This is a genomic window from Micromonospora sp. HM5-17 (genome assembly GCF_003762835.1).
Lineage (GTDB): Bacteria > Actinomycetota > Actinomycetes > Mycobacteriales > Micromonosporaceae > Plantactinospora.
This window is the reverse complement of the sequence record NZ_RJWA01000001.1, coordinates 748,443-806,113: the sequence shown is the minus strand read 5'-3', so window position 1 is coordinate 806,113 and position 57,671 is coordinate 748,443. Positions and strand designations below refer to the sequence as shown.

Annotated in this window: 52 protein-coding genes (2 of these 52 cut by a window edge); 15 read left to right on the top strand and 37 right to left on the bottom strand. The window is 72.7% G+C overall.

Annotation, left to right across the window (positions count from 1 at the left end):
* Nucleotides 1-505: the 5' portion of a trypsin-like serine protease gene (locus EF879_RS03660; RefSeq protein ID WP_199736111.1), read on the bottom strand. 683 nt of this gene lie to the left of the window's left edge; only the first 505 of its 1,188 coding nucleotides appear in the window; its start codon is at nt 503-505; the stop codon falls past the left edge of the window.
* A gap of 311 nt (nt 506-816) precedes the next feature.
* Here EF879_RS03660 and EF879_RS03655 point away from each other — a divergent pair, with 311 nt between their 5' ends.
* Nucleotides 817-1,683 carry an NAD(P)H-binding protein gene (locus tag EF879_RS03655; protein ID WP_123554584.1) on the top strand — a complete coding sequence of 289 codons (867 nt, stop codon included), beginning with the start codon at nt 817-819 and terminating at the stop codon, nt 1,681-1,683.
* Nucleotides 1,684-1,796: 113 nt separating this feature from the next.
* On the opposite strand, the gene EF879_RS03650 is transcribed toward EF879_RS03655, so the two are convergent.
* Both EF879_RS03650 and EF879_RS03645 read right to left on the bottom strand, forming a co-directional pair.
* Nucleotides 1,797-1,985: a DUF397 domain-containing protein gene (locus EF879_RS03650; protein WP_123554582.1), complete on the bottom strand. Its 189-nt coding sequence runs from the start codon at nt 1,983-1,985 to the stop codon at nt 1,797-1,799.
* Entirely contained in the window at nt 1,972-2,748 is a 777-nt protein-coding gene (locus EF879_RS03645) for a helix-turn-helix transcriptional regulator (RefSeq protein WP_123554580.1), read from the bottom strand. Before EF879_RS03645 ends, EF879_RS03650 begins: the two co-directional genes overlap by 14 nt.
* Before the next feature lie 240 nt (nt 2,749-2,988).
* Here EF879_RS03645 and EF879_RS03640 point away from each other — a divergent pair, with 240 nt between their 5' ends.
* Complete coding sequence (locus EF879_RS03640; RefSeq protein WP_148086346.1) at nt 2,989-3,366, top strand: hypothetical protein; 378 nt, start codon at nt 2,989-2,991, stop codon at nt 3,364-3,366.
* Nucleotides 3,367-3,804: 438 nt separating this feature from the next.
* Here the strand turns inward: EF879_RS03640 and EF879_RS03630 are convergent, their stop codons facing one another.
* The 6 genes from EF879_RS03630 to tmk form a co-directional block, all read right to left on the bottom strand.
* Nucleotides 3,805-4,641: a regulatory iron-sulfur-containing complex subunit RicT gene (locus EF879_RS03630; protein ID WP_123554576.1), complete on the bottom strand. Its 837-nt coding sequence runs from the start codon at nt 4,639-4,641 to the stop codon at nt 3,805-3,807.
* 81 nt (nt 4,642-4,722) lie between these two features.
* Nucleotides 4,723-5,523: a hypothetical protein gene (locus EF879_RS03625; protein WP_233604197.1), complete on the bottom strand. Its 801-nt coding sequence runs from the start codon at nt 5,521-5,523 to the stop codon at nt 4,723-4,725.
* A complete protein-coding gene (locus EF879_RS03620) occupies nt 5,523-5,828 on the bottom strand; it encodes a hypothetical protein (RefSeq protein WP_123554574.1) in 306 nt (101 codons plus the stop codon). Before EF879_RS03620 ends, EF879_RS03625 begins: the two co-directional genes overlap by 1 nt.
* Entirely contained in the window at nt 5,829-6,155 is a 327-nt protein-coding gene (locus tag EF879_RS03615; RefSeq protein WP_199736110.1) for a YbaB/EbfC family nucleoid-associated protein, read from the bottom strand.
* A gap of 247 nt (nt 6,156-6,402) precedes the next feature.
* Nucleotides 6,403-7,677 carry a DNA polymerase III subunit delta' gene (locus EF879_RS03610; protein WP_123554570.1) on the bottom strand — a complete coding sequence of 425 codons (1,275 nt, stop codon included), beginning with the start codon at nt 7,675-7,677 and terminating at the stop codon, nt 6,403-6,405.
* Nucleotides 7,677-9,839, bottom strand: a complete 2,163-nt coding sequence (gene tmk, locus EF879_RS03605) for a dTMP kinase (protein WP_233604246.1) — start codon at nt 9,837-9,839, stop codon at nt 7,677-7,679. The genes EF879_RS03610 and tmk overlap by 1 nt, the downstream gene beginning before the upstream one ends.
* 547 nt (nt 9,840-10,386) lie before the next feature.
* Here tmk and EF879_RS03600 point away from each other — a divergent pair.
* A complete protein-coding gene (locus EF879_RS03600) occupies nt 10,387-11,607 on the top strand; it encodes an amino acid deaminase/aldolase (protein WP_123554568.1) in 1,221 nt (406 codons plus the stop codon).
* Between the two features lie 9 nt (nt 11,608-11,616).
* On the opposite strand, the gene EF879_RS03595 is transcribed toward EF879_RS03600, so the two are convergent.
* Nucleotides 11,617-12,264, bottom strand: a complete 648-nt coding sequence (locus tag EF879_RS03595) for a TetR family transcriptional regulator (RefSeq protein WP_199736109.1) — start codon at nt 12,262-12,264, stop codon at nt 11,617-11,619.
* A 191-nt stretch (nt 12,265-12,455) separates the two neighbouring features.
* Between EF879_RS03595 and EF879_RS03590 the strand changes: the two genes are divergently transcribed.
* Both EF879_RS03590 and EF879_RS03585 read left to right on the top strand, forming a co-directional pair.
* Nucleotides 12,456-13,781 (top strand): D-arabinono-1,4-lactone oxidase, encoded by a 1,326-nt coding sequence (locus tag EF879_RS03590; RefSeq protein ID WP_123554564.1) that lies wholly within the window; start codon nt 12,456-12,458, stop codon nt 13,779-13,781.
* Between the two features lie 102 nt (nt 13,782-13,883).
* Nucleotides 13,884-14,852: an N-acetyltransferase gene (locus EF879_RS03585; protein ID WP_123554562.1), complete on the top strand. Its 969-nt coding sequence runs from the start codon at nt 13,884-13,886 to the stop codon at nt 14,850-14,852.
* A gap of 75 nt (nt 14,853-14,927) precedes the next feature.
* Here the strand turns inward: EF879_RS03585 and topA are convergent, their stop codons facing one another.
* The 6 genes from topA to EF879_RS03555 form a co-directional block, all read right to left on the bottom strand.
* The gene (gene topA, locus EF879_RS03580) at nt 14,928-17,765 is read right to left on the bottom strand and encodes a type I DNA topoisomerase (RefSeq protein WP_123554560.1); all 2,838 of its coding nucleotides are present in this window, start codon (nt 17,763-17,765) and stop codon (nt 14,928-14,930) included.
* A gap of 537 nt (nt 17,766-18,302) precedes the next feature.
* A complete protein-coding gene (locus tag EF879_RS03575; protein WP_370375439.1) occupies nt 18,303-19,013 on the bottom strand; it encodes a hypothetical protein in 711 nt (236 codons plus the stop codon).
* On the bottom strand, nt 19,004-19,549 hold the full coding sequence (locus EF879_RS03570) for a hypothetical protein (RefSeq protein WP_123555347.1): 546 nt from the start codon (nt 19,547-19,549) through the stop codon (nt 19,004-19,006). The genes EF879_RS03575 and EF879_RS03570 overlap by 10 nt, the downstream gene beginning before the upstream one ends.
* 274 nt (nt 19,550-19,823) lie before the next feature.
* Complete coding sequence (locus EF879_RS03565; RefSeq protein WP_123554558.1) at nt 19,824-22,202, bottom strand: sodium-translocating pyrophosphatase; 2,379 nt, start codon at nt 22,200-22,202, stop codon at nt 19,824-19,826.
* 564 nt (nt 22,203-22,766) lie between these two features.
* Entirely contained in the window at nt 22,767-23,204 is a 438-nt protein-coding gene (locus tag EF879_RS03560) for an ATP-binding protein (RefSeq protein WP_123555345.1), read from the bottom strand.
* A 16-nt stretch (nt 23,205-23,220) separates the two neighbouring features.
* Nucleotides 23,221-23,577, bottom strand: a complete 357-nt coding sequence (locus EF879_RS03555) for an STAS domain-containing protein (protein WP_123554556.1) — start codon at nt 23,575-23,577, stop codon at nt 23,221-23,223.
* A gap of 238 nt (nt 23,578-23,815) precedes the next feature.
* Between EF879_RS03555 and EF879_RS03550 the strand changes: the two genes are divergently transcribed.
* Nucleotides 23,816-26,368 carry a DEAD/DEAH box helicase gene (locus tag EF879_RS03550; protein WP_123554554.1) on the top strand — a complete coding sequence of 851 codons (2,553 nt, stop codon included), beginning with the start codon at nt 23,816-23,818 and terminating at the stop codon, nt 26,366-26,368.
* An 83-nt stretch (nt 26,369-26,451) separates the two neighbouring features.
* The gene (locus tag EF879_RS03545) at nt 26,452-26,661 is read left to right on the top strand and encodes a hypothetical protein (protein ID WP_123554552.1); all 210 of its coding nucleotides are present in this window, start codon (nt 26,452-26,454) and stop codon (nt 26,659-26,661) included.
* Nucleotides 26,662-26,714: 53 nt separating this feature from the next.
* Here EF879_RS03545 and EF879_RS03540 read toward each other — a convergent pair whose 3' ends face one another.
* The 8 genes from EF879_RS03540 to ssd form a co-directional block, all read right to left on the bottom strand.
* Nucleotides 26,715-27,413, bottom strand: coding sequence for a hypothetical protein (locus tag EF879_RS03540; RefSeq protein ID WP_233604194.1), 699 nt, complete (start codon nt 27,411-27,413; stop codon nt 26,715-26,717).
* A gap of 318 nt (nt 27,414-27,731) precedes the next feature.
* On the bottom strand, nt 27,732-28,154 hold the full coding sequence (locus EF879_RS03535) for an Rv3654c family TadE-like protein (RefSeq protein ID WP_370375438.1): 423 nt from the start codon (nt 28,152-28,154) through the stop codon (nt 27,732-27,734).
* A gap of 200 nt (nt 28,155-28,354) precedes the next feature.
* Complete coding sequence (locus EF879_RS03530) at nt 28,355-28,723, bottom strand: TadE family type IV pilus minor pilin (RefSeq protein WP_123554548.1); 369 nt, start codon at nt 28,721-28,723, stop codon at nt 28,355-28,357.
* Nucleotides 28,720-28,890 (bottom strand): DUF4244 domain-containing protein, encoded by a 171-nt coding sequence (locus EF879_RS03525; protein ID WP_199736108.1) that lies wholly within the window; start codon nt 28,888-28,890, stop codon nt 28,720-28,722. The genes EF879_RS03530 and EF879_RS03525 overlap by 4 nt, the downstream gene beginning before the upstream one ends.
* Nucleotides 28,891-28,917: 27 nt before the next feature.
* Nucleotides 28,918-29,574: a type II secretion system F family protein gene (locus EF879_RS27910; protein ID WP_370375449.1), complete on the bottom strand. Its 657-nt coding sequence runs from the start codon at nt 29,572-29,574 to the stop codon at nt 28,918-28,920.
* Nucleotides 29,575-29,825: 251 nt separating this feature from the next.
* Nucleotides 29,826-30,500: a hypothetical protein gene (locus tag EF879_RS03515; RefSeq protein WP_233604193.1), complete on the bottom strand. Its 675-nt coding sequence runs from the start codon at nt 30,498-30,500 to the stop codon at nt 29,826-29,828.
* A 140-nt stretch (nt 30,501-30,640) separates the two neighbouring features.
* Nucleotides 30,641-31,870, bottom strand: coding sequence for a TadA family conjugal transfer-associated ATPase (locus EF879_RS03510; RefSeq protein ID WP_123554544.1), 1,230 nt, complete (start codon nt 31,868-31,870; stop codon nt 30,641-30,643).
* The gene (ssd, locus tag EF879_RS03505) at nt 31,867-32,982 is read right to left on the bottom strand and encodes a septum site-determining protein Ssd (protein ID WP_123554542.1); all 1,116 of its coding nucleotides are present in this window, start codon (nt 32,980-32,982) and stop codon (nt 31,867-31,869) included. The genes EF879_RS03510 and ssd overlap by 4 nt, the downstream gene beginning before the upstream one ends.
* A 318-nt stretch (nt 32,983-33,300) precedes the next feature.
* On the opposite strand from ssd, the gene EF879_RS03500 reads away from it, so the two are divergent.
* Entirely contained in the window at nt 33,301-34,353 is a 1,053-nt protein-coding gene (locus EF879_RS03500; protein ID WP_123554539.1) for an alpha/beta hydrolase, read from the top strand.
* Nucleotides 34,354-34,456: 103 nt separating this feature from the next.
* Nucleotides 34,457-34,894, top strand: coding sequence for a hypothetical protein (locus EF879_RS03495; RefSeq protein ID WP_123554538.1), 438 nt, complete (start codon nt 34,457-34,459; stop codon nt 34,892-34,894).
* Between the two features lie 353 nt (nt 34,895-35,247).
* On the opposite strand, the gene EF879_RS03485 is transcribed toward EF879_RS03495, so the two are convergent.
* Nucleotides 35,248-36,438 (bottom strand): DUF418 domain-containing protein, encoded by a 1,191-nt coding sequence (locus tag EF879_RS03485; protein ID WP_123554534.1) that lies wholly within the window; start codon nt 36,436-36,438, stop codon nt 35,248-35,250.
* 847 nt (nt 36,439-37,285) lie between these two features.
* Between EF879_RS03485 and EF879_RS03480 the strand changes: the two genes are divergently transcribed.
* A complete protein-coding gene (locus EF879_RS03480; protein ID WP_199736107.1) occupies nt 37,286-38,095 on the top strand; it encodes an HAD family phosphatase in 810 nt (269 codons plus the stop codon).
* A gap of 93 nt (nt 38,096-38,188) precedes the next feature.
* Here the strand turns inward: EF879_RS03480 and EF879_RS03475 are convergent, their stop codons facing one another.
* On the bottom strand, nt 38,189-38,947 hold the full coding sequence (locus tag EF879_RS03475) for an oxidoreductase (RefSeq protein WP_123554530.1): 759 nt from the start codon (nt 38,945-38,947) through the stop codon (nt 38,189-38,191).
* Nucleotides 38,948-39,113: 166 nt separating this feature from the next.
* Between EF879_RS03475 and acs the strand changes: the two genes are divergently transcribed.
* Both acs and EF879_RS03465 read left to right on the top strand, forming a co-directional pair.
* Nucleotides 39,114-41,078, top strand: a complete 1,965-nt coding sequence (gene acs / locus EF879_RS03470) for an acetate--CoA ligase (RefSeq protein WP_123554528.1) — start codon at nt 39,114-39,116, stop codon at nt 41,076-41,078.
* Between the two features lie 387 nt (nt 41,079-41,465).
* Nucleotides 41,466-43,781 carry an immune inhibitor A domain-containing protein gene (locus EF879_RS03465; RefSeq protein ID WP_233604192.1) on the top strand — a complete coding sequence of 772 codons (2,316 nt, stop codon included), beginning with the start codon at nt 41,466-41,468 and terminating at the stop codon, nt 43,779-43,781.
* A gap of 60 nt (nt 43,782-43,841) precedes the next feature.
* Here EF879_RS03465 and EF879_RS03460 read toward each other — a convergent pair whose 3' ends face one another.
* A complete protein-coding gene (locus tag EF879_RS03460) occupies nt 43,842-45,008 on the bottom strand; it encodes a C45 family peptidase (protein ID WP_158624103.1) in 1,167 nt (388 codons plus the stop codon).
* 244 nt (nt 45,009-45,252) lie between these two features.
* Here EF879_RS03460 and EF879_RS03455 point away from each other — a divergent pair, with 244 nt between their 5' ends.
* Nucleotides 45,253-46,197, top strand: a complete 945-nt coding sequence (locus tag EF879_RS03455) for an alpha/beta fold hydrolase (protein WP_123554522.1) — start codon at nt 45,253-45,255, stop codon at nt 46,195-46,197.
* Nucleotides 46,198-46,215: 18 nt separating this feature from the next.
* On the opposite strand, the gene EF879_RS03450 is transcribed toward EF879_RS03455, so the two are convergent.
* Nucleotides 46,216-46,581, bottom strand: coding sequence for a hypothetical protein (locus EF879_RS03450; protein WP_123555337.1), 366 nt, complete (start codon nt 46,579-46,581; stop codon nt 46,216-46,218).
* Nucleotides 46,578-48,923, bottom strand: coding sequence for an SseB family protein (locus EF879_RS03445; protein WP_123555335.1), 2,346 nt, complete (start codon nt 48,921-48,923; stop codon nt 46,578-46,580). Before EF879_RS03445 ends, EF879_RS03450 begins: the two co-directional genes overlap by 4 nt.
* 180 nt (nt 48,924-49,103) lie before the next feature.
* Here EF879_RS03445 and mycP point away from each other — a divergent pair, with 180 nt between their 5' ends.
* Nucleotides 49,104-50,333, top strand: a complete 1,230-nt coding sequence (gene mycP / locus EF879_RS03440) for a type VII secretion-associated serine protease mycosin (protein ID WP_123554520.1) — start codon at nt 49,104-49,106, stop codon at nt 50,331-50,333.
* Nucleotides 50,334-50,474: 141 nt separating this feature from the next.
* On the opposite strand, the gene EF879_RS03435 is transcribed toward mycP, so the two are convergent.
* The 3 genes from EF879_RS03435 to eccB form a co-directional block, all read right to left on the bottom strand.
* The gene (locus EF879_RS03435; RefSeq protein ID WP_123554518.1) at nt 50,475-50,768 is read right to left on the bottom strand and encodes a WXG100 family type VII secretion target; all 294 of its coding nucleotides are present in this window, start codon (nt 50,766-50,768) and stop codon (nt 50,475-50,477) included.
* A 25-nt stretch (nt 50,769-50,793) separates the two neighbouring features.
* Nucleotides 50,794-51,111 carry a WXG100 family type VII secretion target gene (locus EF879_RS03430; protein ID WP_123554516.1) on the bottom strand — a complete coding sequence of 106 codons (318 nt, stop codon included), beginning with the start codon at nt 51,109-51,111 and terminating at the stop codon, nt 50,794-50,796.
* A gap of 249 nt (nt 51,112-51,360) precedes the next feature.
* Nucleotides 51,361-52,764: a type VII secretion protein EccB gene (gene eccB / locus EF879_RS03425; RefSeq protein ID WP_123554514.1), complete on the bottom strand. Its 1,404-nt coding sequence runs from the start codon at nt 52,762-52,764 to the stop codon at nt 51,361-51,363.
* Between the two features lie 67 nt (nt 52,765-52,831).
* On the opposite strand from eccB, the gene eccE reads away from it, so the two are divergent.
* Nucleotides 52,832-54,742 (top strand): type VII secretion protein EccE, encoded by a 1,911-nt coding sequence (gene eccE, locus EF879_RS03420; RefSeq protein WP_123554512.1) that lies wholly within the window; start codon nt 52,832-52,834, stop codon nt 54,740-54,742.
* Nucleotides 54,743-54,751: 9 nt separating this feature from the next.
* On the opposite strand, the gene EF879_RS03415 is transcribed toward eccE, so the two are convergent.
* The 5 genes from EF879_RS03415 to EF879_RS03395 all read right to left on the bottom strand — a co-directional run.
* Nucleotides 54,752-55,141: a hypothetical protein gene (locus EF879_RS03415; protein ID WP_123554510.1), complete on the bottom strand. Its 390-nt coding sequence runs from the start codon at nt 55,139-55,141 to the stop codon at nt 54,752-54,754.
* Complete coding sequence (locus tag EF879_RS03410; RefSeq protein ID WP_148086345.1) at nt 55,138-55,437, bottom strand: hypothetical protein; 300 nt, start codon at nt 55,435-55,437, stop codon at nt 55,138-55,140. Before EF879_RS03410 ends, EF879_RS03415 begins: the two co-directional genes overlap by 4 nt.
* A gap of 43 nt (nt 55,438-55,480) precedes the next feature.
* A complete protein-coding gene (locus EF879_RS03405; protein ID WP_148086344.1) occupies nt 55,481-55,744 on the bottom strand; it encodes a hypothetical protein in 264 nt (87 codons plus the stop codon).
* A 153-nt stretch (nt 55,745-55,897) separates the two neighbouring features.
* Nucleotides 55,898-57,076, bottom strand: a complete 1,179-nt coding sequence (locus EF879_RS03400) for a helix-turn-helix domain-containing protein (protein ID WP_123555333.1) — start codon at nt 57,074-57,076, stop codon at nt 55,898-55,900.
* Between the two features lie 210 nt (nt 57,077-57,286).
* Nucleotides 57,287-57,671, bottom strand: the 3' end of a protein-coding gene (locus EF879_RS03395) for a helix-turn-helix domain-containing protein (RefSeq protein ID WP_123554503.1). Its footprint extends 830 nt past the window's final position; only the last 385 of its 1,215 coding nucleotides appear in the window; its start codon lies off the right edge, out of view; its stop codon occupies nt 57,287-57,289.

Here is a 57,671-nt window from a genome sequence, read left to right as displayed (position 1 = left end):
ACACCGACGCACCCGGCTGCGGCGCCACAGCTGCCACCGGGATCGGTGGCACCGAGGTCACCGCCCGATCCAGCACGACTATCGCCAGGTCGTTGCGGGCACTGGCCAGATTGGCGTCGGTCGGGTCCACCGGCGACGGCAGCACCTCGTATCCGGGCAACACCGACACGCCGGCGACGCGCCGGACCACGCCACGTTCCTCCGACAGCACGCGGGCATTGATGTGCACTTCCAGACCGCTGGGATCGACGCGGTCCAGGCAGTGAGCCGCGGTGAGCACCCGGGTCGGCGTGATCAACGCACCACCGCAGGTCGCCCGTTGCAGGAGCGGGGCAGTGTCAGGAACAAGCGCACTGCCGTTCGCGAACGCCAGCGTGGCCACCCACGGTGCGGCCGTCGGATCGTCGACGGGTTGCCCATTGGTCATCGCATGCGCTGGCACGGCCACAGCGGGGGCGAGTATCGCGGCCATGGCCGCCAGCACGCAATGTCGAATGTATCGCACGCCGCCGACCGTACGAGCCGACCGCATCTCACGAATCTACCTACCGGAGGATCTGTGATGCCTCATCCCCCAGGGGATTCCCCCTACGTACCGATTGCGTTCCACGATTCGGTTGCCAGACAGGGCGGTCGTCTGCGCAGGTCACGGCAAATGTGAACAGCGTGTTCGCGTTTGCTTGAGCGCCATTTCCCAGGTAAAGATGAGTCGTCTTCGCCCGTCGTCGCGACGGGCGCAAATCGCTACCGCGCCGCGTCCACGACGCGCGGTTCGGCATGCACGCGAAAGCCCATCGCGCACGCTGAGGAGGAGGCATGACAATTTTGGTGACCGGTGCCACCGGGACCGTGGGACGGCTGGTGGTCGAGCTCCTGGTGAAGGCGGGCGAACGGGTACGCGCGATGACCCGTGACCCGCGGTCGGCCCGGTTTCCGGACGGCGTCGAGGTGGTGCCGGGCGACTTGACGAAGCCCGCGGGGATGACGGCTGCCCTCACCGGTGTGGAGCGCATGTACCTCTTCCCGGTCGCCCAGACGGCACGCGAGGTGGTCGAACGGGCGAGGCAGGCGGGCGTCCGACGTGTCGTGGTGCTCTCCTCCGGTGCCGTCACGGGCGGCTTCGACATCGACTTCCACCCTCCGGTGGAGCGGGCGGTGGAGGAGTCCGGTCTGGAGTGGACACACGTACGTCCGGGCGAGTTCATGGCCAACCGGCTCTGGATCTGGGGGCCGTCGATCCGGGCGGAGAGCGTGGTCCGCGAACCCTTTCCCGACGTGGCGTGGTGCCCGGTGCACGAGCGTGACATCGCCGAGGTCGCCGCCGCCGCGCTGCTGGAGGACGGGCACCACGGCAGGGCGTACGACCTGAACGGGCCGGAGCTGATCAGCCGTCGGGAACAGGTGCGGGCCATCGCCGAGGCGATCGGGCGGGACGTACGGCTGGAGGTGGTGACCCCGGAGCGGGCGCGGGAACTCTACCGGCAGCAGGGCGGGTTCGCGGCGGACAACGCCGACTTCCTCCTCGGCTTCACCGACTACGCGGGCAACGAGTCCGACCCGACGTCGATCGAGAACCTGAATCTCGGGGAGCGCGGGCCGTTGCCCACCGCGCAGGACGTGACCGGGCGCCCCGCGCGGACGTTCGCGCAGTGGGCGCGCGACCACGCCGACGACTTCCGCTGACCATCGATCGGATGACCGCCGATCGAACCCGCCACGCGGCAGGCTTGTCACGACCGTCGAGGCCCCGGCGGCGCCGTCGGTGTCGACCGGGGCTCTCGACGCAGACGCGCGACTCAGCCGTGCTGCCTGACCAGGTTGAGGAAGTGCCGCCACGCCACCGGCCCGAAGGCCAACACCGGACCGGACGGATCCTTACTGTCCCGGACGAAAACACGGCCGGGACGGTCGGCAACCTCGACGCAGTTTCCGCCGTTGGAGCCGCTGCGGCTGGACTTCCGCCAACTCAACTCACCTGTGCTCATGGACCAACCTACCGATCAGTTCCCGGGTCTGCTCGATGGGCAACGCCCGCCCGGACAGGGCCTCCCAGGTCCACTCTAGGGTGGCGAGGTCGTCGGCGTCCGCAACCACCCGGCCGCGTAGCTGGTCATCCAGGTAGCCGACCGGTCGGCGCCCCGCCAGGGTCGCCACCGCGAAGGCACCGGTCAGACCCGGGTGGATGCCGGCCGAGAAGGGGATCACCCGGATGCCGACGCCGGGTCGCTCGCCAAGCTTCAGCAGGTGGTTGAGCTGACCACGAAGCAGGACCGGATCACCGTACCGGAGCGCGGGTTCACCCACGATCGCCGACAGCGTCACCGGAGGGTCGCGGTCCAGGGTGGCGGCCTGCCGAGCCAGCCGCTTGGCGGTCATCTCGTCGACCTGAGCGGGGGTGTGCGGGCCGACGCCGAGCACGGCGCGGGCGTACGCCTCGGTCTGGAGCAGGCCCGGTATCAGCGTCGGTTCCCACGTACGGATCATCGTGGCCTGCTGCTCGTGATCCGTCCAGGGACGCAGCCAGGGCGCCATCGCGTCCTCTCGCGCGGCGTTGGCCGCGTCGATGATCGCCCCATCCGCCTCCAGCACCGAGTCGAGCCGCTCGGCGGTGTCCGGCTGCGGCACCAGCCGCCCGTTCTCGATCGAGGCGACAAGTGAGGCACTGACGCGAATCGCTTTCGCGAGTTGCCCTTGCGTCAGGCCACGCTCGGTGCGTCGCTGTTTGACGAGTTTCCGTAGATCGTGCACGCCGTATCACCGCCGCATGAAGGTCGATCACAATACATCCGGTCTATTTCACGGCCTCCAATATTCCGCTTCGCCGCAATGACGTCCAGGGTGGATTGAGGCCGGGGCGGGTGACCCGACGCGCGGATGGCCCCAACCCCTCTCCCCCGCGTGACTCGTCCCGGCCGCCCAGACGGGATCGGGTCAGGGCACGACCGGTCCCCGTTCTCCGGATTCCGCGACAGGCGAAGGGGTGACCCGATGGGACCTCGCAGGCGACACATCCGACGGCACGGCCGGGACTGGTGCTGGCTGTGGCTGCGGTGCCGGTGCCGACGCTGGTGGCGCTGCCCCGGCGACGTGTCGATGCTGGATCTGCCGTACTCGACGGCACCGGGCGCTGCGGTGCTTGCCGTGCCCACGTGGCTCGCCACGACGCCCCTGGCCGGGGCGCGCCCCCGGCCGGCCCTGGGCTCCCCGCCGCCGGCCCGGCCCCGGCTCACCGCGAACCAGTCACCTGCCCGGAACACCGCCACCGCGAACCAGTCACCTGCCTGGAACGCCGCCACCGGTCACCACGCGGGCCGAGCCGGCCGGCTCACCCCCGCCCAGATCTCCCGCGCCGGCGCGGGGCGGTGACGGTGGGCGTCGTCGTGCTGCGAAACATGGCCGCGCCAACCGGCCGAGACCCCGAACACACCCCGCGCCGACCACTGTGGACGTGCCGGGCATGCCATCTCGACTGGCCCTGCGAGACGGCACGAGCGGCGCTCTGCGAGGAGTACCGCCTCGACCCTCTGGCGCTGTTCGTGTACCTCGGACTCATGGTGCAGGAGGCAACGCGCGAACTGTACACACTCCATCCGAACCCGGGGCCGGACCCCGCCGCACTGTACGAACGGTTCATCGCCTGGGTTCCGGTGACCCGAATGATTCGCCGGGCACTCCTGATCCGAGAATTCCAGGACGGAATCGTCGGTTCCCCTCGGTCGAATCGACCCGCCACGAACAGCGGCCCATAGCGTGCGCTGGCCCCGCCAATCCGGGCATTTCTGCGGAGTGGAGGCCGGGGAAGCGTCAGGACCGGTCCTCGTAGGCGCGGCGTGATCCGCAGACCTCGGAGAGGGCGCACCGCTTGACGGCGCCGTCGGAGAGCTGCCGCACGGTGACCGTCTCGCTCGGGGGGTGCCGGGACACGACCTTCGCCGGCCCGTCCGGCGTCTGGACCCGCTGACCGGCCGCCGGGTAGGTGGCGCTTCCGGCGTAGAGCGGGTGCTCGTACTTCAGGCAGCACATCAGCCGGCCACAGGCCCCGGAGATCCGCAGCGGGTTCAGCGGCAGGTCCTGGTCCTTCGCCATCCGGATGGTCACCGGCTCGAAGTCGGTCAGGAACGTGGCGCAGCAGAGGTCCCGCCCGCAGGAACCGATGCCGCCCTGCACCCGGGCCGAGTCCCGGGCGGAGAGCTGGCGCAGCTCGACCCGGCAGTGGAGCGTCGCGCCAAGGTCACGGACCAGGGAGCGGAAGTCGACCCGGTGGGGCGCGGTGAAGTAGATGGTGGTCCTCGGCCCGTTCGAACCGGACGACGAGGAGTCGAGGACGTGGTCGACGGCGACCACCTTCATGGGCAGCCCGTGCTCCCGGATCAGCCGCTTCGCCGCCACCTTCGCCTCGGCCTTACGCCGGCGCAACAGCTCGTCGCGGCGCAGATCGGCCTCGGTGGCCATCCCGGCCAGCCGGGGGAAGCCGCTGGTGTCCTCGTCGACCCACTGCGCGGCCCAGACGCACTCCGCGACCTCGGGGCCGTCGTCGGTCGGGACCAACACCCAGTCGCCGACCCGGGGACGCAGGTCACCCGGATCGAGGTAGTAGAGGCGGCCGTAACGGTTGAAGCTGACCGCGCACAGCATGCCCATGCGCCCCACCCTACGACGGATCCCACCCGCCGCCGAGGCCCCGTCGGGGAGATCGTCAGCGCGGGCGGCGGCGCGGCTCGGTCAGACCACGACCGGGCCGGCGCCCGGGCCGAGCGGCGGGTCCGCCCCGTCCGACGGCCGGTGGACCGCCTCGACCAGCTCCGGCGCCCACCGGCGCGGCAGCGCCTCCGCCGCGTCGTACGCCTCGGCGACCGTGGCCAGCACCCGGGCGCCGATCTCGGCGGCGGCCGGTACGACGGCGTTCGGCTCGGCGTCCCGCGTCGTCACCACCGCGACCGCCTCGGCCGAGCCGAGCACGTCGGCGAGGGTACGGGCCAGCGCGGTACGGGTCCGGCCGATCCAGTCGGCGACCGCCTCGGCGTACCCGGCGGTGGCCCCCATCCGCCCGGCCAGGCCCTCCGGGCCCTCCCCCAGGTACGTCGCGAGCGAGCGGCGCCGCGCGGCGTACGCCTCGGCGGCCGCCCCCTGCCACGAGCCGCCATCCGCGAGGACGGCCCGCGCCTCGTCGTACGCCCGGCAGGCCGTCCGGGCGGTGGAGGCGGCGGCGAGCAGCGGCCCGGGTCGACAGGCAAGCACCGCCCGCAGGACGTCCCCGGGCAGCGCCCGGAGCTGGCGAAGCAGCGGCCAGATCCGGTGCCCGTCGGGCGCTCCGGCGGCGGTGAGGAGCCGGTCGACCCGGTCGAGCAGCTCGCCCGCCGGGCCGGCGAGCTGGTCGAGGGCATCGTGCGCGAGACCACCACGGCCGAGGGCATCGTGCGCGGAGCCGCCACGACCGGAGGCGTCGTGCGCGAACCCACCACGACCGGAGGCGCCGCGGCCGACGACGCCCCGGTCGGAAGCACCGCGGGGCGGGCCGCCCATCACGCCTCCCCGGCGAGTCGGCGCCGTACGGCATCGTCGGCGTCGGCGTACTCCCGGGCCGCGCTCCGCAACGCTGCGGCGGTGTCGGCCAGCCGGTCGGCGGCGGCGCTCAGCTCCCGGATCCGGTCGTCGAGCGCGGTCAGCCACTGCCGGTGCAGGAGCCGGCCGATCTCTCCCGGCCGACCGGGGCTGGTCGGGTCGAGGGCGGCCTCCGGCGGCCCGGCGTACGGCAGCCGGCGGGCAAGCCGGGCCAGGGTCTCGCCCGCGTCGTCGAGCCGGCCGGCGAGGTCGTGCAGGGCGTCCACTCAGGCCTCCGTGAGCCGGCGGTACTCGCCGAAAACTTCGGTGCGCAGCTTCTCCCGGGCCCACCGGGCGGCGTCCTCGCCAGCGGAGAGGGCGCTCAGCACGGACCGGGCGACCTCGGCGCCACCACGGACCTGCAACGACCCCAGGAAGCGGAGGTCGCTGATCGTCCCGTCGGCGGTCACGACCAGCTCGACCAGGCCGTCCGGAGACCGCACGGTGACCTCGGCCCGGCGGACGGCCCGCTCGAATTCGGCCTGGAGCGCCTCGATTCGGCGATAGCGCTCGATCGCCTCCTCGACCCAGGCCTCGTCGATCTCCCGCCCCATCGGCCGGCCCTCTCCCATCGCCCGGATGCCCGTCGGCCGCCACCGCGCCCGGCCGGGCGAGGGGCGTCGACACACGGAATGCGCTGACGTCGATGCGTTACGGCACTGGACCGTACCGGGTCCACCAGACGAAACGGAAGAGCCGCTTGTTATCGCCATTTGGATAGTTGTTATCGCCTTTTGGACAGGACGAGCCCCAGGTCGGTCCACGGCACCGCACGGCCGGGTCGTGCCCCAGCCGCGGGAGTCAGCCGCGCCAGAGGGCGAGCATCATCGCCTCGACGGCGATCCGCGGCTTGACGTTGGTCTCGATCGCCGTCCGACAGGTGAGGACGGCCTCAAGGCGGCGGAGGGTGCTCTCGGCGGTCCACCGCTCGGCAGCGGCGGCGGCGATCGCCGCCAGGTCGGAGTGCACCGGCGCGACCGGGGCGCGCATCGCGACCGTCAACACGTCCCGGTAGAAGCCGGCCAGGTCCACCAGCGCCCGGTCCAGCGCGTCCCGCTGGGCGCGGGTCGCCCGGGACTTCTGCCGCCGTTCGAGCTCCTTGAGCTGCCCGGCCGCGCCGCGGATCGCCCCGGCCGCCCCGCGCCCGGTGCCCCCGGCTCCCAGGGCGGTCTCCAACGCCGCCCGCTCGGCCGCATCCGCCTCCGCGACGGCCGCCGCTGCCTCGGCCTCGGCCGCCTCGATGAGGACGGAGGCGGCGTCGAAACAGGCACCGACGCCGGTCAGCCGGCGCGGCAGTGCCAGCACCGCCTCCCGCCGCTTCCGGGCCTCCGGGTCCCGGGCCAGACGGCGGGCCCGTTCGACGTCCCCCTGGGCCGCCGCCGCGGCCCAGGCCGCCACGTCCGGCGCGACGCCGTCCTGGTCCCGCAGCACCGCCGCCACCGCCTCCGGCGACGGCTGAACCAACGCCACCACCCGGCACCGGGACCGGATCGTCACCGAGATGTCGTCCGGGTGGGTCGAGGGAGTGCAGAGCAGGAAGACGGTACGCGGCGGCGGCTCCTCGATCGCCTTCAGCAGGGCGTTGCCGGCCGCCTCGGTGAGCCGGTCGGCGTCGGCGATCACCAGCACCTGCCACCGGCCCCCGCTCGGGGTGCTCGCCGCGCGCAGCACCAGCTCCCGCATCTCGGAGACGCCGATCGACAGCCCCTCGGGGATCACGAAGCGGACGTCGGCGTGGGTGCCGGCAAGGGTGGTGTGGCAGCCGGCGCACTCCCCGCAGCCGGTGCCCCGCAGGCACTGGAGCGCCGCCGCGAACGCCCGGGCCGCCACCTCCCGTCCGGAGCCGGGTGGCCCGGTGAAGATCCAGGCGTGGGTCATCGCGCTCCCGGCACCCGGCCCCTCCGACCGGGCGCGCGTCGGCTCCGACGCCGAATCCGCCGCGTCCCGGCCGGCGCTACCGCCCGGACCGGCCTGCTCCGCGGCCGCCCGGACCGTCTCGGCCGCGGCGAGGGCGGCCCGGCGCAGGGTCTCGACCGCCTCCGGCTGACCAATCAGTTCGGCGAAGACGTCCGGCATCAGGCCCGCCGTTCGAGCTCGACTCCACCCAGGACGCCGCCGGCGGAGCGGTTCTCCGCCACCGGTCGCCGCTGGCCGTCCGGGTCGCCCGACCCGGGGTGGACCGACCGCGGGTGGTCCGATTCGGCGTCGGTCCTTCCGGCGGGGTCCGCGTCGGCGTGATCCGAATCGGCGTGGTCTGGCGGCTCGGCGCCGGCGAGCAGGTCGGTGACCCGCGCGGCGACCAGCGCGGCGATCTCGTCAGCCGGCCGGGAGGCGTCGAGCACCAGGTACCGCTTGGGATCGCTCGAGGCGAGGTCGAGGAAGGCGTACCGGACCCGCTCGTGGAAGTCGATCGACTCGCTCTCCAGCAGGTCCGCCTCGCCGCCCCGGGACGCCACCCGACGCAGGCCGATCCGGGGCTCGATGTCGAGCAGGACGACGAGGTCGGGCTTGAGCCCGCCGGTGGCCCAGGACGACAGCCAGGAGATCTCCTCCACCGGGAGGGTCCGGCCCGCCCCCTGGTACGCGAGCGAGGAGTCGACGTACCGGTCGCTGATCACCACCGCGCCCCGGGTCAGCGCCGGCCGGACCACCGTGGCGACGTGCTGCGCCCGGTCGGCCGCGTACAGCAGCGCCTCTGCCCGGGGCGCCAGGGCCTCCTGGCCGGTCGCCCGGTCCAGCACCAGCCGGCGGATCCGCTCCCCGGCCGGGGTCGCCCCGGGTTCCCGGGTCACCACCACCTCCCGGTGCTGGCGCCGCAGCGCCTCGGCCAGCCGGGTGACCTGGGTCGACTTGCCGGCCCCGTCGCCGCCCTCGAAGACCACGAAGAAGCCGGCGGTGGGGTGCGGCTCGGCCGGGACCAGCGGCCGGCCCCGAATCGACCCCCAGAGGTCGGCAAGCACCGGTACGCCCGGCTTGTCGTCCATCTGGCGAAACGCCTTGACGCCGGTGGCGATGCCGGCCAACCCCGCCACCAGCAGCAGCAGGCGGGTCGAGGAGACCGAGATCTCCAGATCGGCGACGCGCAGCCGCCACGAGCCGCCGAGGCCGACCAGCAGGCTGCTGAGCGAGATGGCCAGGATCAGCACCAACCGGGTGCCGGTCTGCACCACGGCGAAGACCCGGCCGCGTACCTCGTCGGCGATCTCCCCGCCGAGCAGCGTGGTGCCGGCGAGGAAGGCCATCCCGGCCCCGGCGCCGACCAGCAGCGCACCGAGGATCGCCATCGACAGGTGGATCGAGCCGGCCAACACCAGCACCGAGGCGCTGGCCAGCACGATGCTCAGACCGAACCAGCGGCGCCGGGACATCTCCCGGACGATCATCGGCCCGAGCCCGATGCCGAGCGACAGGCCCAGGAAGATCGCACCGAAGAGCAGGGAGAACGCCGCCTCGCCGGCGGCGAGCGACTTGGTGAAGAAGTTGGCGGTGCCGATCACCACCCCGCCGCCGGCGAACGCGCCGAAGATGCCGAGGACCAGCCCCCGGACCAGCGGGGTCGTACCGATGAACCGCCACCCCTCGACGAACTGCCGCAGCGCGCTCTGCTCGAACTGCCCGAGGCGTTCCCGCACCCCGCCCCGGCCGCTGATCTCCCGGATCCCGAAGAAGACCACCAGCGCGGTGGCCAGCCGGGTGAGCGAGTTGACGTAGAGGGCGAGCTGGGCCGGCTCGGCCCAGCTCGGCGGCGGACCACCGGCGGCGGACCGGATGCTGCGGTCCAACACCGCGGCGACGATCGCGGCCAGCACGGGGGTGAGCCCGTAGGTGGTGATCAGCGTGAGCTGGTTGGCGGTCTCGAGCCGGCTGCGCGGGATGAGGTTGGGAACCGCGGCCTCCTTGGCCGGGATCCAGATCAGGGTGATCGCCTCGATGAGGAAGGTGGCGACCGCCGCCCAGCCGACCACCAGGCCGCCGCCGACGTCCAGTAGGGCGGCGAGCGGGATCGACGCGAAGAGCACGAACCGCAGCAGGTCGCAGATGACCATCGTGTAGCGCCGGTCGAACCGGTCGGCCAACACCCCGGCGACCGGTCCGAGCACCAGCGCCGGCAGCAGCCGGACCGCGATCACCCCGCCGAAGGCGAGGCCCTTGGCGGTGTCGCCGGTCACCTGCGCGGCGGCGAAGAGCGAGGTGGCGAGCAGGCCGAGCCAGTCACCGAACGAGGCCGCGCCGAGCACCAGCCAGAGCCGGCGGAACGGCCTGATCCGCAGAACCGAGCGAAGCGCCTGGTAGCCGGTCCGGTCAACCGGGCCGGCCGGGGGCGGGGCGGCCACGCCGGGTGGCGGGACCGTCCCGGGCGGCGTGGACGTTCCGGAGGACGCGACCGCGTCGGGCGGCGTGGGCGGACCCGACGGCCCGGATGGTGCGGGTGTGTCGGACGGCGCGGGCGTCCCGGAGCCGGCTCCGGCGTCGCGTTCCGCACCACTGTGGTTCGTGTCGATGGCCGTCCCCTCCGCATGCCGGCCCGTCGCTGGGCTTCCCCGCAGCACACTCTAGTCGGGGCGCTGATCGACGCTGACCCTGACATTTCCCGGAGCCGCCGACGCCCCCCGGGCCCGCAATGTCCCGGCCTGCTGACCTCGGCCGGCGTGGGCGCCCGATGCCGGTCTCGGGGATGCCCGATGCCGGTCCGCGTGGGCGCCCGGTGCGGGTCCCGGCCCGGCCGCGGCACACCAAGGACGCGAGGTAGTTTCGCATCGGTCGCCAACCCGCTACCGTGCTCGAATGGTCACCGACCGCGACGATCTGCGCCGGCGCCTCGACCGGGCGACCGCGCACCTGGAACCGCCCTTCGCGGTGGTCGATCTTGACGCGTTCGACGCCAACGCCGCCGCGCTCGCCCGGCGGGCGGCCGGCAAGCCGATCCGGATCGCCAGCAAGTCCCTGCGGTGCCGGCCGCTGCTGCGGCGGGCTCTCGGCCGCCCGGGCTGGCGGGGCGTGATGGCGTACACCGCGGCCGAGGCGATCTGGCTGGTCCGCGCCGGCGTGACCGACGACGTCCTGCTGGGGTACCCCACCACCGACCGGGCGGCACTGGCGGAGGTGGCCGCCGACCCCGACCTGGCCGCCACGATCTGCCTCATGGTCGACAGCATCGCCCACCTCGACCTCGTCGACACGGTCGCGGCGCCGGGTCGCCGCGCGGAGCTGCGGGTCTGCCTCGACCTCGACGCATCCTGGCGTCCCCTGCCCGGCCGCCTCGGTTCCCGGATGCACGTCGGCGCCTACCGGTCCCCGGTGCACTCGGCCGCCGCCGCCGGCGCACTGGCCGCCGCCATCGCCGGGCGGCCGGGCTTCCGGCTGGTCGGCCTGATGTCGTACGAGGCGCAGATCGCCGGGCTCGGCGACGCCCCGCCCGGCCAGGCGGTCCGCGGCGCCGCCATCCGGCTGTTGCAGCGTCGCTCGTACCGCGAACTGCTGCGGCGCCGGGCGGCGGCGGTGGCCGCGGTACGCGAGCACGCCGACCTGGAGTTCGTCAACGGCGGCGGCACCGGCAGCCTCGCCCTGACCGCGGCCGACCCGGCGGTCACCGAGCTCACCGCCGGGTCGGGCCTGTACGGACCCGTGCTCTTCGACGCCTACCGCGCCTGGCGGCCCACCCCGGCCGCGTTCTTCGCGCTGCCGGTGGTACGCCGACCCGGCGCCGGGGTGGCGACCCTGCTCGGCGGGGGCTGGATCGCCTCCGGGCCGGCCGAGCGCAGCCGTCTCCCCCGGCCGTGGCTGCCGCCGGGACTGCGGTTGACCCGGACCGAGGGTGCCGGCGAGGTGCAGACCCCGGTGACCGGAGCGGCCGCCGACGCGCTCCGCGTGGGCGACCGCGTCTGGTTCCGGCACGCCAAGGCCGGCGAGCTGGCCGAGCACGTCGAGGAGATTCACCTGGTCGCGGGGGACCGGGTGGTGGAGACCGTGCCGACGTACCGCGGCGAGGGCGGTAGCTTCCTCTGAGCCGCCGGCTCAGTCGGCGGACTGGGCCGCCGCGTCGACGTGCCGGTGCAGGTACTCCCGAATCAACGCGGTCGCCTCGGCCAGGACCTCCTCGTCGCCCTCGGGCGCCCGCCGGAACGCGAGCTTGATCAGCGCGTCGGCGGCCTCCACCGCGATCTCCAGCGCGAAGCGGAGCCGGGGCGCGTCCGTGGTGCCGAACTGCTCGACGAGCACCCGGGCGAGCTGCTCGGCGATCACCCCGTTGTTGTCCCGGTTCTCGTCGAGCAGGTGGACGTCGACCACGTCGCCGAAGTGCAGGGTACGGAAACCGGGAACCTCCCGGTGCATGGTGACGTACTCGTCGATCGCGGCGTCGACGCCGTCCCACCAGTGGGTCAGATCGCCCCGGGAAAAGCGCTCGGCCAGGCGCTCCAGATACGCCTCCATGTTGCGCAGGGTCAGCGCCTGCACGATCGCTCGCTTGTCGGGGAAGAACTGGTACACCGACCCGATGGCCACACCGGCACGCTCGGCGAGCAGGGTGGTGGTCAACCCTTCGTAGCCGACCTCATCGACTATCTCCGCGCAGGCGTCGAGCATTCGCTGGACTCGAGCGACGCTACGGCCCTGCACCGGTACGCGGCGCAGTGGACCAGATGTGGCGGTTGACGTGGACACTCGTCGCCACTCCCTTTCGACGGGATGAAGGTTGCTAGGCGTCGCGGTTTTCGAAACGCTACCGGGACTAACGAGCCAGGCGAAATGTGGTATTTACTCGCCGTGACGATCCTGCTTTACTTCCCGTCAACCAGATTGACGCGACGGTAGCTTGCATTCGTCCCGGCACCGCCGTGCCGTACGGAGGTCCGATGTCCGGCCGTACCACCCCTTCCGCCGCCGTCCCCGCCGCCTGGTCGAACTGGGCGGGCAACCAGCGCACCAGCGGTACCGCGCTGCGGCCGTCGACCGTGGCGGAGGTCGTCGACGCGGTCCGGGCCACCCGCGCCGCCGGCCGACGGCTGAAGCCGGTCGGGAGCGGACACTCCTTCACCTCGATCGCCCGCGCCGACGACCAGTGGCTCGACCTCACGGCGCTGGCCGGACCGGTCCGGGTCGACCCCGCGCACCGGCTGGTCACGGTCCCCGCCGGGATGTCGCTGCGTGCCCTCAACGACCTCCTGGCCGCGCACGGGCTGGCGCTGGCCAACCTCGGCGACATCGACGTGCAGACCGTGGCCGGAGCGATCTCCACAGGTACGCACGGCACCGGCGCCGGCTACGGCTGCCTGTCCACCTTCGTCGAGGCGCTGACCCTGGTGACCGGCACCGGCGAGCTGCTGACCTGCTCCGCGACGGTCGAGCCCGAGGTCTTCGCCGCGGCCCGGGTCGGCCTCGGGGCGCTCGGGGTCATCGTCGAGATCACACTCCGCTGCGTCGACGCCTTCGTGCTCCGGGCCGAGGAACGCCCCGCATCCCTCACCGCGACCCTCGCCGACCTCGCCACCCTGGTGGGGGAGAACGACCACTTCGAGTTCTACTGGTTCCCGTACACCGACCGGGTACAGGTGAAGCTCAACAATCGGGTACCGGCCGACGACCGACCGCTGCCCCGGTTCCGGGGCTGGCTGGACGACGAGTTCCTGGCCAACTCGGTCTTCGGCGGTGCCTGCCGGCTCGGCCGGGCCGCCCCCGCGCTGGTCCCGACCATCCAGGCGATCTCCGCCCGGGCGTTGACCGCCCGCACCTACACCGCCCGCTCCGACCGCGTCTTCTGCACGCCACGCCGGGTGCGGTTCGAGGAGATGGAGTACGCGCTGCCCCGGGCCGCCCTGCCGGAGGCGCTGGCCGGGCTGCGTCGGGTGATCGAGGGGCTGCCGTTCAAGGTGCTCTTCCCGGTCGAGGTCCGGTTCACCGCCCCGGACGACATCTGGCTCTCCCACGGCTATCGGCGCGAGTCGGCGTACATCGCCATCCACCAGTACGTCGGGGCCCCGAGCGAGCCGTACTTCCGGGCGTTCGAGCAAGTGGCGACGGAGCTGGGCGGCCGGCCGCACTGGGGCAAGCGGCACTACCGGAACGCGGAGTCGCTCGCCCCGGCGTACCCGCGGTTCGCGGACTTCCTGGCGGTCCGCGACCGGCTCGACCCGGACCGGATCTTCGCCAACTCCTACACCCGACGGGTCCTCGGCCCCTGACCCCGGCCCCGCCCCGGCCGGCTCGGGTGGGCGGGGTCGCGCGGCCTCCGACGCGGGGAATTCGGTGCCGCCGGCCCGAGGCAACCGTTACGCTGCCGCCCCGTGCCCCTTCTCGACCCGACCTCCAACGTCCCGCGTCCCCGCCCCTACACCGACGCAGACCTGCCCCGCCTGACCGCGACCGTCGCGGCCTGGATCGCCGAGGCCGGCCGCTGCGGGTACGACCACATCGGCGAACTGCCGCACCGGATCTACGAGAACCTGCGCGGCCGCCGCCCCGTCGGCGACCTCGTCCAGCTCTGGGAGACCGGCGACGAGATCGTCGGGCTCACCATCAGCCTGCGGTTCGGCGCCGCGTTCGACGTCTTCACCGCCCCCGCGCTCCGCGGCGGCGCGGCCGAGGTGGCGATGCTGCGCCACGCGTACGAGACAACCGCCCGACACCTCGCCGACGACGAGGAGTTCGTCCTCACCGACGTGTTCGACCGCGACACCACCCGGATCCGGCTCCTCACCGAACTCGGCTTCACCCGCTTCCGCACCTGGGACGAGGTCACCGAGCGTGACCTGACCGACCCACTCCCCGAGCCCTCCGTACCCGAGGGTTTCGTGCTGCGCGGCGCCCGGCTGGCCGACGCGGACCGGCTCGCCGAGGCCCGCAACCACTCCTTCGACACCGACTGGACCGGCGCGCTGTACCGCTCGGCCGTGATGACGAAGCCGGGATACCACCCGGAGCGGGAGATCGTCGTCGAGGCGCCCGACGGCCGGATCGCCACCTTCGTCGTCTACTGGGTCGACGGACGCAACCGGGCCGGCCACGTCGAGCCGGTCGGCACGCACCGGGACTTCCAGCGGCGGGGCCTCGCCCGGGCGGCGATGCTGGAGGCGATGCGCCGGATGCGGGCGCTCGGCCTGACCACGGTCAGTGTCAACCACAACGCCGAGAACCTGCCGGCTCGACGGCTCTACGCCTCGCTCGGCTTCCGTCGGCAGTACGAGACGTACGGTTACCGCCGGCCCCGCCCGGAGCGGACGGGGCACCCTGTCCCGCGCCGGGATCAGGCCTGACCCCGGGGCGGGACGGTCGCCCCCGGGCACGGCGCCGGCGCCACCCCGCACCCGGGACACGAGGCCGGCGTGGATCTAGCCGGCCGTCGCCTTCTTCGCCAGCGCCGGCTTCGCCGCCGTGGCCTTCTTCCCCGTGGTCGTCTTCTTCGCCGCCGTGGCCTTCTTCGCCGCGGTCGTCTTCTTCGCGGCCGTCCCCGCCTCGCTGTCGGCCGCCGCCTTGGCCGAGGCCTTCTTCGCGGCCGCCTTCCTCGTCGCCTTCTTCCGGGGCGTCGGCCCCTTGGCCCGCTTCTCGGCCAGCATCTCCGACGCCTCCTCCAGGGTCAGCGCCTCCGGGGTCTGGCCGCGCCGCAGCGACACGTTCGTCTCGCCATCGGTGACGTACGGCCCGAAGCGACCGTCCTTGATCACCAGCGGCTTCTCGGTCCGCGGGTCCGGCCCCAGCTCGCGCAGCGGCGGGGCCGCCGCCCGACGCTGCCGGGTCTTCGGCGCCGCCAGCAGCGCCAGCGCCTCGTCGAGGGTGATGGTGAAGAGCTGCTCCTCGGACTCCAGCGACCGGAACTCGGTGCCGCGCTTGACGTACGGGCCGTAGGGACCGTTCGCTGCGACCACCTCGGCCCCCTCCGGGTCGACGCCCACCACCCGGGGCAGCGACAGCAGACGCAGCGCGTCCGCCATGGTCAGCGTCTCCGGAGACTGTGAGCGCAGCAGCGACGAGGTCCGCTCGCCACTGGAGACGTACGGGCCGTACCGGCCGGACCTCAGGACGATCGGCTCGCCGGTCTCCGGGTGCTCGCCGAGCTTGCGCTCCCCGCCACCGCCGAGGAAGAGTTCGTGCACCTTCTCCGGGGTCAGCTCGTCCGGAGCGATGCCGTCCGGGATCGGCGCCCGGTCGCCGGCCGCGCCGCCGTCCTCACCCTCGGCGTGCGGCGCCGGCTCCGCACCGGGCAGGCTGCGTTGCAGGTACGGCCCGTACCGGCCGACCCGGACCACGACCTCGCGCCCCTCCTCGTCGGTGAAGAGCGGAATGGAGTTGACGCTACGGGCGTCGATCTCGCTGAGGTTCTCGGTGACCATCTTCTTCAGCCCGCCGGCCCGGGCGATCGACTTGTCGCCGCCGTTCGGGCTGCCGAAGTAGAACGAGGTCAGGAAGTCGACCGCCGCGTGGTCCCCGGCGGCGATCTCGTCCAGCTCGTTCTCCATCGCCGCGGTGAAGTCGTAGTCGACCAGCCGGGGGTAGTGCCGCTCCAGCAGCCCCACCACGGCGAAGGCGAGGAAGGAGGGGATCAGCGCCTGGCCGCGCTTGAAGACGTACCCGCGGTCCTGGATGGTCTGCATGATCGACGCGTACGTCGACGGCCGACCGATGCCCAACTCCTCCAGCGCCTTGACCAGGGACGCCTCGGTGTAGCGCGCCGGCGGCTGGGTGTGGTGGCCGGTGGCCGCCAGCTCCTCGGCGGTCAGCGGCTGGTCCTTGACCAGGTTCGGCAGCCGCCGCTCGGCGTCCTCGGCCTCGGCGTTCTCGTCGTCGGAGGACTCCACGTACGCCCGCAGGAAGCCCGGCTCGGTGATGGTCTTGCCGGTGGCACCGAAGTCGGCCTCCTCGCCGGCGCTGGAGACCGCCCGGATCCGCACCGACACGCTGGAGCCGACCGCGTCGGTCATCTGCGAGGCGATGGTCCGCCGCCAGATCAGCTCGTAGAGCTTGAACTCCTCGGCGGAGAGTTCGTTGGCCACCTCGCCCGGGGTGCGGAAGTTGTCACCCGCGGGCCGGATCGCCTCGTGCGCCTCCTGGGCGTTCTTGACCTTGCCGGTGTAGCGGCGCGGCTCCGGTGGCACGTTCCGCTCGCCGTACAGCTCGACGATCTGGCGCCGGGCGGCGGCGATCGCCGTCTCCGACAGGTTCACCGAGTCGGTCCGCATGTAGGTGATGTAGCCGTTCTCGTACAGCCGCTGCGCGGTGCGCATGGTCTGCTGGGACGAGAACCGGAGCTTGCGCGCCGCCTCCTGCTGGAGCGTCGAGGTGATGAACGGCGGGTACGGCCGCCGCCGGTAGGGCTTCTCGTCGACCCGGGTGACAGTGAAAGGCCGCCCGTCGAGCCGGGCGGCCAGTCCTCGCGCGCCGTCCGCGTCGAGGTGCAGGACGCCGGCTTCAGGGCGCACCCGCCCGGTGGTGGGCTCGAAATCCTTGCCGGTGGCGATCCGATCCCCGTTCAGTGCGACGAGGGTGGCGTGGAAGGTACGCGGGCCCTCCCCGCCGTCGCGTACGGCCAGGGTGGCGAGGATGTCCCAGTACTCGGCGGTGCGGAACGCCATCCGCTGCCGCTCGCGCTCCACCACGATCCGGGTCGCCACCGACTGCACCCGACCGGCGGAGAGCTTCGGCATGACCTTCTTCCACAGCACGGGGGAGACCTCGTAGCCGTACAGGCGGTCCAGGATTCGCCGGGCCTCCTGGGCGTCGACCAGGTCGCGGTCGATATCCCTCGGGTTGGCGACCGCCGCCTGGATGGCCTGCCGGGTGATCTCGTGGAAGACCATCCGCTTGACCGGCACCTCGGGCTTGAGCGTCTCGACCAGGTGCCAGGCGATCGCCTCACCCTCGCGGTCCTCGTCGGTGGCGAGGAGGACCTCGTCGACCTTCTTGGTGAGCTTGCTCAGCTTGTCGATCTGCTGCTTACGGTCCGGCGAGACGACGTAGAGCGCGGCGAAGCCGTTGTCGACGTCGACGCCGAGCCGGGCCCAGGGCTCCCCCTTGTACTCCGCCGGCACGTCGGCGGCGCTGCGCGGCAGGTCACGGACGTGCCCCAGGCTCGCCTCCACGACGTACCCCGGGCCGAGATAGCCCGAGATCGTCTTGGCCTTCGCCGGTGACTCGACGATGACCAGACGGGTACTCCTGGCGTTGCTCGGCACTTCTCCCCTGCCCTCACTCACAATCTTCGCGCCGCGGACCGCCCTGTCCACGTTGTGGCCCCGGCGTCGGATTCCACCCCGCCGGTAGCCAGACGTCCAACGTAACGCGCCCCCCGGCTCGGGGGTTGCGCGGGCGCCGAAGTGCCCGCCACGCCGTGGTGACCTGGGTGCAACACCGCCGAGACGCCGGGTAATGCCGGACGGCGACACCGTACACCCACGGTTGATCCCCGCGGGACCAACCGGATGGATCCACGCTGGCGGGGCCCGGCCGGAGTCGGGCTATCCGGCCAAACCTGGCATCCGCTGTCCGGGATACGACAGCCGTCGATCCCCAGCGTACGTCGACTCCGGCCGCCGGTCGACCAAATAGTGCCTGAAAGTGAATGAAACGTCCGGAGTGGTCCGGTGCCCTCCGGGCGCAAGCCCGCCGCCGGGCCGACCGGTCGCCGGGGCGCGGTCGGGGCTCAGGTCACACCGTTCGCGGTCCTGCCGCTCCGGCCGACCTGCCGCCGCCCGGCAACCGGTCGGGTCAAATCACGCCGCGCCGCCCGGCCACTGCTCGGGTGGGGCCGCCGGGGGCCGCTCCCCGACCAGTTCCGCCAGCCGGCCCAGCCGACGCCGCCCGCTGATCCGGTACGCCGGGCCGCCGGTCCCCGCGTCGAGCAGCACCGCCGGCAGCCCGACCGCCGCCAGCGCCGCGCCGACCGGCTCCCAGCAGCTCTCGTCGGCAGCGCCGAGCCGGAGCAGGAAACCGGACGGCTCGGGCTGACCCGCCGCCGCCACCCAGAGCCGCAGCCGGGGGCCGGTGAGGAAGAATCCCGGCGGAGGCCGCTTCGTCGTACCCCGCAGCCAGGCCGCCGCCAACGGGGCGAGCCGGGTGCTGTACGAGGTCCGCACCCCGTGCTGCTCCGCCACCCGACCGATCCAGCTGGCGGTCAGCCCGCGCCGGGCCAGCTCCGCCACCAGCACGTGGACCCGCCAGGCCGCGTCCACCACGATCGAGACCCGGGCGGTGCCCCCCATCCGGCCCACCTCGCCGGGGCCGGCGAGGAGCCCGGCGAGATCTCCGGGCGCGGGCTCGGTGGCCTCGACACCGAAGAGGGAGAGCTGCCGGCCGGGTCGCTGGTGATCGTCGACGGGCGGCTGCCGCGCGGCGGGCGCGGGTTTGCCGGCGGCCTGGGGCACGTGCCGGTCCGGTGCGTCGGGCGGCGTCGGCGACACTCCCACACCTCCCGTCAGCGACACTCCGGAACCTCGTCGAAGGCCTGCTGGAGTTCCACCGAGTCCAGTTCGCTGGTGTCGAGGGAACTGGCGCTGTACTCCTTGTTGAGAGTGTCGACCGCGGCCCGGACCCCCTGGTAGAACTCGGCCGGTCGCGTGGTGTCGAGTTGCTCGATCGCGGCGCTGGCCCGGCCGTAGGCGTCCCGGACCGCGGTCAGCGACGCGAGGAAAGCCTGGGAGATCGCCTCGCCCTTCTCGGTGTCCGGCACGCCGGCGGCCTCCACCTTCCTGCGGGCGGTCTCACTCGCCGCCTCCGCGCCCCGCAGCAGGCGGACGAGGTTCTCCTTCGCCTGCGCCGGGCTGGTCTGCGCCGTCATCTGCTGTTGGGTGCTACGGGTCAGGGTGCCGATCTCGGCCCGCCACGGGGCCAGCGCCGTGCAGACCGCCGCCGCCCAGGCCTGTGGGGTGGGGCCTCCGCCGCAGGCCCCGAGGAGCAGAACGGCGATGGTGCACAGGACCACCGTGAAGCGTCCGGCGGCTGCCGCGCGGGGCATACGCATGCGTTGCAGCGTACGGCGTTTGGCCGACGTCGTGCGGCGGGCGTTGTGCCGCCGGTCGGTCCGGGAGCGCGCCGACGGCGACGGGCCGCGGCTGACCGGGCCGTACCCGATCGCAGTGATCTCACCGATCGCTACCTCGTCGGCATCCCCGCCGAGGCGCGCCGGGCGGCGGAGCGTACCGGCGGGTGTACCGGTGCGCACCGGCCCCGGCCCGACGCGGGGGGGTCGGACCGGGGCCGGTGCGTCGCCCACGGGCGTGGTGTGGTCGCCCGGCTCAGGCCTGGGCCGGCTCCGGCTTCTTGTCCGGGCTGGCCGCGCCGGTGTCGTCCGAACCCGAGCCGGACATCGCCACCGGCTTGCGCTTGCTGAACAGCACCGCGGCGACGACGATCAGGGCCGCGACCACCGCGACCACGACCCGCAGCGGGGTGTTCTGGTCCTCGCCCACGCTCCACGCCACCACGGCCGGCGCGATGAGCAGGGAGACCAGGTTCATCACCTTGATCAGCGGGTTGATCGCCGGCCCGGCGGTGTCCTTGAACGGGTCACCGACGGTGTCGCCGATCACCGTGGCCGCGTGCGCGTCCGAGCCCTTGCCGCCGAACGCGCCGTCCTCGACCAGCTTCTTGCCGTTGTCCCAGGCGCCTCCGGAGTTCGCCAGGAAGACCGCCATCAGGGTGCCGGCGCCGATCGCCCCGGCCAGGTACGCGGCCAGCGCACCCGCGCCGAGCCCGAAGCCGACCGCGATCGGCGCCATGATCGCGAGCAGGCCGGGGGTCATCAGCTCCCGCTGGGCGTCCCGGGTGCAGATGTCGACGACCTTGCCGTACTCGGGCCGCTGGCTGCCGTCCATGATTCCGGGCAGGTCGCGGAACTGCCGGCGTACCTCCAGCACCACGGCGCCGGCCGAGCGGGAGACCGCGTTGATGGCCAGACCGGAGAAGAGGAAGACCACCGCGGCGCCGACCATCAGGCCGACCAGGTTGCGCGGGTTGGCGACGTTGAGCAGCTCGTCGATCGCCAGATCCGAGCCCGCGTCGCGGAGCGCGGCGCCCAGCGTGTCGGTGTACGACCCGAACAGCGCGGTGGCGGCGAGCACCGCCGTGGCGATCGCGATGCCCTTGGTGATCGCCTTGGTGGTGTTGCCGACCGCGTCCAGCTCGGTGAGCGTCCGCGCGCCCTGCTCGTCGATGTCGCCGGACATCTCGGCGATGCCCTGCGCGTTGTCGGAGATCGGGCCGAAGGTGTCCATGGCGACGATGACGCCGACCGTGGTGAGCAGACCCGTGCCGGCGAGCGCCACCGCGAACAGCGACAGCGTGATGGAGCTGCCCCCGAGGAGGAACGCGCCGAAGACGCCGGCGCCGATCAGCAGCGCCGAGTAGACCGCCGACTCCAGGCCGACGCTGATGCCGGCGAGCACCACCGTCGCCGGGCCGGTCAGCGAGGACTTGCCGATGTCCTTCACCGGCCGCCGGTTGGTCTCGGTGAAGTAGCCGGTCAACGCCTGGATGGCGGCGGCCAGCACGATGCCGATCACCACGGCGCCGATGGCGACGATCCGCGGGTCGATCGGCTCGGCGGCGTCGGCCGCCAGGCCGAGCCGGTCGCGCCAGTCGTCGCCGAGCAGCTCGGCCCAGGTCCCCGGCAGGAAGACGTACGACATCAGCGCGACCAGGATCGCGGAGATCACCGCCGAGGCGTAGAAGGCCCGGTTGATCGCGGTCAGTCCGGACCGGTCGCTGGCGCGCAGCCGGGTGATGAAGACCCCGAGGATGGCGATCAGCACGCCGATGGTGGAGACGATCAGCGGGAAGACCAGGCCCTGCTCCCCGAAGGCCGCACGGCCGAGGATCAGCGCGGCGACCAGGGTCACGGCGTACGACTCGAAGAGGTCCGCCGCCATGCCGGCGCAGTCGCCGACGTTGTCGCCCACGTTGTCGGCGATCGTCGCCGCGTTGCGCGGGTCGTCCTCCGGGATGCCCTGCTCGACCTTGCCGACCAGGTCGGCGCCGACGTCCGCCGCCTTGGTGAAGATGCCGCCGCCGACCCGCATGAACATCGCGAGCAGCGCGGCGCCGAAGCCAAAGCCCTCCAGCACGGTCGGCGCGTCGCCCCGGAAGATGAGGACGACCGCGGCCGCCCCGACCAGGCCCAGGCCGACGGTGAGGAAGCCGACGACGCCACCGGTCCGGAAGGCGATCTGCATCGCCCTCTCCCGGCCCCCCTCGTGGTCCCGGGCCGCCGCCGCGACCCGGAGGTTGGCCCGGGTGGCCAGCGCCATGCCGGCCCCACCGATGAACGCGCTGAAGGCGGCGCCGACGACGAAGAAGGCGGAGCGACCGATCTTCACCAGCGTCTCACTGCCGTCGGTGTCGTGCACCGGCAGCAGGAAGAGCAGCACCACGGCGAGTACGACGAACACGCCGAGGGTCCTGAACTGGCGAAGCAGGTACGCCGTGGCGCCCTCCTGGACGGCCCCCGCGATCTGCTGCATCTTGGTGGTGCCCTTGTTGCTCGACAGCACGGCTCTGGTCAGCGCGCCGGCGAAGCCGAGCGCCACCAGTGCGATGACCGCGGCGACGACGACGTACGACAGGTTCTCGCCGTCAAGGGACAGCCCACCACCGTCGGCGGCCAAGACTTTGGACATCTATGTCCTCCTGTACCGAACACTCGCGCCGGCCGGCGGACAAACCGGCCAGACGACTCCACGCGTGGAGCGACAACGCGCAAGTCCGCCACCGCCCGGGACGGTCGGGGCAGTCGCCCCCTCCGCACGGGCAGGACCAGCACACTTGCTAATAACCCCGGGTACTCTAGTCCTCTGCCGTGTTGGAGGTCACACATAGGACCCGCCCGGTCACGATGATCTTCGTCGCTGTGCTAGCGGCGAAACTCTGCTAATGTGCGCCACGCACGAGTGCGGAGGAGCGGCCGGGAGCACTGATCGCGATGTCCCGGCTCGCGTCGATGCCGCGCGCCATCCATCAGGGGCAACAGAACCGTGGGGCGGAGAATCCCGCCCCGACCACCCCGTGCCCCGACCACCCGAACGGCGGCGGGCTACGTCCGCCGGAACCGCCCGGACACTGCTCGGCCGGCGCCCGACGCCGGGCTCTCGGGATGCCTGGCCGGCGGCCACCGGCTCGATCGACGCGCGCCGACAGCCCGACCCGCGGCGGCACGACCGGTGACCGGGTCGGGGCGACCCGGGCTAGCGGCTGATCGGCCAGGCCATCCGGACCTCGGTGCCGATCCCGTCGTCCGCCGGCCGCACCTGCAAATCATCCACGAAACCGGCAAGAAGGGCGAATCCCACCCCAACCGTCAGCGCCTCGTCGGTCAGCGCCTCGTTGGCCAGCTCGTCCGGGGGCAGCGCGGCAAGCCCCACCCCCGCCTCGATCGGAGCCCGGTCGATCACCCGGACCGTGTACGCCGGACCGTCGGACATCTCCACCAGCACCAGGTCGGCGAGCCCGTACTGGCGGTGCAGCGCGACCGCCCGCGCACACGCCTCCCCGATGGCCAGCCGCACCTCGTCGAGAAGTTCCTCGGCGACCCCGGCCCGGCGAGCCACCGCGACCCCCACCAGCCGGGCGGTGCGGACGTGCACCGGCGCCGGGGTGAACGACAGTCTGACCTTCGCCATCACGCGCCGACCGTCGCCGCTACGCACCGGGATCCGAGGTGTCCGCGGCGATCGCGGCGTCGAGGGTGGGGTGGATCGGGAAGACCTGGTCGAGCGCGGTGATCCGGAAGATCTTGAGGAGCGGCTCCTTGTCGCAGACCAGCGCGAGGGTGCCCGAGACGGTACGCAGCCGCTTCAGCGCCCCGATCAGCACACCGAGGCCGGTCGAATCGAGGAAGTCGACCCGTCCCAGGTCCACCACGACCCTGTGTGCCCCGCCGTCGATCAGCTCGACAAGACGCTCCCGCAGCCGGGTCGCGGTATAGACGTCCACCTCGCCGCCGACCTCCAACACCGTGTACGCGCCGGTGCTGCGGGTCGTCAGCGACAGCTCCATCAGTCCTCCTCTGACCACCAGGAACGCTCCTGGCATCTAACCACCGACCAGCGGGGCCCGCACCGACGGCGACCCCGGCGGACGTGGACCGGCCCGCCCGGGTCACGTCGGCCGCGGCGGTGGCGTGCGCCGGCGTCCGCCGTCTCGCGACCGGATCGACCCCGGAGTGACGGCCTCCGGTCGGGCCCGAGCGGCCCCGGTTGCCCGGTACCCATCCGATGGTGCGAGAGTGCAGGGCGTGACATCTCCCGCAACAGTATCGGCCGGTCCGGGGGGCGTCCGGCCACGGCCAGCCGGGCCGGGTGACCCAGGCGAACTGTTGCGACGCCTGCGCGCCCGGACGTCGGGGGGTCCCGGCGACGACCCGGTCACCCACGTCGAACGGCTGCCCGCCCGCGCCGGCGAGGCCGCGCCGTGGCCGGACTGGGTGCCGGAGGAGCTGCGGACCGCGCTGGCCCGGCAGGGGGTCGTCGCGCCCTGGCGGCACCAGGCCGAGGCGGCCGACCACGCGTACCACGGACGGCACGTGGTGATCGCCACCGGCACGGCCTCGGGAAAGTCGCTCGCGTACCAGCTGCCCGCGCTGGCCACCCTGCTCGCCGACCCTCGGGCGACAGTGCTCTACCTGGCTCCGACCAAGGCGCTCGCCGCCGACCAGTTGCGCGCCGTCGCCAGCCTCGATCTTCCCGGGGTACGACCGGCCTGTTACGACGGCGACACCCCGCGCGCAGAACGGGACTGGATCAGGCAGCACTCCCGGTTCGTTCTCACCAACCCGGACATGCTGCACCACGGCATCCTGCCCGGCCACGCGAAGTGGGCCCCGTTCCTGCGGCGCCTGGCGTTCGTGGTGGTCGACGAATGTCACACGTACCGGGGCGTCTTCGGCTCGCACGTGGCCCACGTACTGCGCCGGCTACGCCGACAGGTGGCCCGCTACCCCGGTACGCCCGGCCGCGGCCTCGCCGGCGTGCCGACCGCGCGGCGCCCGACAGACCGCCGGACGACCAGCGGCCCGGTGGGTACCGCCGACGGGCCGGTCTTCGTCCTCGCCTCCGCCACCTCGGGTGATCCGGCGACCGTCGCCGAACGTCTCACCGGCCTGCCCGTCATCGCCGTCACCGAGGACGCCTCGCCACGCGGTGGCCTGACCTTCGCCCTCTGGGAGCCGCCGCTGCTGCCGTCGTCCCCGTCGGCGGCCGACCCCACGGACGCGTCCCGCCCCGCCGACGACGATCCGGGCGACCCGCCCGGGTCCGGCACCCGGGACGCCGCGCCGGTACGCCGGTCCGCGCTGCGCGAGACCGCCGACCTGCTCGGCGACGCGGTGGCGGCCGGGGTGCGGACCCTGGCCTTCGTCCGCTCCCGGCGCGGGGCGGAGGTGATCGCCACCACCGCCCGCCGGGCGTTGGACGCGGCGGTGCCGGGCCTGGGTGCTCGGGTGGCCGCGTACCGGGCCGGCTACCTGCGGGAGGAGCGACGGGCCCTGGAACAGGCGCTGCTGAGCGGAGAGCTGCTCGGGCTCGCCTCGACCAGCGCGCTCGAACTCGGGGTCGACCTGGTGGGCCTGGACGCGGTGCTGATCTGCGGCTACCCCGGCACCCGCGCGTCGCTGTGGCAGCAGGCCGGCCGAGCCGGGCGCTCGGGGCAGGAGGCGCTCGCCGTGCTGGTGGCCCGGGACGACCCGCTGGACACCTATCTGGTGCACCACCCGGAGGCGCTCTTCGGCCGCCCCGTCGAGGCCACCGTCCTCGATCCCGCCAACCCGTACGTCCTGGGGCCGCAACTGTGCTGCGCGGCGGCCGAGTCCCCGCTGACCCCGGCGGACCTGGAGCTCTTCGGACCCGGCGCGAAGGAGACGGTGGAGGAGCTGGTGGCGGCGGGCGCGCTGCGGCAGCGTCCGACCGGGTGGTACTGGCGGCATCCCGAGCGGCCCGAGGTGGACCTACGGGGCACCGGCGGCTCCCCGGTCGACGTGGTGGAGGCGGCGACCGGACGGCTGCTCGGCACCGTGGATCCGGGCTCGGCGCACTTCCTGGTCCATCCGGGCGCGGTCTACCTGCACCAGGGGGTGTCGTACCTGGTGGACGACCTGGACCTGGCCGACGGCTGCGCCCTGGTGCACGCCGAGGAGCCGGACTGGTCGACCCACCCCCGGGACGTCACCTCGCTCTCGGTCGTCTCGGTCCGCTCCTACCTGGACGCGGGACCGGTCGGGCTCTTCCTCGGCGAGGTCGACGTGACCAACCAGGTCGTGTCGTACCAGCGGCGGCGGCTCTCCTCCGGCGAGGTGTTGGACACCCGACCGCTGGACCTGCCGGCCCGGGAACTGCGCACGGTCGCGGTGTGGTTCACCGTCTCTCCGGAGGCACTGGCGGCGGCGGGGGTGGAGACGGCCGACGTACCGGGGGCACTGCACGCCGCCGAGCACGCCGCGATCGGGCTGCTGCCGCTCATCGCCACCTGCGACCGCTGGGACATCGGCGGGCTCTCCACCGCGAACCACCCGGACACCGAGGCGCCGACCGTCTTCGTCTACGACGGACACCCGGGCGGGGCCGGGTTCGCCGAACGGGCGTACGGGGTCGCCTCGGCCTGGCTGTCCGCGACCCGGGACGCGATCGCCGAGTGCGGATGTGAGACCGGCTGTCCGTCCTGCGTCCAGTCTCCGAAGTGCGGCAACGGCAACAACCCGCTGGCCAAGGCGGAGGCGGTACGGGTGTTGGACGTGGTGCTGGCGAACCTGGCGACGACCGCTTCGGCGGGGTCGGACGATCCCGGATCACGATAGTCGGTATTCGCAGACATAAATCTATGACGATCTAATTACGTTAGTCTGGGAGCGCTTCCACGAATCCGCCCGAGGAGGACGTCGTGGCCGATACCATCGCCGAGACCGTCGAGCTCCTGTACACCATCGACCAAGCCCATCTCACCGTCGATCAGCAGATCGCGCTCTCCCAGGCGTACGCGGCCCTGGCCCAGGCCGAACGCCTGGACCAGATCCACCAGATGCTCTACAACATCCACCAGGTGCTGAACACCTGGGTGGCCCGCCGACTGACCGAGGGTGGCACGCGCTGAGCGCTCGCACCATCCGCTCCGACCCGGCGGTGCCGGCGAGAGCGGTCGGGCTGTCAGCCGGAGACCGAGAAGCTGTTGGTGACGAAGTCGCGGCCACCGGCGGACGAGGTGATCTCGTAGCCGAACTGGACGTCGCCGACCGTCACGTCACCGAACCAGCCGCGGTTACGGATCCAGGTCACGATGGCCCGCACGTCGATCGTTCCCGAGTGGGTGTGAGAGGTCCGGAGGAACGAGTAGACCTGATTCGACCCGTTCGAGCCGCGGTAGATGTTCCAGGTGTGCCCGCCGACCGTCGCGGTCACCTGGAAGGTGCCGAGCGGTCCGACCGGGCCGTACCAGTTCATCCAGAGCATGATCTCGTGGGCGTGGTCGGCCGACCAGATGTCGTACGTGGTGGCGAAGGCGACGCCGCTGGTCGGGACGGTGACGGCGAAGCTGCTGGTGACCGGTCCGATGGCACTGACCCGGCGTCCGATGTATCGAGTCGCGTTCGGGTACGACTTGACGCCGCCGGTGTTGGGGTGGTCGGCCCAGACTCCCCAGTTGCTCGGTGAGTTGGCCCAGATGGTCTGCGGTCCGTACCCGGATCCCCAGACGTTGTTGTAGAGCGTGTAGCCACCGCTGGACCAGGTGCCCCAGCGGTCGCTGGAGCTCCAGACCGCGGCGTGGACCGGAGCGGGAGCGACGGTGAGGGTCATGACGACGGCGAGCACGAGGGCGCCGAGGGTGACCCGGGCGGTACGCGGCACGATGACCTCCTTGTCGACCCGGCGGGACGGCCGGGCTGTCGACCTGGGTGGATGGCGCGCGACATGACCTCAGGAGACAAGTTAGTTTGACAACAAAACTAAGTCAATAGACGATAGACGATCTGATTTGTCGTCATCGGTCCGATCCCGTGCGGCTGCCCGGGCCGCCGCCGACCGGATCACCGCCTTCGCCGGCACCGCCGCCGTCGGGCCCGGTCCCGGCGTGTCCGCCGGGACCGCGCCGTCAGCCCGGGCCGGCACGCCGCAACATCAAGGTCCGGTCCGGTAAGGCGAGTCGCATGACCGGAGACCGCCCCGTCAGCCCCGGACCGGGCCGGCACGGGCGGTCGCGGTGGCGATCCGGCGCAGGCCGGGTAGGGGTTCGACCGGCACCTCAACCGTGAGCTGAAGGTCGAGCCCGTCGAGCGCGCACCTCCCGACCCGGGCGCTGTTCGCCGCCGCGATCGCCGCGGCCCGCGCACAGGCTGCTCCCGCCCCGTCCAGGGCGTGCGCCGCCCCGGCGAGCGCGCCGAGGTCTGCCGCGACCCGCGCCTGGTGCCGGGCGACCCGGGCGGACCCGACCGCCGCCGCGCCGAGGCTGAACACCACCAGCGCGAGCCCCACCGCCAGCAACCACAGGCTCGCGCTCCCGCGCTCCGGCCGGCGGCTCCAGTCGAGGCCCCTGCCCTGGCGGCGCCCGCCTCGCCGCCGCCCCGGGCCGGACCGGCCGCCACCCGCCACCGGGCCGATCCGGCGCGATCGCACCGCCCGGGCGGCCGACCCCGCGGTCGGGCCGGACACCGACCCGGGGCGATCCGATTCGGGTCCTGGACGGTCCACGCCCGGACGATCCAACCCAGACGCCGCCCGCTTGAGGCCCCGCCCGACGCGATCGGACGCCGTCGGCTGCGCGCTCAGCCCCGACCTGGGGACGCCGGGCCTCACGGCGCCGGCTCCGGAGCGCCGGGCTCCACCGCCGCGACCGCCGTCGCGCTCACCGTCAGCCGGGGAAGCCCAGCGCCAAGCGCCCGAACCGGCGCGCGCACGGTGGCGACCACCCGGTCGCCCTGCACGGCGACCGAGACGACCGCGCCGCGCGGCGCGACGGCGGCTCCGGCCGACATCCCGGGGGCACCGCGGGAGGCGGCCAGCGCCGCCTCCCGCGCCGCGTCCACGCACTGGCCCTTGGTCGTCACCGCGCCGACGGCGGTGAGCCCGGCGAGCAGCAACAGCAGCAGCGCCGGCAGGCCGGCCGCCAATTCGGCGGTGAAGGAGCCCCGGTCGCGGTCGACCAGCCGGCGCCCGGTCACCGCAGCGCCCGCTCGATCACGGCGGCCAGCGCGGCCTGCACGTCACCGGAGGTCAGGACCTTCAGCAGGAGCCCGGCGAAGGCGACCGCCGCCAGTGTGCCCACGGCGTACTCCGCCGTGTTCATCCCGGCGTCGCCCCGCAGCCGGGCGGTCAGTTTGCGCAGCATGGATGCGATCCTTTCTGTTGATGCTGGTCAAAGCACGTCACCGAGCACGGCGACGATCACCGGCACCAGGCCGGCGAGAATGAAGGCCGGCAGGAAACACAGACCCAGCGGCAGCACGATCAGCACGCCGGCCCGACGCGCCGCCGCTTCCGCGGCGGTGGCCCGGTCGCCACGCAGGTCGTCCGCCAGTCGGGTCAGCGCTCCGGCGAGCGCGGCTCCGCTCGCCGCCGACCGGATGGCCGCCCGCGCCAATCGGTCGGCACCGGCGACCCCGGCGAGCTGGCTCCAGGCCTCATCCGGATCACCGCCGAGCCGCAGGATCCGGCCGACCTGAAGCAGTCGCGCTCCGAGCGGACCGCCGAGCGTCTCGGCGACGGCCGAGATCGCGTGGTCGACCGGTGCACCGGTCCGGAGCACCGCCGCCAGCAGGTCGGCGGCGAGCGGAAGGTCCTCGGCCTCACGAAGCCGCCGTCGCCGGGCCGCCGCCGGTTCCAGCCGCCGCAGCGCCCGGTCCAGGAGGACCGCGGTCGCCACCCCGGCCGGTACGGCGAGCCACCCGCCGAGCAGCGTTCCGGTGGTCAGTCCGGTGAGCGCGGCGACGAGCCGGATCCGGTCGATCCCGAGCCGTCGTCTCCCTGCCGGTGTCGGGGCGCCGGCCGCACCCCCGCTCGCCCGTGCTCCCACCGTGGCCGTCCGCCACGGCGCCCCCGGCCCGGCACCCCGACGTCGGGGAACGGTGCGCTGCCCGGGCCGGACCACCGTTCTCCGCCCCGCCGCGGCGCCGACCAGGGACAACTCGCCCGAGTCTGCCGGCGCTCCGCCCTGGTCGAGTACGGCCAGGCGACGCCGGGACGATCGCCGGGACGACCGGCCGGGGATCACCACCAGCAGAGCCACGCCGGCCAACGCCACGAGACCGGCGGCCTGGGCCGGGGTCATCCCGCCACCCGGGTGCTACCGAGCCGCTCCGCCCAGGCGAGGCCGGCGAGTTGTAGCACGATCGCGCCGACCGCACAGGCCGCACCGACCGGGGTGTGCAGCAGGACCCGGAGCGGATCGGCGCCGATGCCGTACCCCAGGGCGATGCCGCCCAGCGGCAGCAGGGCGAGCAGTCCTGCGGTCGCCCTGGCTCCGGCCGCCTGGGCGTCGGCCGCGGCCAGACCCCGATCCATCGCCCGTGCGTCCGCCTCGATCCGCTCCAACAGCTCGGCCAACGGCGCGCCGGTCTGCTCCGCGAGGCGGACGGCCGCCCGGGTCAGCTCGGCGAGCCGGACGGACGACGGGGCGGGGTCGACTCCGGCAGGTGCGGACAGGAGCGCCGACGGCGGCAGCCCAGCACGCAGGTCGGCGGCGAGCGCGGCCAAGCCGTCGAGCTGAACGCGACGCATCCGGCGGGCGAGGCGACCGGCACGACGGCGGCATCCGACGCGCGCGGCGAGCCCCGCGTAGGTGGCGAGGACGAGCGCGGCGACCGGCCCGGCGAGCACGGCCCCCGCCACAGCCCCGCACGCCGCCGCGATCAGGACGACCCGCCGGGCCGGTACCGCGTCGAGGAGTCGGTCCAGGCCCGATCCCCACCGGCATCCTCGCTCTGGCGGCCCATCCGCCATTCCGCCGCCATCCCTGGCGGAGCGTCGGCTGCCGCGCCGCCTGGCGTGAAGAGATCGGTGTCGGGATCGGACCCGGCCTCCCGAGCCGACGACGACCAGGGCGACCGCGGTCAGGAAGGCGATGACTGCCCAGCCCTCGGTCACGCGGCCCCCTGGGTGATCCCACGTCGCCCCGTCGCCGCCCCCGTGCCGGCGGCGGTGGCGAGCAGCGGCGGCACCGGCACGCCCCGCTCGGCGATCAGTGCGGCCAGTGCCGGCGCGGCTGGTCCCGAACCCCGCTCCCGGGTCCAGGCCGGTACCGCCGTGACGAGTCGCTCGGGGCCCGACGGCAGAAGCAGGCAGACCGATTCCAGCACCCGGTCACCGCCGGCCCGCCGGACCTGGAGCAGCACCTGCAACGCGGCGGCGACCTGGGCGTGCAGCGCCGGCCGGGGCAGCCCACCAAGCAGGCCGAGCGCCTCCAGCCGGGCCGGTACGTCACCCGGTGTGTTGGCGTGCAGGGTGCCCGCGCCGCCCTCGTGCCCGGTGTTCAGCGCGCAGAGCAGGTCGACGATCTCGGCTCCCCGGCACTCGCCGACGACCAGCCGGTCGGGACGCATCCGCAGCGCCTGGCGGACCAGGTCACTCAGCCCGACCGCCCCGGCGCCCTCCACGTTGGACGTGCGGGCCTGGAGGCCGACGACGTGCGGATGCACCGGTCGCAGCTCGGCGGCGTCCTCGACCAGTACGATCCGCTCGGTTGGCGGCACGAGGCCGAGCAGGGTGTTCAGCAGGGTCGTCTTGCCGGAGCCGGTGCCGCCGATCACCAGGTAGGCGAGCCGGGCAGCGACGACCGCCGCGAGCAGCGCGGCGACGGGGCGGGTCATGGTGCCGTGCCGGACCAGCTCGTCGAGGGTGAACGGGCGCTGCCGGAAGGTACGCAGGGACAGGTACGGCCCGTCGGTGGCGACCGGGGGTAGGACGGCGTGTAGCCGGGTCCCGTCCGGCAGCCGGGCGTCGACGTACGGGCTGGCCTCGTCCAGCCGGCGCCCGCAGGCGGCGGCGAGTCGCCGCGCGAGCCGACGTACCTCGTCCGGCCCGCCGAGCGGCACCTGGACCGGGCAGAGGCCACAGCCCCGGTCGACCCAGACCGTGGAGCCGTTGACCAGCACGTCGGTGACCGCCGGGTCGGCGAGCAGCGGAGCCAGCGGCCCGGCCCCGATCAGGTCCTGGTGCACCCGGGTCGCCATCCGTAACACGGTGGTGTCGCCCAGCACCGCGGCACCGGGCTCGGCGCGGACCGCCGCGACGACGGCGGCGGGGGTGACGCTCGTGCCGTCCGCGGCGAACCGCCGGCGGACCCGGGCCGCGAGATCCGCCCGGCCGTTCATCGGGCACCCGCCCCGGCCTCGACCGTGCCGGTGAGGTCGGCGATGATCCGCTGGCAGAGCGACGCCAGCGGCCCCCGCCCGTCGGCCGTCGGCGCCTCGCCCCGCTCCAGGCTCCGGCACAGCCCGGGCTCGGGGCGGAGGGTGCCGACCAGCGGCAGGTCGAGCGCCCGCGCCACCTCCCGGGGCTTGAGCCGACCGGGCGCCGGGCCACGGACGATGAGCGAGAGGTTGGCGCAGTGCAGCCCCGCGACCGCGACCACGCGGGCCGCGGCGGCGGTGGCCCGCAGCTCTGCCGGAACCAGGACGAAGGCCTGGTCGGCGGCCTGGAGCGCGATCACGGCCGGGTCGTCGAGGTGACGCGGCAGGTCGACGACGACGATGTCGCGGCCCCGCCGTCCGGCGTCCAGGGTGGCGGCCATCGCCTCGACCGGCAGGGCGAGCGGGTCGCCCCGGTCCCAGGAGAGCATGACCAGGTCACCTCGGCTGGGGAGTGCGCGCACCAGCGCGGGCGGGTCGACCCGGCCGTCCGCCTCGGTCAGCGCCGGCCACCGCAGCCCCTCCAACTGCTCCCAGCCGAGGACCAGGTCCAGCCCGCCGCCGAGCGGGTCGGCGTCGACCAGCAGCGTCCGCAGTCCCAGCCGGGCTGCGGTGACCGCGAGACCGCCCGCCAGCACGCTCGCCCCGGCGCCGCCCCGCCCGCCGATCACCGCGATCACCCGGGCCGGACCGCCGATGCCGGCCGCACTGGCCAGCGGACTCTCGCCGAGCCGGTCCACGAGCCACGGCTCCGCCGCCGGCAGCAACGCGACGTGCTCGGCACCGATCAACTCGGCGACGTCCCACCCGCTCTCCGTCTGCCCGGACCGGCCGACCAGGACGACCCGCGGTCGTCGGGGCAGCCGGGCCCGCAGGCAGGCCTGGGCCTGGTCGGCGCCGACCACGACCAGCGGCGCGGCCGCCCAGCGGGAACGGGCCGCCGCCGGATCCGCCGCCACCTCCACCTCGGTCCCGCCGGCCGCGGCGAGTCGGAGCAGGTCGTCGAGCAGCTCGTTGTCCGAGGTCACGACCAGGGGTAGACGCGGTCCGGGACGGACCGGGGTACGGGACGGCATCGGATCCTCCTGCGGTGACGTGCGGTTACCCGGACACCATGGCCGCCCGCCCGGCCTCCGCGAATGCCCCGAAGGCGCCGTTGTGGACAACCCGCCCTGCTGTGGAAAACCACCCAGACCCACCGTTGATCTGATATGGGAATCGGGCATAGCCGGAGGAATCAGTAGGTCGGCGGGCTTTGGAGACGTACCGCGCCCACGGTCGGCCCGGGCGGATGGGGCAACCGCCCGCCCCGGCCCATATCCGTGCCCGGGTCGGGTACCCGAGCAGCGCACCGAGTCGCTACCGCGGCCGACGCGTGGGGAGGAGGAGCCGACATGGCCCAGTCCGTGAGCACGGTGGTGCTGGAACCGGCGGCACAGGAGGTTGTCCGGATGACCGCCAACCCGCCGTTCCTGTACCAGCTCGGCCCCGAGCAGGGCCGGGCAAAACTGGCGGAGTTGCAGTCGACCGACGTTCCCCGCCCCAAGGTCGACATCGAGGACATCACCGTGCCCGGCGGGCCGTCGGGGCACGTTCCGGTCCGGATCGTCCGGCCGGAGGGCACCGCCGGAATCGCGGGCGACGGGATCGGTGGAAAGCTCCGCGACCGGATTCGGGCGGCCGCCCAGGAGATCATGACACCCAGGGGGACCGGCGGGATGCTCCCGGTGGTGCTCTACATCCACGGGGCAGGATGGGTCTTCGGTGACTCCCACACCCACGACCGGCTCATCCGGGAACTGGCCGTCCAGTCAGGCTCGGCCGTCGTCTTTCCCGAGTACAGTCGGTCACCCGAGGCCCGCTACCCGGTCGCCGTCGAGGAGTGCTACGCGGTGGCGCAGTGGATCGTCTCGCAGGGCGCCGACTACAGCCTCGACCCGACCCGGATCGCGGTCGCCGGCGACTCGGTCGGCGGCAACATGGCGACGGCGCTGACCATGCTGAGCATGCAACGCAACGGTCCCCGGTTCACCGCCCAGGTGCTCCTCTACCCGGTCACCGACGCCAGCTTCGACACCGCGTCCTACCGGGAGTTCGGCAGCGGCTACTACCTGAGCCGAGAGGCCATGATGTGGTACTGGGACCAGTACCTACCGAACCAGGCCGAACGGGCGAACCCGCTCGCCACCCCGTTGAACGCCAGCCCCGATCAGCTCCGGGGGATGCCACGCACGCTCATCACCACGAACGAGGCGGACGTGCTGCGAGACGAGGGCGAGGCGTACGCGTCGAAGCTGCGCCAGGCGGGCGTACCGGTCACCAACGTGCGTTACCAGGGAGCGATCCACGACGTGGCCATGCTCGACGCGCTGGCCGGTACGCAGGCCGCGCAGGCGATGACCGCCCAGGCCGCCGCGACCCTCGGCCAGGCCCTGCACCATCGCTGAGCTCCTTGTCCTGGTACGACCTGCGGACGGTCCGACAGCCCATCCCCACGATGGGCGGAAGCGGCATAGGGTGGGCCCGGTTGATCGACTTCCGGGAGCTCCCATGCTGGACCTGTCCATAGTCATATCCCTCGGCGCGCTGGTGCCGGAGCTCGCCGTCCTCGTCGGCGGCCCGATCCTGCTGGTCGTCTGGCGGCGACAGCTGCCCGGACGCGCCGTCGCCTTCGCCGTCGCCGGCTGTGTCCTCATGCTGCTGTCGACCGTCTTCACCGTGGTGTGGGGATTGCTGTTTCCCACGATCGTCACCCAGTACGACGTCTCCTACCGGACGATCGGAGTCGCGGCGTCGGCGCTCGCCGGCGTGACGAAGATCTGCGGCGCCATCGCGGTCGGCCTGCTGATCGCCGCGATCGCCTCGTGCCGCCGGAACCGTCCCGCCCCGTCCGACCTGCCCGCCGACGGGGCGTACGGTCAGCCCTCCGGCACGGCGTCGTTCCCGGTGCCGTCCGGCTCGACCGGGGCCTCCGGCGAGGCGCGATAGGGCTCGGCGGCCGGGTCCTCGTCATCCGGCGGCTCGCCCACGCGGTACGGCTCCCCGTCGTCCGGCGGCTCGTCACACCGCCACCCCTCGCTCTCGCGGAGGACGTCGGCGCAGCCCGCACAGAGGTCGAGTTCGCCGTCGTCCGTGGTGACCGTACAGACGGTGTCGGCGTCTCCGCACACCTCGCACCCACCCACCGGCACCACCCCCTGTCCGCCCGGCCCCGGGTCCCGCCGGCGTCGCCCGGTGCGAGCCGGCCAGCCGCCGACCCGGCCACTCCCGACGAGGCAGGAGGCCCGACACCCGACGGCGTCCGTCCACTCAGGATGCCCGATCCGGGCACGCCCGACCCGTCACCGCAGCCGTGGCCACCGCTGCTCGGTCCAGGCCCGCAACAGCCACTCCATCGGCCCGTAGCGGAACCGGCTCATCCATGCCATGCTGACGACGACCTGCACGCCGTAGATCGTGAGCGCGATGAGCAGGACGACCAGGGGTGGGACGGTACCGGCGAGACCCATCCCGACGCCGGTGAAGACCAGTACGCAGAGGAGCGACTGGCCCAGGTAGTTCGACAGCGACATCCGCCCGGCCGGCGCGAGTACGGCCGCGACCCGCCGTCCCCGGTCGGTCTGGAAGAACCGGATCACGGTGGCGGCGTACGCGGCGGCGAGCAGCGGCGCGGTGAGTACCCCGGCGGCCAGACCGGTCAGGTTGGCGGTGCCGCCGCCCACGGTGAAGACCACGGCGCCGGCCAGACCGACCGGGTAGCCCACCTTCTGTACCCGGCGCAGCAGGTCCCGGTTGCCGTCCGGGTCGGCGAGCAGCCGGCGCCGCCCCGCCGCGTAGCCGAACAGGAAGGCCGACAGGGCGAGCGGCCCCTGCACGAGGAGCGCGCCGTACATCGCCGGCAGTTGGCGCACGTGTTCGACGATCAGCGAGCCGAGCCCGCCCTGGAGGGCTTCGGTGGAGCGCTGCCCCGCCGCCAGCGCCTCCGCCGGATCGGACGCGAGTTGGGCGCCACCCGCGGCGGCGAGCGCGAGTACGAACCCGATGCCGCCGGTGAGCAGCACCGCGACGCGCAGCGCCGTGCTCACCCGGGCATTCCGCATGGCGAGCAGGACCAGACCGAGCAGCGCGTACGTCGTCAGGATGTCGCCCTGGAAGAGCAGCACCGCGTGCAGAACGCCGAGTACGAAGAGCCCGGCCAGCCGCCGCCGGAACCGGCGGACGATATCGACGCCGCGTCGGGCGGCGGAGTCGAGCTGAAGGGTGAAGCTGTAGCCGAACAGGAAGGAGAAAATCAGGTACGCCTTCATGGCGAAGAACAGCTCGACCAGCGACACGACCGTGTGGTCGAGCCACGAGTCGTGCGCGGGGTCCGCCACCAGGTGGAAGGGGTAGCCGCTGGCGAAGTAGGCGATGTTGACAATCAGGATGAGGAGCAGCGCCACGGCGCGCAGCCCATCCACGTTTACGAGCCGGGCTTCCGTCTGGCGCGACGGTTTGGTCAGGTCGGCCGACGGTTCCAGGGTCGACGGCATGGAGCAGCCTCCGAAATCGGACAGAAAATCATGGATGGCTATGAGCGAGCCTATGGAGCGGTCCGAGCGGCCGACAGCCGGTGAACGGGAGGTTCGTCGGTAGGGCAGGCCCTACGCTCCCCGAGGAGCAGGCGCCGATGGGCGCGAATATTCGGGCCCGTCATCCATTGGGTCCGGCCCACGATCAGACTCCGAGCCCGGTGGCCCGAGGGGACGGTATGGAGCAGGAGACGGTACGCCGAAACGGGTCCCGTCACGGACGCATCGTGCCGGTCGCGCTGGTCTCGCTGTGCTCGCGTCGTGTGCCGCCCCGCTGGTGACCTGGCGCGCCCACACCATGTGCGATGTCGGCGTGAACGCGACAGCGAACATGTTCGGGCTCATCCTCGTGGTGCCGGTGATGCTTCTCGCCCACGCACGCTGAACCCGCCCCCCTGCCCTACCACCTGGCCGCATGACCGGTCTCCGGACGAGCCCTCGTCAGACACGCCATGACCTGCGTGAATGCGCTTTTCCGAGAAAGGCGACGACCCCCGTCGGGGGGAGACGGGGGTCGTCTGGGGGTTCGGCTCCGGGGGGGTCGAGCCGAACCCGCTCGACGGCCGCGGGGGGTGCGGACCGCCGAGGTCTACGAGCACTGAGGATATGAAAGTGTGTCGTAAATACAAGCATGCCTGAGTCGACTTGTATACGTCGAGTGGTGTCTACTTCCACTCCGCGCGAAAGTCGACTCGGGCGGTGTGAGCGTGATCACCTACGGTACTGATCGACCGATCAGGTAGTAACCGGTCGAGAGCGGCCAAAGGTGACCCCGCGCACCCGGTGACGATAGACCATCAGACTAGACTTGCGCGCCGTGGGCCGAAGCGCCGCTTTCTTTGATCTGGACAAGACCGTCATCGCCAAGTCGAGCGCCTTGGCGTTCGGCCGGCCTTTCTACCGAGATGGGCTGATCAGCCGCCGCGACGTGGTGAAGTCGGCGTACGCGCAGCTCATGTTCCGGCTGGGCGGCACCGACGAGCAGGCGATGGCACGTACCCGGGACTATCTCGCGGCGCTGTGCAAGGGCTGGCAGGTCGACCAGGTCCGGCAGATCGTGGCCGAGACGCTGCACGAGCTGATCAACCCGTACGTGTACGCCGAGGCCGCCGCCCTGATCGAGGAGCACCAGGCGGCCGGCCGGGACGTCGTCCTCGTCTCCGCCTCCGGTGAGGAGATCGTCCGACCGATCGGCGAGCTGCTCGGGGTCGCCGACGTGATCGCCACCCGGATGGCGGTCGTCGACGGGCGGTACAGCGGCGAGGTCGAGTTCTACGCGGCCGGCCCGGCCAAGGTCGAGGCGGTCCGCAAGCTGGCTGCCGAGCGCGGTTACGACCTGGCCGAGTCGTACGCCTACTCCGACTCGATCACCGACCGGCCCCTGCTGGAGTGCGTCGGCCACCCGACGGCGGTCAACCCGGACCGGGGGCTGCGCAAGCTGGCCACCGAGCAGGGCTGGCCGATCCTGGAGTTCCGCCACCCCGTGCCACTCGGCCGCCGGCTACGGGAGCGTCCGGCCGTCCCGGTCGCCGCCGCGGCGATCGGCGTCGGGGTCGGGGTCGCGATCGGCATCGCCTGGTACGGCCGGCACCGCCGCGCCCGCGCCGGCACCACCTGAGCGGGGCACGTCGACAGACCGGGACACGCCCGACCCGAGGCGGACCTGTGCCGACCGGACGGGCCGATGCGACACCCGCTCCGCGGGGGGATCTCAGCCGAGCACGTCGTCGGCGATCTCGACCATCCGCTCGGCGCCGATCTCGACCGCCGTCATGTAGTGGCGCAGCCAGGACCGGACGCCGTCCGGGGTGCCGGTGGCGAAGGCGTTCGCCGCGCCGACGTACTCGGGTTCACGTTCCCGGTGCCCGAGGTCGACGGCGACCAGGCCCCGCGGGTCGAAGCCGCCGGCGAGCAGGGTGAGCCGGCCGGCGGCCCGGGCCACCACCCCGGCCGGCCCGGCGAACGGCCGCAGCGCCAACAGTTCCCCGTGCACCACGGCGGCGAGGAGGACCTGCGGCACCCGGGTCCCGCCGGTGACCAGCCCGGCGAGGATGTCCAGTCGGGCGGCGACCAACGGTGTCGATCCCTCGGCCGCGCCGGCGACCGGTCGACCCAGCGCCTCCGGTGGCACGGTCCCGGCGGCCGCCAGGGTGTGCAGCCGGGCCAGCACCTGGCGGGGTGCCCGCGGCCACCGGTCGGCAAGGGCGGGCAGCGCCTCGGCGACCCGCAGCGCCCCCTGGAGCACCGGGTCGGTGACGACGCCGGCCCGGACCGCCTCGCGCTCGTGGACGTGCCCCTCCAGGGCGGCGCTGGCGATGGCGGACCGCAGGCTGACCTCGGCCGCGACCCGGCCACCCTGCCGGCGCAGCGCGCGGTGCCGCAGTGCCGCGTCGACCCGCTCGCGGGCCCGCTCCACGGCGGGCGCGACATCGGCGAGGCTGAGCAGCGGTACGAGCGGATCGGCGGCCACGCTGCCACGGTAGTGCCCCGGCCACCGGCGGAACCGGCGGGCGCCGGGACGGGGCCGTTCGGCGCGGATCGGCGCCGAAGCCCGCCTCGACCCTCGCACCAGGCAGGACGCCACGACTAACCTCCTACCGAACGCCCGTTACGTGACGCCTGAGGAGCCACCCACCATGAGCGAGACTCTGGCCAACCTGTTGCAGGAGACCCGGCAGTTTCCGCCGCCGGCCGAGCTTGCCGCCGCTGCCAACCTGACCGCGGAGGCCTACGACGAGGCCGCGGCCGACCGGCTGGCGTTCTGGGAGCGGCAGGCACGCCGCCTGCACTGGTCGAAGGAGTGGGACCAGGTCCTCGACTGGTCCAACCCACCGTTCGCCAAGTGGTTCGTCGGCGGACAGCTCAACGTCGCCTACAACTGCCTCGACCGGCACGTCGAGGCCGGGTACGGCGACCGGGTCGCGATTCACTGGGAGGGCGAGCCGGGCGACACCCGCACCATCACGTACGCGGAGCTGCTGGCCCTGACCTGCCAGGCGGCGAACGCGCTGACCGCGCTCGGCGTGACCGCTGGTGACCGGGTGGCGATCTACCTGCCGATGATCCCGGAGGCGGTGGTGGCGATGCTCGCCTGCGCCCGGATCGGCGCCACCCACAGCGTGGTCTTCGGTGGCTTCTCGACGGACGCGTTGACCAACCGGATCCAGGACGCCAACGCCAAGCTTGTGATCACCGCGGACGGCGGCTACCGCCGGGGCAAGGCGACCGCGCTCAAGGCGACGGTCGACGAGGCGGTGAGCCGGTGCCCGAGCGTGGAGCGCGTCCTGGTGGTACGCCGCACCGGGCAGGAGGTCTCCTGGTCGGAGCGGGACGTCTGGTGGCACGACACGGTGGAGACCGCGTCCACCGAGCACACCGCCGAGGCGTTCGACGCCGAGCACCCGCTCTACATCCTCTACACCAGCGGCACCACGGCCAAGCCGAAGGGCATCCTGCACACCTCCGGGGGCTACCTCACCCAGGTCGCCTTCACCCACCACGCGGTCTTCGACCTCAAGCCGGAGACCGACGTCTACTGGTGCACCGCCGACATCGGCTGGGTCACCGGGCACTCGTACATCGTGTACGGCCCGCTGGCCAACGGTGCCACCCAGCTCATGTACGAGGGCACCCCGGACACCCCCCACCGCGGCCGCTTCTGGGAGCTGGTGCAGAAGTACAAGGTCACCATCCTCTACACCGCCCCGACGCTGATCCGCACCATGATGAAGTGGGGCGAGGACATCCCGAAGGGGTACGACCTCTCGTCGCTGCGCCTGCTCGGCAGCGTCGGCGAGCCGATCAACCCGGAGGCCTGGATCTGGTACCGGGAGAACATCGGTCGGGGCAGGTGCCCAATCGTCGACACCTGGTGGCAGACCGAGACCGGCGCCATCATGATCTCCCCACTGCCCGGGGTGACCGCCACGAAGCCGGGCAGCGCGATGCGGCCGCTGCCGGGGGTCAGTGCCGAGGTGGTCGACGACCAGGCAAACCCGGTGCCGAACGGCGGCGGCGGTTTCCTGGTGCTGACCGAGCCCTGGCCGTCGATGCTGCGGACGATCTGGGGCGACGACCAGCGCTTCATCGACACGTACTGGTCCCGCTTCGACGGTCTCTACTTCGCCGGCGACGGCGCCAAGAAGGACGACGACGGTGACGTGTGGCTGCTGGGCCGGGTCGACGACGTGATGCTGGTGTCGGGGCACAACATCTCGACCACCGAGGTGGAGTCGGCGCTGGTCTCGCACCCGTCGGTGGCCGAGGCAGCGGTGGTCGGGGCGACCGACCCGACCACCGGGCAGGCGATCGTCGCCTTCACGATCCCGCGCGGCCACGTCGACACCTCCGGCGACGCCGGTACCGCGCTGATCGCCGAGCTGCGCGAGCACGTCTCCAAGACCCTGGGTCCGATCGCCAAGCCGCGGCAGATCATGCTGGTGCCGGAACTGCCGAAGACCCGATCCGGCAAGATCATGCGCCGGCTGCTGCGCGACGTCGCCGAGAACCGCTCGCTGGGTGACGTCACCACACTGCAGGACTCCTCGGTGATGGAGCTGATCTCGGCCGGCATGCGGGCCGGCAAGTCCGACGAGGACTGACCTCACCACTCCCGGATCGAGTCGTCTCGAGACCACCGCGGCGGGCGGTCCGACCTCGGCCCGCCCGCCGTCATGTCTTTCGGCCACGCCCTGCCCGCCCGGACCGATCTCCTTGACCGGCTCCGGACATGGTTCAGGACGCCAATTGACGTACGGCCCGACGCTCGGGTTCCACTGTTTCCCAATCGTGATATTTATCAGCGAAAACGTGGGCGCCTGTTAGAGCGTTTTCGCCCTGGTTAGGCGTAGATCCAGGCCGCCCAGCCGTGCCCGGCCGACCCGTGACAGCGATCCATTCATCTGCAAAGGTTGTCATCGCGTGTGATGACAGCGCCGACCAAGAGCAGGCCTGTCTCTGTAACACACTTCCACAAAGGAGGAGGACCTTTGAGGAGACGAGTCACAGCCGGCCTGGCGGGCGCCGCGGCCGCGCTGTTGGCCGCCAGTGCGGTCGCCGCGCCGTCGGCGTCCGCCGCTCCGGCGGCGCCTGCCCCCGCGGACCGGGAGCCGAAGGGGGCCGCCCACCGGGCGGACAACCTGGTCGACCCGGTCGCCGAGCAGCACCAGCAGGTCCGCAAGGAGGCCATCTCCGCCCTGCTCGACGGCAAGGCCAAGCTGCAGACCCGTAACGGGTCGAAGGTCATCCAGATCAAGGCCGACCGGTTCGTCGAGTACCAGCAGCCTCCGAAGGTCGACCCGATCTTCACGATCCTGGTCGAGTTCGGCGACCAGAAGGACCCGCGTACCGGCGGGACCGACGGGCCGGTGCACAACCAGATCCCGGAGCCCGACCGGATCTACGACGGCAGCCCGACCGACGACAACAGCACCATCTGGAAGCCGAACTTCGACCGGAAGTCGTACCTCGACCTGTTCTACGCCAAGAACAAGGAATCGATGGCCGACTTCTACCTCAAGCAGTCGGGCGGCCGGTACACCGTCGGCGGGGACGTCACCGACTGGGTGAAGGTCCCGTTCAACGAGGCCCGGTACGGCAGCAACAACATTCCGGAGTCCGACGGCTACTGGAACTTCATCAAGGACACCGCCAACGCCTGGTACGACTCCCAGATCGCGGCCGGAAAGACCCCGGAGCAGATCAAGCAGTACCTGAGCCAGTTCGACGTCTGGGACCGGTACGACTACGACGGCGACGGCGACTTCAACGAGCCGGACGGCTACATCGACCACTTCCAGGCCGTGCACGCCGGTGAGGGCGAGGAGGCCGGCGGCGGTGCCCAGGGCGAGGACGCGATCTGGTCGCACCGCTGGGCCGCCTTCTGGAACCTCCAGGGCAGCGCCGGCCCGGACTTCAACAAGGCGGGCGGCGTCCAGATCGGTGACACCGGCTTCTGGATCCGCGACTACACGACCGAGCCGGAGAACGGCGGCCTCGGCGTCTTCGTCCACGAGTACGGCCACGACCTCGGCCTGCCCGACCTGTACGACACCCAGGGCGGCGACAACGGCGTCGGCTTCTGGAGCGTCATGGCGTCCGGCTCGTGGCTCAACCACGGCAAGCAGGACATCGGGTCCACCCCGGGCTACATGGACCCGTGGTCGAAGCTCTACCTCGGCTGGCTGAACTACTCCGAGGTGGAGTGGAACAGCGGCACGACGTACGCGACCCTCGGGGCGGCCGGTGACACCGACGGCTTCGCCCAGGCGGTCGTGGTGAACCTGCCCGACCGGGAGGTCACCACCGAGGTGAACACCCCGTTCGAGGGCGAGTACGAGTGGTGGGGCGGCCGTGGCGACAACCTGAACAACACCCTGACCCGTACGCTCGACCTCACCGGGGCGACCACCGCCGCCATCACGGCCAAGGCGCAGTGGGAGATCGAGGAGGACTACGACTACCTCATCGCCGAGGTGTCGGACGACAACGGCTCCACCTGGACGCCGCTGCGGAACGACCTCGTCGAGGAGGGTGAGGACGGCGTCGACGGCTCCACCAACGGCGAGTGGGTGGACCTCGGCTACGACCTCTCGGCGTACGCCGGCAAGACGGTGCAGTTCCGCTACCGGTACCAGACCGACATCGGGACCTCCTTCGAGGGTCCGTTCCTGGACAACATCTCGCTGGTGGTCAACGGCACCCCGGCCTGGACCGACACCGCCGAGACGGCCGACTCGGCCTGGGCGGCCCGGGGCTTCAGCCGGTTCACCGGTACCCTCACCCAGCTCGTGCCGCACTTCTACATCGCCGAGTACCGGACCTACTACGGCTACGACAAGGTCCTGAAGACCGGCCCGTACAACTTCGGCTGGCAGAACACGAAGCCGGACTGGGTCGAGCGGTTCTCGAACCACCAGGGTCTGCTGATCTGGTACGTCAACTACGCGTACGAGGACAACGACACGATCGTGCACCCGGGCTACGGCCTGAACCTGCCCGTCGACGTCCGCCCCGGCCCGATCACGGTGCCCGGCGTCGGCAACATCACCAACCGGCGGAGCAGCTACGACGCCACCTTCAGCAGGTTCACCAAGCCGGCCCAGACGTTCCACCTGAACGGCAAGCCGGTGACGGTGCCGAAGCTGAAGCCGGTGACGACGTTCAACGACTCGAACCCGGACCGCTACTGGTCGCCGGAGAACCCGATGAACTCGGTCAAGGTCGCCGGCACCGGCACCAAGATCGAGCTGATTCTGGAGAACCGGCTCATCACCGACCTGGCGATCATCAAGATCACCAACTGATCCGGTCTCACGGATCGGTAGCCGGGGGTCGGGAGCAGGTGCTCCCGACCCCCGGCCCCGTCAGCAGGACGTCAGATCCACCCATCCGTACCGGTGCTCGCACGGTGGCCCGGCCGCGATGCCGAGCCGCCGGTCGTCCAGGTCGAGCAGCACCGAGTAGACCGTCTCGGCGCGTTCGGCCGGCGGGTACCGGTCATCCACGTGCCGGCAGATGCTCTGCGGCCAACTGGCGTGATCCCGGAACAGCGCGGCGAGGTCGCTCTCGCCGAGCGGCCCCGCCGCCAGCCGGGCCGCCAGCAGCCGCCGGGCCCGCGCCGACCGGAACAGCGACGAGCCGCCCCAGTCCTTGATGGTGTCGTACACCGGCAGCCCGGTCTCCAGGTGGTTGGCGTGGGTGACCAGCCCGTCGACCGGATGCAGCCAGCCGACGTCCCCGGGCACCAACTCCAGGTCGACGATCTCGCCGCCGCCCTCCGCCGCCTGCCCGAGCAACAGGTTGATCGAACTGTTCCGGGTGCCCCGACAGGCCGCCTTCAACGCCTCGGCCAGACTGTCGCCCTCCAACGCGGCCCGCAGCAGCACGTGGTACGGCACGCCCGGGGCGGTGCCGTCCGCGGGCAGCCCGTCCCGGTCGCAGCCGAGCATGTTCACACAGACCCCGACCCCGGCCGAGTTCAGCCCGGTCTTGGCGAGCATCCCCGCCTCGGTCAGGGTCAGCACGGTCAGCCCGCGCTCGTCCCGGGTGGCGAGCAGCAGCATCACCGAGCGCTGGTCAGGGTGCCAGTCCCAGTTCTGACCGAGCAGCAGGTGGCCGTTGGTGGTGTGGGTGCCGAGGACGCCGACCGAGGTGCAGCCGCCGGTCTCCGCCTCCGCCGCGGCCGGCGTCCCGGGCGTCCGCTGGCGGCCATAGATCAGCTCGGTCCGCGCGTTCAGGGCATAGATCTCGTCGGCCCGGACGCCAGCCCCCTCGGCCACGCCGTCGAGCTGCTCGGCGACCCGGGGATGGTGTCGGGCCGTCACCTCGCGGAACGCCGCTCCGGCGGCGCGTACCGCCGCCGCGTCCAGCCCGGCCTCGTTCCGGAACCGGCGCAGATAGAAGTCGAGGTTGGCCTCGATCAGGTCGCGGGCCACGGTGCCGTACCCGATGCCGCACTCCGCCGGCGGCCCCTGCACCCGGACCATCGGCACGGGCAGGTCGGGATGATCGGTGCGACGGGCGGCAGCCATAGCAGCACCGTAGTCAACCCGATCTCGGACGTCACCCGCGTTCCTGACGGTCCGGTCAGGTTGGGACGGGTTGCCCGGGTTGTGGCCACGCTCCGGTCCGGGGTGGCCGCACCGTGGAGCCCGCCGCGCCGGTGCCGTACCGAGCCGGAACAGCCCGGCTGACCTGGGGTGAAATCCCCGACGCTTCCCTGATCCGGCCGTCGCGGCGGATGCATTCGCCGAGCTTGGGCCTAGGCTGTGAAACATGAGGGAGCGGAGCACGGGCGGCCGGAAGCCGCTGGTCGACGAGTCCTACGTCCTGACGGAAGGGCCCTGGACCCACCGCTTCGTCGGGGCGAACGGCAGCCGATTCCACGTGGTCGAGGCGGGCAGTGGCCCGCTGGTGCTGTTCCTGCACGGCTTTCCGGAGTACTGGTGGGCGTGGCACCGGATGCTGCCGGCGGTCGCCGACGCCGGCTACCGCGCCGTCGCGGTCGACCTGCGGGGGTACGGCGCGAGCGACAAGCCGCCCCGGGGGTACGACGGCTACACGCTCGCCGCGGACGTCGCCGGACTGATCCGCGCCCTCGGCGAACGGTCGGCCGTCCTGGTCGGCTCGGGGGCCGGCGGCATGATCGCCTGGACCGCCGCCGCCTTCCACCCGCGCCTGGTCCGCCGGCTGGTGGTGCTCGCCGCACCGCACCCGCTGCGGCTGCGTGCCGGGATCTTTGCCGATCCGCGCGGCCAGTTCGCCGCCGCCACCCCGACGCTGAAGTTCCAGATCCCCCGCTACGAGCACGTACTGACCCGGCACGACGCGGCACTGATCGGCTACTTCCTTCGCCGCTGGGGCGGCCCGCGTTGGGTGGCCAGCCCCGACTTCGCGGAGTACGCCACCCGCTGCCGAAAGGCGATGCAGATTCCGCAGGCGGCGTTCTGCGCTATGGAGGGCTACCGGTGGGCGTTCCGCTCGGTGCTCCGGCTCCACGGCTACCGGTTCGTCAAGCTGATGCAGAAGCCGCTGGTCACCCCGACCCTGCAACTGCACGGCGCACTCGACCAAGCGTCCCTGCCCCGGACCGCCCAGGGCTCCGGCCGGTACGTCTCCGCCGCGTACGAGTGGCGGCTCCTCGACGACGTCGGGCACTTCCCGCACGTCGAGGCGACCGACCTGGTCCTCGGCGAGGTGCTCCGCTGGGTCAAGTCCTGACCGGGCGACCGCCCGGGATCAGATCCGGTGCTCGCGCAGGTCGGTCACCTCGGTGACCGGAGCCCAACCCTGGTAGACGCCGAAGTCGAACGCCTCCAACCCCAGCGCCTCGGCGACGGGCCACCGGCCGCCGGTGTACTCGACGCGCAGCCAGTTGTCGTGCCGGGCGAGCACGATGAACGGCTGGCCCTTCCAGGAGCACCGGGTGCGGACGTACGCCAGGTCGTTGACCTCGGCGGCGGGGACGGCCCGGACATAGCGCCCGGGTCGGACCTCGGAGAAGCCCTCGCCCGGCTCGGTCTGGTAGAGCCGGACGTGGTCACCGTCGGGGCTCGCCTCGTACTCCCGACCCCGCCACTGGGCGACGTAGCCGTCCCGCATCAGTCCTCCTCCACGCGGCGCCAGACGGGCACGTCGCAGTCGAGGGTGGCGACGAGCCGTTCGCTGCCATCGGCGCCGATCCGCCAGAGCTGGGCCCCGTGCGGCAGCCGGATGCTGTCCACCTTGAACTCGGCGACGACGTCGCTGCTCTCCCCGGGCGCGAACCCGTTGCCCCGGAACGGAGGCCGTTCGATCACCCAACCCTCCATCGCCCGCATCGCCGCCTCGTTCTGGCCGCCGTAGGGAATCCGGTAGAGGCTGGGCCGGTACGCCGGCCAGCGCAGGACGTACACCTCGTCGGCGTCGCGGGAGAAGGGCGAGTTCGGGTAGTTCAGGCCGAGAGCCGCGTACAGCTTCGCCGGGGTACGCAGGTGCGCGACCTCGGACGCCCGGTGCACGAAGCCGGAGACCCGGTCGTAGCCCCGCTCCAGGTAGTAGGAGACCTGGCTCGGGGCGACCGTCTTCTGCATCATCGTCGGCCGCCCCGGTTCCTCCCGGGGTGGGGCGTACGTCGACCGTGGCGCCTCCTCCTCGGTGGGGGCCGCCGGCGCCGGTTCGGTGCCCTCGGGGTCGTCGCCGAGCCCCACCTCGGCAGCCCAGTTCGCCAGGGCGACGATCTCGCTCCCGGGCAGCTTGGCGCCGACCGGTGTCCCCGGGTTGACCGCGAACGACCAGGCGTCGTCCGGCCACCGTCGGATGAGCTGCACGAACTTCACCTCGACGGTCTCCACGGACGTCGGCAGATGGTCGGCCAGCCGTTCCGGGGAGGTGAAGACCACCACGTACCGGTCGCCGTCGAGGAGTTCGGTCCGCCACTCGAAGCCGTCGTCACCGGGCCGGCTACCGGCGGCCGAACCGGGAGCGACCGGCAGCAACACCTGGGCGAGCAGGAGGGTGGAGAGGAAGCTGTCGGTGCTCCCGCTCTCGGCCGCCTCCAGCAGGCTCCGCTCGACGTCGGTGGCGGGGACGAAGTCGACGGGACGCTGCCGGGACTCGGCGGTCGTTCGGGAGGTGGGGGTCGACGACGCGTCCATTCCGCGCCCGCCGTGCCCCGGGGCCGGCTCCGCGGGGGCGCTGTCCGCCGGGGCGGGATGTGCCGTCGAGGTCGCCGGGCCGCCGTACGGCCCCGGGCTGCCGGCCTCGCCGCTCGGGCCGCCGGCCTCGGCCGTCTCGCCGCTCGGGCCGGCGACCTCGGCCGTCGCGGCGGACGAGCTGGCGGACGGGGCGACTGTCCAGGCCACCGTCGCCTGTTCGCTGCCGGGCGCCGACCAGGCGACGGTGGTCTGCGCGTCGACCTCCGACGGAGACGCCGTCGCCGGCTCGGCATCGGCGTGGACGGAGCGCCGGGAGGCCGGCTCGAAGAGCGACACCTCGGACCTCGGCGCCCCGGAGACCGGCGCCGAGGACTCGGCCTGTCCCGGCGCGGCCGAGGGCGACGACCGCGCGTCCGGTCCGGGGGCGGCCGACGGCTCGGTCCAGCTCGGTGGCGGGGGGAGGACGGAGGATGGTGCGGCGGAGGCCTCCGTCCCGGGAGCCGCCGGCGTGCCGTTCATCGGTGCCGGCGGCCGGCGGCGCGGCGTCATCCAGCCGACCGTCGGCTCACTGTCCTGGCTGCTGCCCCACCCGCCGTGCCCGCCCACGGTGGCCGTGCCGGAGTCACCCACCCGAGACCTGTCGGCGGTGGACGGCTGATCCACCGGCGGAAACCAGCTGGCCGCCGGCCGCGATGTCGCCGGCGTTCCGGTCGGCGGCGTTCCGGTCGGCGGCGCTGACGGGGACGGCGTCGGTGGGGACGACGGTGGCGGGGACGACGGTGGTGAGTGGAACGGCAGGCCCGGCCCGGAGGTCGGCACCGCCGGATTCACCCCGCCCGACGGCACGCGTCGGGGCACCGTGGCGGTGGCCCGGGCCCGGGTCACCCGCTCGACCTGCTCCAGCCGGGCCCGAGTCCGGCCCGGCAGCCGGACGTCGCCTCGGCCGAGCTGGGAGACGAACCAGGCGGGCAGGTAGCCCTCGATCGGCAGACCGGGATTGACCGCGAGCCACCACTCCGGATTCGGCCAGCCCGCGGCCAGCTCCGGATAGGCCGTACGCCGGGAGGAGCCGGCGCTCTCGGCGAGGCATGCCTGCAGCGCGGTGGCCGAGGTGAAGGCCAGCACGTGGGTTCGCCCACCGGTGGTCCAGGTGCCCCAACCCATCGGGGCCCGGCCGGCAAGCGCCTCGGCCGAGACCGGCAGCAGCAGGTCGGCGCGGGACAGGATGCGGAAGTAGAGTTCTTGGTCACCTGCCCGGAGCGCGTCCCGCATCGCGGCCTCGGTCTCGGTGGCCGGTTCCCATTCGGTCACGGCCACCTCCACTCCGCCGTACAGGGCATAAGCATCGCGTACAACCTACAAGGTAGGGCCAGGATCACAATGGCTGCCTGGCGGTGGATCCCGCGCTCGGCGGTCCACCGATAGCATCCGGTGGGCGGACCCGACGGCAAACCGACCCCATGGCGGACCAGACCGATTCGGAGGCAAGTGATGCCTGGCCGGAGAATACGACTCACCCTGGTGGGCGCCATCATCGCGGTGTCGGTGCCGCTGGTCGCCACCGGGCCGGCCGTCGCCGCTCCGCTGTCGCTGCCGGTGGCCCAGCGCGCCCTTCCCGGCTGCGACAGCACCGACGAGCCGCCCAAGCCGCTGAAACCGGTCCCCTGGCCCCAGCAGCGGTACGCTCCGGACCGACTGGCTCCCCTGGCCACCGGCAAGCAGGTGACCGTGGCGGTCATCGACTCCGGCGTCGACAAGACGCACCCGCAGATGCGGGGCAAGGTGCTGCCGGGGCGCGACTACCTGGACCCGGGCCTGAACGGCAGCCGGGACTGTGCCCGGCACGGCACCGGTGTGGCGAGCATCATCGTCGCCTCACCGGTCGACGGCGTCGGTTTCCGCGGACTCGCCCCGGACGCCGGGATCCTGCCGGTCCGGGTCAGCGAGCAGAAGCAGGTCGACGGGAAGGAACAGGGGCGGACGGTCGGGGTCGCCACCTTCGCCGCCTCGATCCGGTGGGCGGTGGACCAGGGCGCCGATGTGATCAACCTCTCGGTCGTCTACTACCAGGACAGCCCCGCGCTCCGCTCCGCCATCGAGTACGCGGTCGCGCACGACGTGGTGGTGGTGGCCGCCGCCGGCAACAAGAACGAAGACGGGAACCCGCGGCCGTACCCCGCCTCGTACGACGGCGTGATCGGTGTCGGCTCCGTCAACGAGGACGGCACGGTCTCGCCCTTCTCCCAGCGGGGTGACTGGGTCGACGTCGTCGCCCCCGGCGCCGCGGTGACGGTCGCCGTGCCGGAACGAGGCCACGTCATCGACAACGGCACCAGCTACGCCACCCCCTTCGTGTCCGCCACCGCGGCGCTGATTCGGCAGTACTGGCCGGACCTGACCGCCCAACAGGTGGCCGAGCGGATCAAGGCGACGGCGGATCCGGCGGCCGGCGACGCCAACGCCGTCGGGGCCGGGGTGCTCAACCCGTACCGGGCGGTCACCGACACCGCCGCGCCGGCCCGCCAGCCCGCGGCCGGTGGTCTGCCGGCGCCGCACGAGGACCCGGCGGCGGTGGCCCGCGCCGAGCGGCGTTCCGTCGCGCAGGAACGGGCGCTCTGGGTCGCGGGTCTGGCCGGCACGGTGGCCGGGGTGGCCCTGCTGCTGGCGGTCGTGGTGCCGCGCGGCATGCGCCGCGGTTGGCGTCCGGCCGGCCCGGCGTGACCACGACCGGCGGTGACGCACGGCCCCGCTCGGTGGCCGTCGGCCACCGAGCGGGGCCGAAACACCAGGATGCCCCGGGGCGCGCGGCGCGGCGGTCGCGCGACGCCCCAGGGCATCCCTGGTCGTACGGCAGCGCTGTCCCTACTGGAACAGGCTGGTGTTCTTCTTCTCGGTGCTCAGGTAGTCCTGCGCGGACTCGTCCAGCGCCTGCTTGATGGCCCGCAGCATGTTCGACAGCTCCTGCTGCGACTGGCGCCACCGGGCCTGACGCACCGCGTACGCCTGCTGCGCCTCGCCCTCCCAGGTCTGGACGAGCGGCGCCGCGTCACGCTCGAGCTGGTCCAGCTGCGAGTCGAGCGTGTTCAGCGCCTTCTGGATGTCCGCGCTCGCCTGCTGCAGCGCGGGAAACTGGACGACAAGGAGGCCGTCACTCATCGGAATCTTCCCTCCCCAGAAAAGATCAGAGCGGCAGGTTGATGTGCTGGTTGGTCGCCGCCATCCGGCTCGACGCCTCGGTGTCGGAGGCGTCGTACTGCTGGCCGGCGGTGCGGATCGCGCTCGCGGTCTCGCGGAGCGCCTGGTGCATCTTCTCCTGGCTCTGCGCCCACTGCTGCTTGACCTGCTCGAACGAGCGGCCACCAGCACCCTGCCACGCGGACCGCAGCACCTCGAGCTCGTTCATCAGGCTGCTGAGCATGCTCTGCAGCCCCTGGTCGACCTGCTCGAACTTGGTGGCGGTCTGCTGCATCACTGCGGCTTCTGCCTGCGTCCGGGACACCCCTGACGTCACCCCGCTCCCTCTACTCGTTTCCGTTTCCTGGGGAGCCCACTGTGGACACCCCGCTTCGTGACCGCCCCGCTCGGACCACGACGGCACGAGGCGGAATTCACGTCCGTAGCCGACGGTAGCGGTCGAGGGCAACCCTTGGGTACCCCCCTCTGCCCGTCTGATGGACCAATCGAGATGGCCGCACCAGTCAGGCCCGCCACCGCCATGGTCAAGGACAGCTTATTCAAACATCACCCGTCACTGCTGCCCCACCGCGTTCCGGGCCGCCTCCGGATCCAGCGCCGGCCCGCCCGGAATCAGTGACACCAGGTTCGCCGGCATCCGCTTCGGCCGGACGCCCCCGTACCCCAGCGCGCCGAGCAGATCGGCGCTGACCACCGCGTGCCGCCGCCCGAGGTCGGTGACGATCGAGATGGCGCCGCCGGTCGCCCCCGGCGCGGCGGCCGCCTCCACCAGCACTCCCCGGCCGGGGGTGACGAGGACGCGGTCGGCGAGCCCCGCGCCCTCGGGCGACCGCGCGGTGGTCTGCGGCACATTCGTGAGGTCCGGCAGCTCGGCGCCGACCCGCACGGTCCGCACCCCGCTGTCGTCCGGGACGTCGGCGCAGACCACGCTGCTCTCGGACGCGACGATCTTCGGGATGGTGGCCGGCGGCGCCGCCTCGTCCGGCGGCAGCAGGTCGTTGGCCTTGCGGGTGTTCGCGTAGGTGCCCTGCGGAATCTCCTCCGGCTTGTTCTGCTGCCCGAGGTCGGTGACCAGGAGGTTCGCCTGGAGTTCGGTGATGTTCGCCAGGCCGTCCTGCTTGAGCACCGCGTACTGCCGGACCCCGCCCTGCGGCTCGACGAAGTAGACGTCCCCGATTTGGGCGTCCGGCAGCAACTGGGACGGCTGACCCGCGCCGCTGATCGGCACCCGGGCCAGGTCCGCACCGGAGGGCAGCGCGTTGAGCAGAGCCGGGGCTACCGCCACCTGCCGCTGGCCGCTCCACCCCAGCGCGTTGATCACCAGCTCCCGGTCCCGGATCAGGTGCCGGCGGTTGTGCCAGATCAGGTAGAGGGATCCGTTGGGGTGGGTGGCGAGCAGGGCCTCCTCCCGCATCGTGGTGCCACCCCGCGCCTCGCCACCGATCAGCAGGGCCGACTGGGGCGGCGGGGAGCCGCTGCCGGAGCGCGGGGAGGAGCAGATGGTCCACCCGCCGTTGATGAGCCGGTTGGCCGGAGCCAACGAGTCCGGCGCGTCCGGGATGCCGATCGGCACGCCCCGGGGCACGTTCTCCAGCGACTTGCGCGACACCGAGACGGTCTTGGGCTGCGTGCTTCCGCCGCCGGCGACGAGGACCGCCGAGGTGTAGTTGAGGACGGGCCGCAGCTTCTCGTCGAGGTAGACGTACTGTGCTCCGGACTCCTTCTCGACGATGACCACGTTGGGGTCTTTCCACTTGGTGGCGCCGCCGCCGACGAAGAGGCCGTACACCACCGAGCCACCGATGGCGATCAGCGCGACGAGCACGCTGGCCATGGTCGCGCCCGCAGCCCGCCGGAACGGTGACTGCGCGGGATCGGTCTCCCGCATCACCAACGCACCCACCACCCGCTGCACCATGAACTGATACGAGTGCAACTGGTCCTGTCGCGACGGCATGCGGGCCCCCTCTCCCCTTGTCCGGCCCATACGATAGGCCCCTGAGCGAATTGCGGGGGGCACGCCCATGGGCGGGGCCCATCCAGGGGAGGCTATCGCGGTGACGGTTACTGCGACAGACAACAGGACCCGGCCCGCCGGTACCAGCGGAAACCGGCTGGACCGGTCGGCACCGGCACCGCTGCCGGCGGCGTCCACTCCGGCCCGTTCCGGCCCGCTCGGCGTTCGGGCGGGGCAGATCGTGACCCTCCAGGTCGCCGTGGCCCTCGTCCTCGCCACCCTCGGGCAGAACCCGCTGCTGATCGCCGGTGCCGCCCTGGTCGGCGTCGCGCTCGTGCTGCTGAGCTGGATCCGGCTGCGCCGCCGCTGGCTGTTCGAGTGGATCGGTATCGGTCTGCGGTACTCCACCCGCCAGCGCACACTGCGGTCGGCCGCGCCGCCGGAGGCGCTGCTCGACCTCGTCGACCCCGGCGCCACGATCATCCCCGCCGAGCTGGCCGGGGATGCCGCCGCCATCGTCAGCGACGCCTACGGCCTCACCGCCGTCCTGGAGCTCGGCGACCAGGTCGGGATGTTGACCGACACCCCGCAGGTCCTGCTCTCCCCGGCCAGCCTGCTGCCGGCGGCCAGCCCGGAGACCCCGCCCACCCGGATCCAGCTCCTGATCGCGGGTGCCCCGGCGCCCACGCTCAGCGCCGGCGGCGGCACGCCGGCGACGTCGTACCGGCAGCTCACCGACGGTCGACTCCTCGGGTACGAGCGGGTGCTGCTCGCCGTCCGGGTGCTTCGGGCCGACGGCTGGTCGGAGGATGACCTCGTCCGGGCGCTCTCCAGTGCCGTCCGTAAGGTGAGCCGACGGCTCAAGCCGGTGCCGAGCCGCGTGCTCGGCGAGCGGGCCGCGCTCGGCGTACTCGCGGAACTGGCCCACCACGACGGCGTGCAGCCGGGCCGGGAGAGCTGGCTGGGGGTGCAGCTCGGCGGGCTGGTGCAGACCACCTTCCGGCTGCGCCGCTGGCCGGACCTGCGGACCGAGACCGGGCGTCGGCTGATCCCTCGGCTGCTGGCGCTGCCGGCCACCGCCACCACGGTCTCGCTCAGCGCGGGCCCGTGGGTGGGCAGCGGCTCCGAGGCAGTCCGGGTGGACCTGACGGTACGCCTCGCCGCCACCACCGCCCCCGCCCTGGCCACCGCGGTCCAGGCGTTGCGCCGACTGCTCGCGGCCGAGCACGCGGTCGCCCGCCGGCTGGACGGTGAACAGCTCGACGGGGTCGCCGCGACCCTGCCGCTCGGGGTGCTCGGCGCCGGTCCGACCGCGACGACCCCGAACACCACGATGGCCGCCTCCGCGGTGGACGCCCTGAACCTGCCGATCGGGCTGGCGGGGCTGATGATCGGGACCAACCGGCACGGCTCGGCGGTGCTCGCCCGGCTGTTCCGCGCCGAGACCACCCGGGCGGTGCTCATCGGCGGGGTCCGGGCCGCGCAGCTCATCGCGCTGCGCGCGATGGCACTCGGCGCCCGGATCGTGGTGCAGACCGCCCGGCCGCGCGTCTGGGAGCCGTTCGTCCGGGGGGCCAGTGCCCCGAGTTCCCCGATCGCGGTCATCCCGCCCGGCCGGCCGGTCGGGGGTCCGCCCGGCAGCCAGCTCCAGCCGCTGCTGGTCGTGGTCGACGTCGGGCCGGTGGCCGCCGACACCCAGCCCGGCCCGGGCTGGCAGGCGAGCCTGGTGGTCCGCGACGAGCTGGCGCCGGTCGACGTCGACGCGGTCTCCCGCGCCGACCTGGTGGTGCTGCAGCCGCTTCGGCCGCACGAGGCCCAGTTGGCCGGTCTGGCACTCGGCCTCGGCGACTCGGCGGACTGGCTGACCCGGATCCGGGCCGACATGGTCGGGGTGATCAACCGCCGGGTGCTGCGCTGGGCGCTCCTCTCGGCCACGCCGATCGAGCAGCAGCTGATCGGGTCGCCCGCCCGGTTCTGATTCGCCGCGTCACCGGGCGGGCCCCGAGGGGTCGGGCGCGACCGGCATCAGCACGTCCGTGCCGGCCAGGTGCCAGGTACGGACCTCGTGCAGCTCTCCGGCGCGCAGCAGCCAGGCGCTGGCGATCTCCATCCGCTCGCAGTCCGGCAGCCCGCACGGGCGACAGCCGCCCCTCGGCCGCGCCCGGTGCGCCAGGTACACCTGTCGAGCCACCGCGGTCACCGGATCCCGACCACCCGGAGGAAGCTGGTCGTCGGCGACCACCAGCCACAGCGCCCACTCCGCCGCCGGGCACCACCCGTCCCGGCAGGACGGGCAGGTCTGTCCCGCGGCGTGGCCGGTGATCAGCTCGTACGCCACCCCGACCGCCGGGCCGGGCGGCGCGGGACTCCCGCTCACGAGGCGACCGCCCGGGCCAGGACGTCCACTCGCACCATCAGTTGCCGGCACGGCGGGTGCCGTTCGACGTGCGCCCAGCCGCAGGCGGGGTGCTCGTGGCCGACCACCCAGACCCACAACCCGGCCTCGTCCCGCCGGACCACGTTCCGGTGTACCCGGGACACCGTCACGTCGAGCCGGCTCCCTGCGGGTACCGCATGGCAGTGGGACCACTCTCCGGGCGCCAACCGCAGCAGCGTGCCGGTCGGGACGTCCGGGATCGCCGGCCCGGTGAGGTGTGGCGGCCGTTCCCTCATCGCCGGCTCCGGTTCCGGCACCGGCACCAGACCCGGCTCACCATCAGACGGCCCGCCCGGTGCCGTACCGGCACCGCTGCCCGTATGTCAACAGCGGTAGCCCGTTGATTCGGGTCGGCCCGTTCCAGCCATACTCGGCCCGCTCGGCAGCGTCGTCGTGCCGCTCGCGACACCCCAGTTCCACTCGCTCGATCGCCCGCCTGGTCTCCTCGGCGTCGTCCTCCCGAGCCGCCGCGAGCACTTCAGCCGCATGGCGCTCGAACAACGCCGCCGTCCGACGGCGTTGCCACCATTCCCGAATTCCCACCACATCCCCTTCCGTTACCGGTGGCCGGCCCGGGTGTGATGGGCGGATCGGAACCCGGGCCGGCGGGCGCTCGGGTACGGCTGGCCGCACGGCCAGCCGCGCGCCCGTAGCCGGAACGCTACGGAGAGCGGTGAGGAACTCTATTACCGTCGGTTATGCGTCGATATCGAATTGGCGGGCAAGCGTACGAAGGCCGTGCGGCACAGACCGGCGATGGGCTCGACGGATCAACATCACGACCGTGTCCCGGGCGAGCGGGTTGAGCCGGAACTGCACGGGAGCAGACCGCTCCGCCCGCAGGAGCGCGCCCAGCGCCTCACCGTCTCGCCGACCGGAGTGGGCCAGAGCTCGGCCGAGGTCCAACCAGTACGACTGATGCCGAATCGCAGCCGACAGGGCGTCTGGCCGCACCTTACGCGCAAGCTCGATCACTCGCCCGTACTCACCGCGCTCGACGGCTATTGACATCCGCCAGAGCGCGACGTTGGTGGGGCCGAAGCCGCACTGGTTGAACCCCGCACCGTCCGCCGGGTCACCGAGGCTGTCGGCCTCCCTGGTCGCCTCGGCCAGGTGCGCCGCCGAATCGTCGTCGCGGCCGGCGACCGCAGCGGTGAAACTCGCGGAGAGATGCAGTTGGCCGAGAATCTGCCGTACCTCGGGCACGGCCGCGGCGGCTTGCAGGTCGGCAACGGACCGAGCGGCGGCGCGAGACGCGATCTCGGCCGTCTCGATCGGCAACGATTGCGCGTACGCAAAACGGGCCGCTCCGATCCACTCGGGCGCTTCCGACTCCTCCGCCGCCGAGACCGCGATCCTGGCCGCCGTCTGTGCCAGGTGTCGATAGCCGAGATGCCGAAGGCACGTCGCGGTGTGATAGCTGACCTGTGCGAGCGTCCGAGGGTTGTGCGCCGCGTCGAACAACAGGTTCGGCAGCAGTCCGGCCATGCGTGCGTAGTCGGCGCGGTTACGCAACTCAATGCTGTGGTCGATGGCGGCAGACAACTGCTCGCGGGTACGGGCCGGTGGGCGACGCTCACCTTCCTCGATCTCCACCAGTGCTGCCCAGATCGCAGGTACGGCGTCGGCCGCACCAGCCTTCACGGGGTCGGTGGGGTCACCGGGCTGACCGAGCAGGTCGGCCACCGTCACCTGCAACGCGGAGGCGATAGCGACCAGCGTCGCGCGTCGTTCGATGCTCTTGTGTCCCGCTTCCACCTGCGAGATGTACGGCTGCGAAACCCCGGCAAGACCGGCCAGCACCGCCTGTGTCATGCCGCGACGACGGAGTCGCCAGTAGCGGATCCGTGCGCCTATCGTCTCCGTCTCGACCACACTGATCAACTCCCCTGAAGGGCTGGGGTGGCTGGCGAGGCCCGGGCGGGTCCACCACTTCGGACCGTACACCGGAAGACCCGGCAGGATCGCCCGCGAGACTGACCGATGTCGTCACCATCCGACGCCCGGATCCGGCGGTCAAACGTCTCCGCCCCGGCCCGGGGGCTTTTCTGGTTTGCCACACCGGCACACGATCGGCCGGTACCCCTATTGCACGAGGCCCACCTTGACGGCGAGGTCGTGGGCTCGACGGCGATGCGGAACGGGACCGTCAAGCAGTTCTCGCACCATCGAGCGGGCAAACCCGTTGTAGCGAATCGTTTCCGGAGCTGTCTGGTACGCCCGGTCGAGGTTCACCAACATCGCTTCCTTGTCGTTACGAAGCTGGTGACCCCGAGCTACCTCGATCAGATGACGGGCTCGCCGGGGACGGGACGGAATAGCATCCGGAGCCGAACGTTCCGCGTGTCGGAGTGCGTGGCCACCCTTGCGCAATTCGACCTCTACGGTGACCGCATGAGGCCCCATAATGGCCTTGCCGAAGCTGGACCACGTCTGGTGGTAGTCATCCGGAAGCCGCTTCGCAACATCT

Excerpts from the sequence above, each read along its gene's own strand:
- EF879_RS03655 (WP_123554584.1), top strand. The coding sequence starts at position 817 with ATGACAATTTTGGTGACCGGTGCCACCGGGACCGTGGGACGGCTGGTG.
- EF879_RS03650 (WP_123554582.1), bottom strand. The coding sequence starts at position 1,985 with ATGAGCACAGGTGAGTTGAGTTGGCGGAAGTCCAGCCGCAGCGGCTCC.
- EF879_RS03640 (WP_148086346.1), top strand. The coding sequence starts at position 2,989 with ATGGGACCTCGCAGGCGACACATCCGACGGCACGGCCGGGACTGGTGC.
- EF879_RS03630 (WP_123554576.1), bottom strand. The coding sequence starts at position 4,641 with ATGGGCATGCTGTGCGCGGTCAGCTTCAACCGTTACGGCCGCCTCTAC.
- EF879_RS03625 (WP_233604197.1), bottom strand. The coding sequence starts at position 5,523 with ATGGGCGGCCCGCCCCGCGGTGCTTCCGACCGGGGCGTCGTCGGCCGC.
- EF879_RS03615 (WP_199736110.1), bottom strand. The coding sequence starts at position 6,155 with ATGGGGCGGGAGATCGACGAGGCCTGGGTCGAGGAGGCGATCGAGCGC.
- EF879_RS03610 (WP_123554570.1), bottom strand. The coding sequence starts at position 7,677 with ATGCCGGACGTCTTCGCCGAACTGATTGGTCAGCCGGAGGCGGTCGAG.
- EF879_RS03600 (WP_123554568.1), top strand. The coding sequence starts at position 10,387 with ATGGTCACCGACCGCGACGATCTGCGCCGGCGCCTCGACCGGGCGACC.
- EF879_RS03590 (WP_123554564.1), top strand. The coding sequence starts at position 12,456 with ATGTCCGGCCGTACCACCCCTTCCGCCGCCGTCCCCGCCGCCTGGTCG.
- EF879_RS03570 (WP_123555347.1), bottom strand. The coding sequence starts at position 19,549 with ATGCGTATGCCCCGCGCGGCAGCCGCCGGACGCTTCACGGTGGTCCTG.
- EF879_RS03565 (WP_123554558.1), bottom strand. The coding sequence starts at position 22,202 with ATGTCCAAAGTCTTGGCCGCCGACGGTGGTGGGCTGTCCCTTGACGGC.
- EF879_RS03555 (WP_123554556.1), bottom strand. The coding sequence starts at position 23,577 with ATGGAGCTGTCGCTGACGACCCGCAGCACCGGCGCGTACACGGTGTTG.
- EF879_RS03525 (WP_199736108.1), bottom strand. The coding sequence starts at position 28,890 with ATGCTGCGCAAACTGACCGCCCGGCTGCGGGGCGACGCCGGGATGAAC.
- EF879_RS03515 (WP_233604193.1), bottom strand. The coding sequence starts at position 30,500 with ATGGCGGATGGGCCGCCAGAGCGAGGATGCCGGTGGGGATCGGGCCTG.
- EF879_RS03510 (WP_123554544.1), bottom strand. The coding sequence starts at position 31,870 with ATGAACGGCCGGGCGGATCTCGCGGCCCGGGTCCGCCGGCGGTTCGCC.
- ssd (WP_123554542.1), bottom strand. The coding sequence starts at position 32,982 with ATGCCGTCCCGTACCCCGGTCCGTCCCGGACCGCGTCTACCCCTGGTC.
- EF879_RS03500 (WP_123554539.1), top strand. The coding sequence starts at position 33,301 with ATGGCCCAGTCCGTGAGCACGGTGGTGCTGGAACCGGCGGCACAGGAG.
- EF879_RS03495 (WP_123554538.1), top strand. The coding sequence starts at position 34,457 with ATGCTGGACCTGTCCATAGTCATATCCCTCGGCGCGCTGGTGCCGGAG.
- EF879_RS03485 (WP_123554534.1), bottom strand. The coding sequence starts at position 36,438 with ATGCCGTCGACCCTGGAACCGTCGGCCGACCTGACCAAACCGTCGCGC.
- acs (WP_123554528.1), top strand. The coding sequence starts at position 39,114 with ATGAGCGAGACTCTGGCCAACCTGTTGCAGGAGACCCGGCAGTTTCCG.
- EF879_RS03460 (WP_158624103.1), bottom strand. The coding sequence starts at position 45,008 with ATGGCTGCCGCCCGTCGCACCGATCATCCCGACCTGCCCGTGCCGATG.
- EF879_RS03455 (WP_123554522.1), top strand. The coding sequence starts at position 45,253 with ATGAGGGAGCGGAGCACGGGCGGCCGGAAGCCGCTGGTCGACGAGTCC.
- mycP (WP_123554520.1), top strand. The coding sequence starts at position 49,104 with ATGCCTGGCCGGAGAATACGACTCACCCTGGTGGGCGCCATCATCGCG.
- EF879_RS03435 (WP_123554518.1), bottom strand. The coding sequence starts at position 50,768 with ATGAGTGACGGCCTCCTTGTCGTCCAGTTTCCCGCGCTGCAGCAGGCG.
- eccB (WP_123554514.1), bottom strand. The coding sequence starts at position 52,764 with ATGCCGTCGCGACAGGACCAGTTGCACTCGTATCAGTTCATGGTGCAG.
- eccE (WP_123554512.1), top strand. The coding sequence starts at position 52,832 with ATGGGCGGGGCCCATCCAGGGGAGGCTATCGCGGTGACGGTTACTGCG.
- EF879_RS03410 (WP_148086345.1), bottom strand. The coding sequence starts at position 55,437 with ATGAGGGAACGGCCGCCACACCTCACCGGGCCGGCGATCCCGGACGTC.